At 61.6% G+C, this 54075-nt stretch carries 47 protein-coding genes and 4 pseudogenes; 42 read left to right on the top strand and 9 right to left on the bottom strand.

Annotation, left to right across the window (positions count from 1 at the left end):
• Positions 1–230 precede the first annotated feature (230 nt).
• From bhcD to MB818_RS19155, 11 genes are all read left to right on the top strand, one after another.
• Positions 231–1196, top strand: a complete 966-nt coding sequence (gene bhcD, locus MB818_RS19205) for an iminosuccinate reductase BhcD (protein ID WP_238906088.1) — start codon at positions 231–233, stop codon at positions 1194–1196.
• 190 nt (positions 1197–1386) lie between these two features.
• Positions 1387–2535 carry a muconate cycloisomerase family protein gene (locus tag MB818_RS19200; protein ID WP_238906086.1) on the top strand — a complete coding sequence of 383 codons (1149 nt, stop codon included), beginning with the start codon at positions 1387–1389 and terminating at the stop codon, positions 2533–2535.
• A 74-nt stretch (positions 2536–2609) separates the two neighbouring features.
• On the top strand, positions 2610–3998 hold the full coding sequence (benA, locus tag MB818_RS19195; RefSeq protein WP_238906084.1) for a benzoate 1,2-dioxygenase large subunit: 1389 nt from the start codon (positions 2610–2612) through the stop codon (positions 3996–3998).
• A gap of 12 nt (positions 3999–4010) precedes the next feature.
• Positions 4011–4535 carry a benzoate 1,2-dioxygenase small subunit gene (benB, locus tag MB818_RS19190; protein ID WP_238906082.1) on the top strand — a complete coding sequence of 175 codons (525 nt, stop codon included), beginning with the start codon at positions 4011–4013 and terminating at the stop codon, positions 4533–4535.
• Between the two features lie 72 nt (positions 4536–4607).
• The gene (benC, locus tag MB818_RS19185) at positions 4608–5630 is read left to right on the top strand and encodes a benzoate 1,2-dioxygenase electron transfer component BenC (RefSeq protein WP_238906080.1); all 1023 of its coding nucleotides are present in this window, start codon (positions 4608–4610) and stop codon (positions 5628–5630) included.
• Positions 5627–6406: a benzoate diol dehydrogenase BenD gene (benD, locus tag MB818_RS19180; protein ID WP_238906078.1), complete on the top strand. Its 780-nt coding sequence runs from the start codon at positions 5627–5629 to the stop codon at positions 6404–6406. The genes benC and benD overlap by 4 nt, the downstream gene beginning before the upstream one ends.
• Before the next feature lie 41 nt (positions 6407–6447).
• Positions 6448–7623: an ABC transporter substrate-binding protein gene (locus MB818_RS19175; protein WP_238906076.1), complete on the top strand. Its 1176-nt coding sequence runs from the start codon at positions 6448–6450 to the stop codon at positions 7621–7623.
• 58 nt (positions 7624–7681) lie between these two features.
• Positions 7682–8551 (top strand): branched-chain amino acid ABC transporter permease, encoded by an 870-nt coding sequence (locus MB818_RS19170; RefSeq protein WP_238906075.1) that lies wholly within the window; start codon positions 7682–7684, stop codon positions 8549–8551.
• A 4-nt stretch (positions 8552–8555) separates the two neighbouring features.
• The gene (locus MB818_RS19165; RefSeq protein ID WP_238906074.1) at positions 8556–9560 is read left to right on the top strand and encodes a branched-chain amino acid ABC transporter permease; all 1005 of its coding nucleotides are present in this window, start codon (positions 8556–8558) and stop codon (positions 9558–9560) included.
• Complete coding sequence (locus MB818_RS19160) at positions 9553–10296, top strand: ABC transporter ATP-binding protein (RefSeq protein WP_238906073.1); 744 nt, start codon at positions 9553–9555, stop codon at positions 10294–10296. The genes MB818_RS19165 and MB818_RS19160 overlap by 8 nt, the downstream gene beginning before the upstream one ends.
• Positions 10289–10987 (top strand): ABC transporter ATP-binding protein, encoded by a 699-nt coding sequence (locus tag MB818_RS19155; protein WP_238906072.1) that lies wholly within the window; start codon positions 10289–10291, stop codon positions 10985–10987. Before MB818_RS19160 ends, MB818_RS19155 begins: the two co-directional genes overlap by 8 nt.
• Positions 10988–11020: 33 nt before the next feature.
• Here MB818_RS19155 and MB818_RS19150 read toward each other — a convergent pair whose 3' ends face one another.
• A complete protein-coding gene (locus MB818_RS19150) occupies positions 11021–11923 on the bottom strand; it encodes a LysR family transcriptional regulator (protein WP_238906071.1) in 903 nt (300 codons plus the stop codon).
• A gap of 254 nt (positions 11924–12177) precedes the next feature.
• Between MB818_RS19150 and MB818_RS19145 the strand changes: the two genes are divergently transcribed.
• On the top strand, positions 12178–12987 hold the full coding sequence (locus MB818_RS19145) for a GNAT family N-acetyltransferase (protein WP_238906070.1): 810 nt from the start codon (positions 12178–12180) through the stop codon (positions 12985–12987).
• Positions 12988–13290: 303 nt separating this feature from the next.
• Here MB818_RS19145 and MB818_RS19140 read toward each other — a convergent pair whose 3' ends face one another.
• Positions 13291–14166, bottom strand: coding sequence for a dioxygenase family protein (locus MB818_RS19140; protein ID WP_238906068.1), 876 nt, complete (start codon positions 14164–14166; stop codon positions 13291–13293).
• 98 nt (positions 14167–14264) lie between these two features.
• Here MB818_RS19140 and MB818_RS19135 point away from each other — a divergent pair, with 98 nt between their 5' ends.
• From MB818_RS19135 to MB818_RS19090, 10 genes and pseudogenes are all read left to right on the top strand, one after another.
• Entirely contained in the window at positions 14265–14813 is a 549-nt protein-coding gene (locus tag MB818_RS19135) for a hypothetical protein (protein WP_369426341.1), read from the top strand.
• Positions 14810–15667, top strand: coding sequence for an alpha/beta fold hydrolase (locus MB818_RS19130; protein WP_238906066.1), 858 nt, complete (start codon positions 14810–14812; stop codon positions 15665–15667). The genes MB818_RS19135 and MB818_RS19130 overlap by 4 nt, the downstream gene beginning before the upstream one ends.
• A 30-nt stretch (positions 15668–15697) precedes the next feature.
• Positions 15698–15892, top strand: a complete 195-nt coding sequence (locus tag MB818_RS19125; protein WP_234139019.1) for a hypothetical protein — start codon at positions 15698–15700, stop codon at positions 15890–15892.
• 8 nt (positions 15893–15900) lie between these two features.
• Positions 15901–16761 (top strand): 3-oxoadipate:acetyl-CoA acetyltransferase, encoded by an 861-nt coding sequence (locus MB818_RS19120; protein WP_234139020.1) that lies wholly within the window; start codon positions 15901–15903, stop codon positions 16759–16761.
• Positions 16758–16838, top strand: a pseudogene (locus MB818_RS19115) (succinyl-CoA--3-ketoacid-CoA transferase); the annotation flags it as partial. The gene MB818_RS19120 and the pseudogene MB818_RS19115, both read left to right, overlap by 4 nt.
• 51 nt (positions 16839–16889) lie before the next feature.
• A pseudogene (locus MB818_RS22135) lies at positions 16890–17045 on the top strand (IS6 family transposase); the annotation flags it as partial.
• Positions 17046–17314: 269 nt separating this feature from the next.
• Positions 17315–17605, top strand: coding sequence for a hypothetical protein (locus MB818_RS19105; protein WP_234217545.1), 291 nt, complete (start codon positions 17315–17317; stop codon positions 17603–17605).
• Positions 17606–17778: 173 nt separating this feature from the next.
• Entirely contained in the window at positions 17779–20220 is a 2442-nt protein-coding gene (locus tag MB818_RS19100) for a Lon protease family protein (RefSeq protein ID WP_234139022.1), read from the top strand.
• Entirely contained in the window at positions 20217–20927 is a 711-nt protein-coding gene (locus MB818_RS19095; protein ID WP_238906065.1) for a hypothetical protein, read from the top strand. Before MB818_RS19100 ends, MB818_RS19095 begins: the two co-directional genes overlap by 4 nt.
• A 183-nt stretch (positions 20928–21110) precedes the next feature.
• A pseudogene (locus MB818_RS19090) lies at positions 21111–21275 on the top strand (3-keto-5-aminohexanoate cleavage protein); the annotation flags it as partial.
• A gap of 275 nt (positions 21276–21550) precedes the next feature.
• On the opposite strand, the gene MB818_RS19085 reads toward MB818_RS19090, so the two are convergent.
• Positions 21551–22264 carry a TetR/AcrR family transcriptional regulator gene (locus tag MB818_RS19085; RefSeq protein ID WP_234139024.1) on the bottom strand — a complete coding sequence of 238 codons (714 nt, stop codon included), beginning with the start codon at positions 22262–22264 and terminating at the stop codon, positions 21551–21553.
• Between the two features lie 76 nt (positions 22265–22340).
• On the opposite strand from MB818_RS19085, the gene MB818_RS19080 reads away from it, so the two are divergent.
• The 9 genes and pseudogenes from MB818_RS19080 (at position 22341) to MB818_RS19040 (ending at position 33279) form a co-directional block, all read left to right on the top strand.
• Positions 22341–23252, top strand: a complete 912-nt coding sequence (locus tag MB818_RS19080) for an ABC transporter permease (RefSeq protein ID WP_234217543.1) — start codon at positions 22341–22343, stop codon at positions 23250–23252.
• Positions 23249–24034, top strand: coding sequence for an ABC transporter permease (locus MB818_RS19075; RefSeq protein ID WP_234139026.1), 786 nt, complete (start codon positions 23249–23251; stop codon positions 24032–24034). Before MB818_RS19080 ends, MB818_RS19075 begins: the two co-directional genes overlap by 4 nt.
• Positions 24034–25152 carry an ABC transporter ATP-binding protein gene (locus tag MB818_RS19070; RefSeq protein WP_234139027.1) on the top strand — a complete coding sequence of 373 codons (1119 nt, stop codon included), beginning with the start codon at positions 24034–24036 and terminating at the stop codon, positions 25150–25152. Before MB818_RS19075 ends, MB818_RS19070 begins: the two co-directional genes overlap by 1 nt.
• Positions 25149–26210, top strand: coding sequence for an ABC transporter substrate-binding protein (locus MB818_RS19065; RefSeq protein ID WP_238906064.1), 1062 nt, complete (start codon positions 25149–25151; stop codon positions 26208–26210). Before MB818_RS19070 ends, MB818_RS19065 begins: the two co-directional genes overlap by 4 nt.
• Positions 26211–26273: 63 nt before the next feature.
• Positions 26274–28337: an FAD-dependent oxidoreductase gene (locus MB818_RS19060; protein ID WP_238906063.1), complete on the top strand. Its 2064-nt coding sequence runs from the start codon at positions 26274–26276 to the stop codon at positions 28335–28337.
• A 1-nt stretch (position 28338) separates the two neighbouring features.
• Positions 28339–29571, top strand: coding sequence for an aromatic ring-hydroxylating oxygenase subunit alpha (locus MB818_RS19055; RefSeq protein WP_238906062.1), 1233 nt, complete (start codon positions 28339–28341; stop codon positions 29569–29571).
• A complete protein-coding gene (locus MB818_RS19050; protein WP_238906060.1) occupies positions 29564–31132 on the top strand; it encodes a trimethylamine methyltransferase family protein in 1569 nt (522 codons plus the stop codon). Before MB818_RS19055 ends, MB818_RS19050 begins: the two co-directional genes overlap by 8 nt.
• Positions 31125–32465: an aminotransferase gene (locus tag MB818_RS19045; protein ID WP_234217538.1), complete on the top strand. Its 1341-nt coding sequence runs from the start codon at positions 31125–31127 to the stop codon at positions 32463–32465. The genes MB818_RS19050 and MB818_RS19045 overlap by 8 nt, the downstream gene beginning before the upstream one ends.
• A gap of 83 nt (positions 32466–32548) precedes the next feature.
• Positions 32549–33279 (top strand): annotated as a pseudogene (locus MB818_RS19040) (IS6 family transposase).
• Between the two features lie 28 nt (positions 33280–33307).
• On the opposite strand, the gene MB818_RS19035 reads toward MB818_RS19040, so the two are convergent.
• From MB818_RS19035 to MB818_RS19015, 5 genes are all read right to left on the bottom strand, one after another.
• A complete protein-coding gene (locus tag MB818_RS19035; protein WP_238906059.1) occupies positions 33308–34369 on the bottom strand; it encodes a quaternary amine ABC transporter ATP-binding protein in 1062 nt (353 codons plus the stop codon).
• A gap of 11 nt (positions 34370–34380) precedes the next feature.
• Positions 34381–35412, bottom strand: coding sequence for an ABC transporter permease (locus MB818_RS19030; protein WP_234139034.1), 1032 nt, complete (start codon positions 35410–35412; stop codon positions 34381–34383).
• 113 nt (positions 35413–35525) lie between these two features.
• Positions 35526–36500, bottom strand: coding sequence for an ABC transporter substrate-binding protein (locus MB818_RS19025; RefSeq protein WP_238906057.1), 975 nt, complete (start codon positions 36498–36500; stop codon positions 35526–35528).
• 229 nt (positions 36501–36729) lie between these two features.
• A complete protein-coding gene (locus MB818_RS19020) occupies positions 36730–37899 on the bottom strand; it encodes a M24 family metallopeptidase (RefSeq protein ID WP_238906055.1) in 1170 nt (389 codons plus the stop codon).
• The gene (locus tag MB818_RS19015) at positions 37892–38659 is read right to left on the bottom strand and encodes a GntR family transcriptional regulator (RefSeq protein ID WP_234145478.1); all 768 of its coding nucleotides are present in this window, start codon (positions 38657–38659) and stop codon (positions 37892–37894) included. The genes MB818_RS19020 and MB818_RS19015 overlap by 8 nt, the downstream gene beginning before the upstream one ends.
• A 181-nt stretch (positions 38660–38840) precedes the next feature.
• Between MB818_RS19015 and MB818_RS19010 the strand changes: the two genes are divergently transcribed.
• The 4 genes from MB818_RS19010 to MB818_RS18995 are packed head-to-tail and all read left to right on the top strand — an operon-like array spanning position 38841 to position 43828.
• Positions 38841–39632 carry a maleate cis-trans isomerase family protein gene (locus tag MB818_RS19010; protein WP_238906053.1) on the top strand — a complete coding sequence of 264 codons (792 nt, stop codon included), beginning with the start codon at positions 38841–38843 and terminating at the stop codon, positions 39630–39632.
• A 41-nt stretch (positions 39633–39673) separates the two neighbouring features.
• Complete coding sequence (locus MB818_RS19005) at positions 39674–40561, top strand: phytanoyl-CoA dioxygenase family protein (RefSeq protein ID WP_234166132.1); 888 nt, start codon at positions 39674–39676, stop codon at positions 40559–40561.
• Positions 40562–40563: 2 nt separating this feature from the next.
• The gene (locus MB818_RS19000) at positions 40564–41346 is read left to right on the top strand and encodes a maleate cis-trans isomerase family protein (protein WP_238906051.1); all 783 of its coding nucleotides are present in this window, start codon (positions 40564–40566) and stop codon (positions 41344–41346) included.
• Between the two features lie 43 nt (positions 41347–41389).
• Entirely contained in the window at positions 41390–43828 is a 2439-nt protein-coding gene (locus MB818_RS18995) for a GcvT family protein (RefSeq protein ID WP_234177435.1), read from the top strand.
• Between the two features lie 80 nt (positions 43829–43908).
• Here MB818_RS18995 and MB818_RS18990 read toward each other — a convergent pair whose 3' ends face one another.
• Positions 43909–44844: a LysR substrate-binding domain-containing protein gene (locus MB818_RS18990; RefSeq protein WP_234139042.1), complete on the bottom strand. Its 936-nt coding sequence runs from the start codon at positions 44842–44844 to the stop codon at positions 43909–43911.
• Positions 44845–45062: 218 nt separating this feature from the next.
• Between MB818_RS18990 and MB818_RS18985 the strand changes: the two genes are divergently transcribed.
• The 7 genes from MB818_RS18985 to MB818_RS18955 all read left to right on the top strand — a co-directional run bounded on the left by MB818_RS18985 (position 45063) and on the right by MB818_RS18955 (position 53436).
• Entirely contained in the window at positions 45063–46055 is a 993-nt protein-coding gene (locus MB818_RS18985; RefSeq protein WP_234139043.1) for a TAXI family TRAP transporter solute-binding subunit, read from the top strand.
• 112 nt (positions 46056–46167) lie between these two features.
• Complete coding sequence (locus tag MB818_RS18980) at positions 46168–48246, top strand: TRAP transporter permease (RefSeq protein ID WP_234139044.1); 2079 nt, start codon at positions 46168–46170, stop codon at positions 48244–48246.
• On the top strand, positions 48246–49496 hold the full coding sequence (locus MB818_RS18975) for an NAD(P)/FAD-dependent oxidoreductase (protein ID WP_234139045.1): 1251 nt from the start codon (positions 48246–48248) through the stop codon (positions 49494–49496). The genes MB818_RS18980 and MB818_RS18975 overlap by 1 nt, the downstream gene beginning before the upstream one ends.
• Positions 49493–50602, top strand: a complete 1110-nt coding sequence (locus tag MB818_RS18970) for an NAD(P)/FAD-dependent oxidoreductase (RefSeq protein ID WP_238906050.1) — start codon at positions 49493–49495, stop codon at positions 50600–50602. The genes MB818_RS18975 and MB818_RS18970 overlap by 4 nt, the downstream gene beginning before the upstream one ends.
• Positions 50586–50909: a (2Fe-2S)-binding protein gene (locus MB818_RS18965; protein WP_234139047.1), complete on the top strand. Its 324-nt coding sequence runs from the start codon at positions 50586–50588 to the stop codon at positions 50907–50909. Before MB818_RS18970 ends, MB818_RS18965 begins: the two co-directional genes overlap by 17 nt.
• On the top strand, positions 50906–52291 hold the full coding sequence (locus tag MB818_RS18960) for an FAD/NAD(P)-dependent oxidoreductase (RefSeq protein ID WP_238906049.1): 1386 nt from the start codon (positions 50906–50908) through the stop codon (positions 52289–52291). The genes MB818_RS18965 and MB818_RS18960 overlap by 4 nt, the downstream gene beginning before the upstream one ends.
• Positions 52292–52296: 5 nt before the next feature.
• Positions 52297–53436: an NAD(P)/FAD-dependent oxidoreductase gene (locus tag MB818_RS18955; protein WP_234139049.1), complete on the top strand. Its 1140-nt coding sequence runs from the start codon at positions 52297–52299 to the stop codon at positions 53434–53436.
• The last annotated feature ends 639 nt before the right edge of the window (positions 53437–54075 follow it).

Here is a 54075-nt window from a genome sequence, read left to right as displayed (position 1 = left end):
AATGTGCATGACTGGTATGTCGGCGTGCGCAACGGCAAGGTCGAATGCGTCTGGCCGGTCTCGGCCCGCGGCCGCGCTTTCTGATTTCGGACAGGCACCGCCTGTCCGACCGGCTGGAGGGTCGTCCTTTGGGCGCCATTGGTTCAAGCCCAATGGACGACGCCCCTCCAGACCTCCCCGGGATATTTGCAGCAAGAGGAAGAGGCAGGGCATGGCCCTGATGGGATGCGATGTGGATTGTTCCAGAACGTGAGATAGCCGGGTTGATGACCCGCGCGGCGGCCTTTGATGCCGTCGAACAGGTCTTTGCCGCCATGGCCTCGGGCGATGCCTGCAACTTTCCCGTGGTGCGCGAGGCCCTCGGCCACGAGGACGCGCTTTACGGCTTCAAGGGCGGGTTTGACCGCGCGGGCCTGACACTGGGCCTGAAAGCGGGCGGCTACTGGCCCCACAACCTGGAAAGGCGCGGGTTGATCAATCACCAGTCCACCGTGTTCCTGTTCGATCCCGATACCGGCAAACCCTCGGCCATGGTCGGCGGCAACCTGTTGACGGCCTTGCGCACGGCGGCGGCGTCCTCGGTGTCGATCAAGCATCTCGCCCGCCCGGATGCAAAGGTCATCGGCATGATCGGCGCGGGCCATCAGGCCACGTTCCAGCTGCGCGCTGCCCTGGAGCAGCGCGCCTTCGACAAGGTCATCGGCTGGAACTACCACCCCGAGATGCTGCCGAACCTGGCCCAGGTTGCCGAAGAGGCCGGCGTGCCGTTCGAGGCGGTCGATCTGCCCGGAATGGATGAGGCGGATGTGATCATTTCGATCACTTCGGCCTTCTCGCCGTCCCTCATGGCGGATCACGTCAGCCCGGGCACCCACATCGCCTGCATGGGAACCGACACCAGGGGCAAGCAAGAGGTCGAGGCCGCGCTTGTGGCCCGCGCTTCGGTGTTCACCGATGAAGTGGCGCAGTCGGTCAGCATCGGCGAGGCACAACACGCGATCGCGGAGGGTCTGATCACCCAAGCCGATCTCATCCAGTTGGGCGCCGTGATCAACGGCACCCATCCGGGCCGCACATCGGACGATCAGATCACCCTCTTCGACGGCACCGGCGTCGGTTTGCAGGACCTCGCCGTCGCCGCCGCAGTCGTCAACCTGGCAATAGACCGCAGCGTCGCAATCCAGGTCGATTTCTAATCGGTAGCCATCCACGCAAATGATCCGTTGCAGGCGTCACCATTGGTGGCGCCTGTTTTCGTTCGAGAGGTGTCACAGGCACCCGCATGTCTCGTCAGGGTATCACCCAAGACCCCCCCAATCATCGACAGAATCCGGCGCGGGCGGGCAATCTGCATTCAACAGAAACCTGCAAATATGGTGAGCCCCAGTGACCAAGATTGACCAGATCGAGACCCTGATCCTCGACATCCCCACCATTCGTGGTCACGTGCTTTCGATGGCGACGATGCGCACGCAAACTGCCGTGCTGGTCAGGGTCAAGTTCTCGGACGGCTCCGAAGGCATCGGCGAAGGCACGACGATTGGCGGGCTGAGCTACGGACCGGAAAGCCCCGAAGGCATCCAGTCGGCGATCGAGACTTATATTGCGCCCGCCTTGCTTGGCCGCAACGGCGATGATGTGAATGGTGCGATCCAGCTGATCGACAAGCTGGTCAAAGGCAATCGCATCGCCAAGACAGCTGTCGAGATTGCCCTCTGGGACGGGCTGGGCAAGCGCTTGGGCGTGCCGGTGTCGCAACTTTTCGGCGGGGCCGTGCACGAGCGTCTGCCGGTCGCGTGGACACTGGCCTCGGGCAATTCGGAGACAGACATCACCGAGGCCCAGGAGATGATCGAAACCCGCCGCCACAACATCTTCAAGCTGAAGATCGGCAAGCGGTCTGTCCGCGAGGACGTGGCGCATGTGGCACGGATCAAGCAGGCGGTTGGCGACGCGGCCAGCGTGCGCGTCGATGTGAACACTGCGTGGTCCCTGCAAGAGGCCCGCTGGGGTCTGAAGGGCTTGCAAGAGGCGGGGTGCGAGCTGGTCGAACAGCCGGTGCCCGCCCGCTATCGCAGCGCCATGGCGGAATTGGCCAAAGGCTATGAGATTGCCGTGATGGCGGACGAGGCTCTGAACGGACCCGAGGACGCGCTGGAAGTCGCCTCGGCCCGCGCGGCGGATGTGTTTGCGGTCAAGATCGGCCAGTCTGGCGGGCTCAAGCGCGCATCTGAAGTTATCGCCATCGGGCAGGCGGCAGGACTGGGCCTTTACGGCGGCACGATGCTGGAAACCGGTCTGAGCACCGCTGCGGCCTTGCAACTATTCTCGACCGTCGAGGATCTGGCCTGGGGCACCGAACTCTTCGGCCCGCTCCTACTGACCGCAGACATTCTCGCCGAGCCGATCTTCTACCGCGATTTCTGTGTCGAGATCCCCAAGGGCATCGGCATCGGTGCTGCGCTTGATCCCGACAAGATCGAATTCTTCCGCCGTGACGGCGGGCGGACAATGAAAGCCGTCGCTGGCGAATAGACCCGCGACACGACCATCAATCCCGGCCAAGGCGCAAGACAAGGTGCTGAGGCAGTCAGGAGGAGGACTAAAGAATGTTCACCCAATCCAATCTCGATGAATTCGAAGCGCGGCTCGACGGCGCGATACAGGACGACCCGGAAAACGGCATCTTCCGCTGCCGCCGGGACATCTTCACCGACGAAGAGCTGTTCGAGCTTGAGATCAAGCACATCTTCGAAGGCAACTGGATCTACATGGCGCATGAAAGCCAGATCCCGAACCCGGGCGATTACTTCACCCTGACCATGGGCCGCACGCCCGTCGTCATCACCCGTGACAAGGACGGCGATCTGCACGCGCTGGTCAACGCCTGTTCGCACCGGGGCGCGCAGCTGTGCCGCTTCAAGCGCCGCAACCAGAAGACCTTTACCTGCCCGTTCCACGGCTGGACCTTCTCGAACACCGGCAAGCTGCTCAAGGTCAAGGACCCCAAGGGCGCGGGCTACCCCGAACAGTTCAACAAGGACGGTAGTCATGACCTGACCAAGGTTGCCCGGTTCGAGAACTACCGTGGCTTCCTGTTCGGCTCGCTCAATGCCGATGTGAAGCCGCTGGAGGAATACCTCGGCGAAGCGCGCAAGATGATCGACATGATCGTCGATCAGGCCGACGAGGGTCTCGAAGTGCTGCGCGGTTCGTCCACCTACACCTATGACGGCAACTGGAAGCTTCAGGCCGAAAACGGCGCCGACGGCTATCACGTGTCCGCCGTGCACTGGAACTATGTCGCCACGACGGCTCACCGGACCGATGACGGCAAGGAAGACAACATCAAGGCGACCGATGCGTCCAAATGGGCCAAGCAGCGCGGCGGCTTTCATGCCTACGAGAATGGTCACATCCTGCTCTGGACCGAATGGGCCGACCCGACCAACCGCCCCGGCTATCCGCGTCTGGAGGAATGGACCGAGAAGTATGGCAAGACCAAGGCCGAATGGATGGTGGGCGTGCTGCGCAACCTCTGCCTCTATCCCAACGTCTTCCTGATGGACCAGTTCTCCAGCCAGATCCGCGTCTTCCGCCCCGTCTCGGTCGACAAGACCGAGGTCACGATCTACTGCATCGCGCCCAAGGGCGAGAGCCAGGAAGCGCGCACCCGCCGCATCCGCCAATACGAGGATTTCTTCAACGCCTCCGGCATGGCGACGCCGGATGACACCGAGGAATTCCGGGCCACGCAGCGTGGCTACGCCGGCGCATCGCACGCAAAGTGGAACGACCTGACACGTGGCGCGACCCAATGGATCGAAGGCCCGGATGAAGACGCCAAGGCCCTGGGCATCAACCCGGTTCTGTCCGGCGCCCGCACCGAGGACGAAGGTCTGTTCGTCATTCAACACAGCAACTGGTCCGAGCGGATGGGTGAAGCCATCGCAAAGGAACGCGAAACCGCGCCTCAGGCGTCGGTCGCAGCCGAGTGAGGAGGAAAGAACATGACAACTGCAACTCTTGATCGCCCTGCAACCGGCGCGATGAGCTTCGAAGACATTCAGGCCTTCCTCTTCGCGGAGGCCCGCGCTCTGGACGACCGCGACTGGGATACTTGGCTGACATTCTATCACAAGGACTGTCCGTTCTGGATGCCCACATGGGATGACTTCGACATGCTGACGGAGGATCCGCAGAACGAGATGTCCTTGATGTACTACCCCAACAAGCAGGGGATCGAGGACCGCGTGTTCCGGATCAAGACCGACCGGTCGTCGGCGACCTCGCTGCCGGAGCCGCGCACCAACCATTACCTGTCGGGCATCGAAGTGCTGAGCCGGGAGGGCGACGAAATCAAGCTGCGTTTCAACTGGCAAACGCTGAGCTATCGGTATCACGAGACCGATACCCACTGGGGCACGTCGTTCTACACGATCGACACCAGCGGCGTGAGGCCGCTGATCACCGACAAGAAGGTGATCCTGAAGAACGATCACATTCACCACGTGATCGACGTCTACCACGTCTGATCCCGGGTCTCCGGGAAACTGAAAACCTCCGCGCATCCACGTCAGGGTGCGCGGCCAAGGGAGGAGCATGCCATGACGACCTACAACGTTGCCCTGAATTTCGAAGATGGCGTCACGCGCGTCATCCAGTGCGATGACGATGAGAAGGTGACCGATGCGGCCTTCCGTCAGAAGATCAACCTGCCGATGGATTGCCGGGATGGCGTCTGCGGCACCTGCAAATGCTTCGTCGAGAAGGGCGAGTACGAGCTTGAGTTCTACATGGACGAGTCGATGAGCGACGAAGAGGCAGAACAGGGCTATGCGCTCACCTGCCAGATGATCCCGGAAAGCGACTGCGTCGTGCGCGTCCCGGCCTCGTCCGCCATCTGCAAGACCGCGCCCGAGGCCGTGGAGGCCGAAGTACAGGGCGTCGACAAACTCTCCGAGACCTCCTTCGGTCTGTGGGTGAAACTGTCAAAGCCGATCAACTTCCTGCCGGGCCAGTATGTGAACCTGACAGTCCCCGGTACGGACAAACACCGGTCCTATTCCTTTTCGTCCGCACCGGGCGCGCAGGAAGCCACCTTTCTGATCCGCAACCTGCCCGGCGGTGTCATGAGCACCTATCTTGGCGAACAAGCGAAGCCTGGCGACGCTCTGACCGCAACCGGTCCGATGGGGGCCTTTTATCTGAGGCCAATCGAGCGCACGCAGGTTTGGCTCGCCGGTGGCACCGGTCTGGCGCCGTTCCTGTCGATGCTGGAACAGGTGGCCGAGCAGGGAGCAGAGCACCCGATCACGCTTTATTATGCCGTGACCCGCGCCGCCGACCTCGTGGAACTGGACCGCGTCAACGCGCTTGCTGAAAAGATCGGCAACGTCACCGTGATCACCATTCTGGCCGCCGAAGAAGACGCGCATGAGCGCAAGGGTTTCGTGACCGATCACCTCGGCGGCGATGACTTGCACGACGGGGATTGCGACGTCTATCTGTGCGGCCCGCCGCCCATGGTCGATGCCGTGCGCGCGCATTTCGGGAAACTGGGCGTCGAGCCTGCGAATTTCTACTACGAGAAATTCAACCCCACCGAAGAGAAGGCCGAAGCGGCATGAAACGCCGGTTCGACGATAAGGTGATGGTCGTCACCGGCGCGGCACAAGGTATCGGCCGCCGCGTCGCCGAACGGGCGGCCAGCGAGGGGGCGCGTGTTCTGATTGTGGACCGCTCGCCCGCCCGCAAGGACGTCGTCGCGGCGATCCGGGAGCATGGGGGTGAGGCCGAGGCGATCTCGGTCAACCTTGAGACCTGGGCGGGCTGCGAGAAGGCGATGCAAAAGGCCGTGGACCTCTGGGGCCGCATCGACATTCTGATCAACAATGTCGGTGGGACCATCTGGGCCAAGCCCTTTGAGCATTACGAACCCAAGCAGATCGACGCCGAAGTGCGCCGTTCGCTCTTTCCGACTCTCTACTGCTGCCGCGCGGCCATTGAACGGATGCTGCCGCAAGGCTCGGGTACAATCGTCAACGTGTCGTCCATTGCGACGCGGGGCCTCAACCGGGTGCCCTATGCGGCGGCCAAGGGCGGGGTGAACGCGATCACCGCAAGCCTGGCCTGGGAAGTCGCCGAACGAGGCATTCGCGTGGTCGCTACCGCTCCGGGCGGAACCGAAGCCCCGCCACGGGTCGTGCCGCGCAACCCCAACGCCGAAGAAGAACAACGCGAAGACTGGTACCAGACCATCGTCGACCAGACGATCCAGTCCTCGTTCATGAAACGATACGGAACGCTCGACGAGCAGGCCGGCCCGATCCTGTTCCTGGCGTCGGACGATGCTGCCTACATCACCGGGGTCACCGTCCCGGTCGGTGGGGGCGACTTAGGATAGGCCCTGAGGAGGGGTCGGAAACCAACTGGAGGAAATCCAAAATGAAACGCGCAATCCTGGCGGCCCTCGGGTTCGCCACCAGCTTCGCCATGCCTGCTGTGGCAGAAGAAGACATCAAAGTGGGGCTTTTGCTCCCTTTCTCGGGCGTCTACGCGTCGCTCGGCAATGAAATCGAGACCGGATTCAACCTGGGCCTGCAACAGTTCGGTTCCGAGAGCGACGTCACTTTCGAGATCGCCCGCGAAGACACCGAGGTGAAGCCGCCTGTCGCGCTTGGCAAGGCCAAGAAACTGATCCTGCAAGACAAGGTCGATGTCATGGTGGGCATCGTCAGTTCCGGTGTTCTCGGTGCGGTGCGTGACATGGTGCATGGCGCAGGTGTGCCGCTGATCGTGGCCAATGCCGGCAATGACGAGGCCACCGGTGCCTCCTGCTCGCCTTTCATCACGCGGATGTCGTTTTCCAACGGCCAGATCAACCGTCCGATGGGCACCTGGATGGCCGAGCAGGGTGTGAAGAAGGTGTTCACGCTTGCGCCTGACTATGCTGCCGGTCGCCAGATGATCGATGCCTTCACCGAGACCTTCACCGCCGCAGGCGGCGAGATCGTCGGGCAGGAATTCACGCCGTTCCAAAAGACACAGGACTTCGGTCCCTATCTCGCGCAGGCCAAGGCCAGCGGTGCCGATGCGGTCTATGTTTTCTACGCAGGCGGCGAGGCGATTTCCTTCATCAAGCAATATGACAGCTTTGGCCTGAAGGCAGACCTGCCCCTCTATGGCTCGGGCTTCCTGACCTCGCCGCTTTATGTGAACGCACAGGGCGAGGCCGCCAAAGGCGTCATCACGGCGCTGCACTATGCGCCGACCATCGACAGCGAGGCGAACGCAGCTTTCGTGGCCGCCTTCACCGAGGAAACCGGCCGCGCTCCGTCGGAATTTGCCGTCCAGGGTTACGATGCGGCTCGCGCGCTGATTGAGGCAACAAAGACGGGCGCGAACGACCGTGCAGGTTTGGCAAATGCCCTGCGTCAGGTCAGCTTCGAGGGGCCGCGCGGTCAGCTCGCGATCGATCCCGCGACCAACAACATCATCCAGCCGATCTATGTTTACGAAACCGTGTCTGGTGAAGGTGGGTTGACGCAGAAAGTCCTCGCTCAGCTCCCCGCGGAAGCTGATCCGACCAATGGCTGCGAGATGGCACCCGTCTCCAACTGACCGAACTGTCCCGGCCGCTCGCCTGTGGCCGGGACAAAACGTTCGAGGAGGACCCTCAATGGCACATGATCTTGGATTTTGGACGCTTCAGGCATTGAATGCCCTGCAATTGTCCATGCTTCTGTTTCTTCTTTCCATCGGCCTGACGGTCATTTTCGGGCTGATGCATTTCGTGAACCTCGCGCATGGCTCGCTTTATGCTCTTGGCGCGTATTTCGCGGCCTCGCTGGCTGCCGTGGGCGGCTATTGGATGGGGTTCTTTCTGGCGCCCGTGGCGGTCGCCGGGGTGGGGATCCTGCTCTATTCCGGTCTCATCAAGCGGATGCGGAAATCGGGGCCCATGGCACAGGTTCTCGTCACCTTCGGGCTGATCTTTGTCCTGCTCGATCTGACACGCATCTTCTGGGGTGATCTGGCTCTTGCCATTGACGCGCCCGCGCTGCTTGGCGGACGTCTGACCTTCCTTGGCGTCGAGTATCCGACCTACCGGTTGTTCATCATCGTTCTGGGTCTCGCCATCTTCGGCGCACTGGCCTTCGTTCTGGGCCGCACCCAGATCGGCGCGATGATCCGCGCCGGTGTCGACAATGACGCCATGGCGGCCTGTCTGGGCATCAACGTGGAACGGCTGTTCTTCATCGTCTTCTGTGTCGGCTGTGCCCTTGCGGGCCTGGCCGGTGCCGTCGCGGCACCGCTTCTCAGTGTGACCCCCGAAATGGGGCTGCAGATCCTGATCCCGACGCTGATCGTGATCGTGATTGGCGGTCTCGGCTCGCTCAAGGGTGCCATCGCGGGATCGCTGATCTACGGCTTTGTTCAGACTTTCGGTGCCGTTCTGGCCCCTGGGCTGGCCTCTGTTCTCATCTATGCGCTTTTGGCTGCGGTCCTTGTGATCAAGCCAGAGGGCCTCTTTCCCGCGAGAGGATAAGACGATGTTTCGCCACAACACGCTTCGTTACACCGCTCTGGTCCTGCTCGCGGCCGGTGCCCTCTTTCAGGCTTTCACGGCCGAATATTTCGGTCTGGAGATCCTGACCGAGATCCTGATCCTTGCCATGCTGGTTCTGGCGCTCGACATCGTTGCAGGCTTCGGTGGCATGGTCTCGCTCTGCCACGGTGCTCTGATGGGGGTCGGGGCCTATGCCTATGCGATCCTGTCGACCAAGGCGGGGATCGCGCCGCCCGTCGCCATGGCGGGTAGCATTGCGCTGACCGGCGCGGCGGCCTGGGTCATCGGCGCCATCGGGTCGCGCAGCCATGGTATCTATTTCATCATGGCGACACTCGCCTTCGGGCAAATGGCCTATTCCTACGTGTTCGAGGCGCCGATCTTTGGCGGCGATGACGGGTTGGGCGGCATATCCCGGCTGGATCTGAGCTTCATCGGCGTTGATCTGAACGACAGCCGCAGCTTTGCACTCTTCTGTCTGGCCATTCTCGGGGCGGTCTATGGTGCGGCGGTGCTGATCCTGCGATCCGGTCTTGGCCGCTCGCTCACCGGAGTCATGCACAATGAACAGCGGATGCGAGCGCTTGGCCTGACGGTCTGGCGGGTCAAGGCCGATGTGTTCGGTCTGTCCGGCATGATCGCAGGCCTCGCCGGCGCGCTGGCCGCACAACACATCATGTACATCTCGCCGGGGCTGCTGAGTTGGACCGTCTCGGGCGAGGCGCTGGTTGTGGTGATCCTCGGTGGGCTTGGAACGCTTGTCGGACCGCTGATCGGAGCGGCTGCCTTTGTCGTCCTGAAACATGAACTGAGCGCGGTCACGACCTATTGGCACCTTGTTGTCGGTGCCCTCCTGATCGCCGTCGTGATGAGCCGCGCCAATGGCATCTTCGGCTGGATCGAGGCCCGCTGGGGCGGCGTTTTCGACCGCCGCCTGGCTGATGCAACCCGCAAACAGGAGCCGGAGGAGGCGTTGACCGATGCTTGAGGCACGTAATCTGGACAAAAGCTATGGTGCCGTGCACGTCACGCGCAACGTGTCGCTGAAGCTGGAACGGGGCGAGCGCCGGGTAATCCTGGGGCCGAACGGGGCGGGCAAGACGACGCTGTTCAACCAGCTTGCCGGCGAACTGACCCCAGACAGAGGATCGGTGCATCTCGCCGGTGAAGATGTCACAGCACTTCCCGTAGCGAAACGCGCCCGTCGCGGGCTTTCGCGCAGCTATCAGAAGAACACGTTGTTCGATGGTCTGACGGTCGAGGAAAACCTTGGGCTTGCGGCGGCAGTTCACACGGGCAATGCAACACAGCTCTGGTCGGACAGCCTGGCAAAACCCGAGGTTCGCGAGATCGTGGATGAGGTGGCCGAGCAGGTAAACCTGATGCCCTTCATCCACGCGAAAGTGTCCGAGATCAGCTATGGGGTGCGTCGCCAGCTTGAAGTCGGTGTGGCGCTGGCCACGCGACCGCTGGTTCTGCTGATGGATGAACCGACCAGTGGTGTCGGGCCGGAAATGTCCAAAGGGTTCCACGACCTGCTGGCGGACCTGCCACGCGACCTGACCATGCTGATCATCGAACATGACATGGACCTTGCCTTTGACGTGGCCGATACGATCACGGTGCTGAACTATGGCGAAGTGGTCTTTGACGGGCTGCCGGAAGAAGCGCGTGGGTCGAGCCTGCTCAAGGAAATCTATCTGGGGAGCTGGGAAGATGCTTGAACTGAAAGCCATCGAATCCGGATATGGGGAAACACAGGTCCTTTATGGCCTGTCGCTTCAGGCACAGGCGGGCCGGGTCTTGGCCATCCTCGGGCGCAACGGTGCCGGCAAGTCCACGACACTGAAGACGATCATGGGCCTTTTGCCGCTCAAGTCCGGCGAAATCCTGTGGGGTGGCAAGCCGATCGCAGGGCATCCCTTCGACATCGCCAAGAGCGGGATCGCCTATGTGCCAGAGACACGCGATATCTTTCCGTCCCTGAGCGTGCGCGAGAACCTCGAGATCGCGGCCAAGCGGTTTGGCGGGTCGAACCCTGAATGGACAATGGAGCGGGTGCTGGACCTGTTTCCGCGTCTGGGAGAGCGCATGGAAAACGGCGGCATGCAGCTTTCGGGTGGCGAACAGCAGATGCTGGCCATCGCGCGGGGACTGCTGATGAACCCCAAGCTGCTGATCCTTGATGAACCGACCGAGGGCCTGGCCCCCATTATCGTCAAACTGATCCACGACAAGCTGCAAGAGCTGAAAGCGGCGGGTCTGTCGATGATCATCGTCGAGCAGAATTTCGGGTTTGCCACGTCGCTTGCCGATGACGTGGTCGTCGTCAGCAAGGGGCAGATCGTCTGGACCGGAGATGCCGAGGCGATCAAGGCCGACGAAGACGCACAGCACACCTGGCTGGGCGTGTGAAACCTGCGTGCAGGGCCGACGCGCCCTGCACGCTCATCCCTTTTTGACAGGGCTTTTTCGCGCCACTTTCTGCGCGATGTTGACGAAATTCTTGACGTGCACGCCCTGTTCATCAAGACGGTAATTCACCGACAGTTCGGTCCGCGCGATCTCGGGTTCGATATCGAGAAACTTCATCCCCTTGCGCGGCGCATTCGCCACGGATTCCGGGACGATGCACACCCCTTCACCGACCGCGACAAGGCTGAGCGCGGTTTGCAGATCCATGCACCAGATGCGTAGGGGCGCATCAAACCCCGCATCCTCGACCGCCTTGAGAACCATGTCCGCATAGCTGGGCCTGGGCCGTTCGGGGTAAAGAATCAGGTGATGGGTCATAAGCCGTTCCAACTTGGCCACTGTCCGGGTGCCCGTATCGACGATATCGGGCAGGGCGAGGATCAGCTTTTCTTCGACCAGGTGCTTTGACAGGAACTCAGGGTCTTTCAGGGTTGGCCGGGCAAATACGACGTCGAGTTCCCGTGACACCAGTGACCGGTGCAGTTCGGCGTTGTTCATCGGGATCAGGCTCAGGTTCACGTCCGGGTAATTTGCCCGGTACGATCTGATGATGTTTGGCAGAATTCCGAATGTGGCAGAGCCAACGAACCCGATCCTGAGCCGTCCTTCGGCCCCTTGTCCGAGCCGACGCACCTCCAGTTGGGTGTCTTCAAGGTCTGCGAGGATTGTTCTGCCACGCTTCAGCAATCGCTCCCCTGCCTGTGTCAGGGTGATCGCGCTCCGGCCCCTGTTGAACAGGATCGCGCCGAGGTCTTCCTCAAGTTGCTTGATCTGACGGCTGAGCGGGGGTTGCGCCATATCGAGACGTTCCGCGGCGCGCCCGAAATGCAGCTCTTCTGCGACGGCGATGAAATAGGTCAGCTGTTTGAAGTTCATTTTCGCCGTCCTCCCCCGAACGGATGCGCGCGGGTCAGGGTGTCATGAAAGCGGGTCTGGGGCAATCCGTGCGGCGGCGTGGAAGTGTGACCTGGAGCTGTTTGGCCGGAGTTCTGGCACGGGCACGGGAATGACCGGTTTGAGTCCGCATTTACCGATGTTGCATGGCGCGTGAATGACTGCTTCGACTGATGGGCAAGAAGCGACTGCCAGATTTTTGGTGACGGTAATTCCTGGTCGTGCAAGGGTCATTCATGGCAGACGCGAACAAGTATTTTGGAACCCCCGATCAGCAGGCACTCGAACGACGAGCCGATTTATTGTGGCAGATCGTCAAGGGCGATCCTCGCTATTCCTGCCATGGGCGCGCCGTTGCATTGATTGAACGCGGTGCAGACGACGTCAATCTCCAGATCGCGCTTGCGCAAATACAGGGTGTTGGCCCATCTCCCCGCCTGACACCGGAGGTGATGCAATCGCGAAAGACGGCAATCGAGGGCGCGGGCCTTGCCACGGATGTCTATGAACATTGGGGCGGCAACCTTTCCTCGGTTGAGATCGCGAAAGAGCTGCTTGCTCGCCGCGCTTTGCCGGTTGAGCTTAGCGTTCACGAAGCTGGAAGAGATACAACGGACGAGGATTACAAATCCCTCGACGTCTTAACGCAATCCTGTGGCGTTTTGCTGCCTTCTTCAGGCTTCCTAAGTGGGGCTGAAAGACCCGCTGTTTGTGTTTACGCAAGAACTGCAAATGGTGATGCGGTTGGTGTCGCTGCCGCGATCGCAGAAAACCCACCGAATTCAAATGAAACCCACCGGGCTTGGTGGGGCATGCTATCCACTGCGGAGCAATGGCGTGGGCGCGGTGTTGCCAAACTCCTCGGAGCGATGGCTTTGGTGGCTATGGCAGAGCGGCACAAGATACAGTTTTTCGGAACCGGCATTCGAGCCGGAAACACGGAGTCAGCAAACCTGTGCCTAGGGCTCGGCTTTTCGCCGTCAGGGTTGCTGGACCTGATGGCCATTGATCCCATGACCATGTCGGGTGGGCGGATGACCAAATAGCTTCGATCTCAGCTCTTGCTTTTCCCTGCCTACGTAAAGCGTGCTAGGGCAATGTGACAACGCCAATATGCTTTAAACACTCGTCATGAACTCCATGCCCGGTGCATATGAAAGCGGCGTTGGATCAGCAGCGGCAAAGGCCCACTTCGTCCCGCACAGCAGTCGTTCAAACGGCTGGAGGTTACGGTGATGCAGCGAAAGGCAGCAAGGTCCCGCACTCCCAACACACGCCCTCTGCCAAACACGCCACAAGAAAAAAGGCCCCCGTCTTGCGGGGGCCAGTTTACAGGGAGGTATCGGGGATTACTCTGCGGCGATTGCCTTTTCGTCGGCAGCCGTCTTGAGCACGAAATCGAACTCGAAATGCAGGTCGGTGCCCAGGTCGGCGGCAGCCGGCTTGAACTTGCCGATCAGGCTTTCCTTGACCGCGAACACGCTGTCCTCGTCCAGCCAAGCACTGTCGGCGTCGTAGATCTGGCTGATCAGCGGGCGGTAGCCGTCTTTCGAGATGATGAAGTGCATGTGGCCCGGACGGTTCGGGTGGTGACCCATGAAGCGCAGCAGTTCACCGGCGGTTTCATCATCCGGGATCGGGTAGGGGACGGGGCGCACGGCGACAAAGGCGTAATGGCCGTTCTCGTCGGTCTCGAACCGGCCGCGCAGGTTGTATTCCGGCTGATCGGGGTCGAGGTTTTCATAGATGCCGTTCGGCGCGTCTTCCCAGACGTCGAGCGTCACACCGGCGATGCCGTTGCCGTTTTCATCCTTGATATAGCCTTCGAAATAGGCGGTTTCTTCGTTTTCATAGTGCTTCTGGATGGTCGAACCGCCCTTGGGCAGAACCGGCGGGTTCTCGCGATAGAACGGGCCCAGAACGGTGGATTCGCTTTCGTTGCCTTCGACGGGGTTGGTCATCATGTCGACCAGAACCTCGACGCCGAGGATGTCGCCCAGAAGGATGAATTCCTGGCGGTTGTCGTTGCAGAGCTTGCCGGCACGGGCGAGGTAGTCACAAACGAACAGGAATTCGTCGTGCTGCAGTTTCACGTCCTTGATGAAAGCGTGCAGGTGCTTGACCAGGCCGGTCGCGAGTTCGCGCTGGCGGTCGGTGATGTCGCCATGTTTGCCGAGGCTCTCGATCACGACTTCGGTGATGTTCTCTTGGTTGACGATGCCCATGGGTAAATCCTCCTCCTGGCAATCTGTATATCCGGTTACGAGTTGCGTGACTGCCTCTCGTTGCAACACAGACTTTGCCGAATCCCCACGTTTACCCAATGCCCGCGGCGGTATCGGGTGATACCGACGGCGACCCGACCCTTGCGAACATGGCGTTTATCGCAAGGTCGCAAGGCAGAGTATTGACCCATACCCTTGCCGGCATGGCCCACGGGCCCGCGATCATGGCAGCTATTCCCCAGCTTATGAACGCATGGGAGGCCAAGGTGATCGATACCTTCAAGCAAATACAAACGCGCCTTGAGGCAACGCCGCATTTGCTGCGCCTCGGTCGGCTGTTTTCCGAAACCGTGCTTATCGAGGTGGGTGGCGATGAATTCTACCTGTCCTTCGAAAAGGGGCACATCGTCTCGGTGGTCGAAGGTCCCAGCCGCAAGACACCCTGGCGCTTTGCTCTGCGGACGGATGCCGAAGCGCTGAACAAGTTCTGGGAAATGCGGCCCGAGCCTGGCTTCCACGACATCTTCGGACTGGTCAAGATCGGTCGCGGTCGGATCGACGGCGACATTCTGAGCCTCGTAAAGAACCTGCGCTTCTTCAAGGAAGTGCTGACTCTCGCTCGCGCAAAAGAGGAGTTGGCAGCATGAGCATCGAGCCTATCACCGGTCGCTATGTCACTGTCACCGTGGGCGGCGCCCCACGCCGTATCTATTTCGAAGAGGCAGGGCAGGGGCGTCCGGTCATCTGCCTGCATACCGCAGGCGCCGATACCCGCCAGTGGCGTCATCTGATGAATGACGCCGAGATCACCGCATCGAACCGCCTGATCGCCTTCGACATGCCGTGGCACGGCAAATCACTGCCGCCTGAAGGGTTCGAGACCCAGGAATATTTGCTGACGACCGAAGCCTATATCGAAACCGTTCTGGCCGTCATCGACGGGCTGGGCCTCGATCGACCCGTTCTGTCAGGCTGTTCGATGGGCGGACGCATCGCGCTGCAACTGGCGGCGCTTCACCCGGACAAGTTCAGCGGGTTCATTGCCATAGAGGCCTCTGATTTCCAGCCCGCCTGGTACGATATCGACTGGTTCCACCGTCCCGATGCCCATGGGGGCGAGATGGGCGCTGCGTTGGTTTCTGCCAACATTTCGCCCTATGCGCCGAATACCGAACGCTGGAACACGCTGTGGATGTTCATGCAAAGCGGTCCCGGCGTTTTCCGTGGCGATCTGAGCTTTTACACCAGGGACGACAGTCTGATCCCGCGCTTGCCGACTATCGATACGCGGGCAACGCCGGTGCATATCATCGTCGGGGCCTATGACCTCACCTGCACCCCGGAGGATGCCGAGCGCACGGCAAAGGCCATTCCCGGCGCCACGCTGGCGGTCATGGACGAGCTCGGCCACTTCCCGATGAGCGAACACCCCGAAGGGTTCCGTCCGTTCTTCTTGGACGCACTGGAAAAGATGCCAAGCCCGACAGCGAAAGCTGCGTGACAGATCAACCCCTGCGCAGGAGGAGGAGCCATGTGCAAGAACGCGAAAACCCCGTGCCCCGGATGCAAGAAACACGAGAAAGTCGACGCGACCTGGATGTTCTTCACCGATGACGAGCGCAAGGCTATCGAGGCATCGCGCAAGCGTCCGGCACTGTTCGACCTTTCCTTTCTGAAACCTGAACCCGGACATGCTGGCCTCTGTCCGGCCACGTCCAACGGATAAGTACACCCATGACCAATCCCTGCATTATCTGCGTGGCGATTACGGGCAGTTTGCCGAGGAAAGCCAACAACCCTGCCGTTCCGATCACGGTATCAGAACAAGTGGAATCGACCCAGGAGGCCTTCGAGGCCGGGGCCACCATCGTGCACGCCCATGTGCGCAACGATGATCAATCCCCGTCTTCCGATCCGGAGAAGTTCGCCGCGCTGAAAGAGGGGATCGAGAAACACTGCCCCGGCATGATCATCCAGTTCTCGACCGGTGGCCGGTCGGGTGCCGGTCGGACACGCGGTGGGATGTTGCCGCTTTCGCCCGACATGGCCTCCCTGTCCGTCGGCTCGAACAACTTTCCGACCCGGGTCTATGAGAACCCGCCTGATCTGGTCGACTGGCTGGCCAGCGAAATGCTGAGCTATCACGTCAAACCGGAAATCGAAGCCTTCGACCTGAGCCATATTCTGAAAGCCAAGGATATGGCGGACAAGGGGCAGCTTGCCGGTACGCCTTACATCCAGTTCGTGATGGGCGTGAAAAACGCGATGCCGGTCGATCGCGATGTCTTCGACTACTACATCCACACTGTGCGCCGCCTGTTCGGTGAAGACGCGCCATGGTGCGCCGCCGGCATTGGTGCCAATCAGCTCAAACTGAACGAATGGGCCATCGCTGCGGGGGGCCACGCCCGCACGGGGCTGGAGGACAACGTCCGCCTCGATCGCGACACGCTGGCTCCCAGCAATGCAGCCTTGGTGCGCCGGGCCGTGGACATCTGTGACAAGAACAACCGCCCTGTGGCGGACTGGCAAGAGGCGCGCCGCATTCTTGGACTGCGTCTGCCCGGCAATACAAAGAAAGGACAAGCGGCATGAAGAAGGTTTATGCAACAGCAGCTGAGGCGCTGGACGGTCTCCTGCATGACGGCATGCTGATTGCCGCCGGGGGCTTTGTCAGAGGGATGGCGCTTGAGCGGGGCAGGGTGGGCAGTTAGCCTCTGAGCATACCGAAACGTGATCCTTGTAATTCCCTTCGCAGCAGCCCACAGATCATTCGTCTGGTGGTGATGCTGTAGGTCAGATTTCCGCTGTCGCTGCGCAATGTCGAGGATCTGCTTCACGAGCGCGGCGTCGATGTCAGCCACGAAACGTTCGGGTTCGTTGGCTGAACAATAGGGCGGAGAAATCACATTCGCCATTCCTATGAAGAGAGGGGGTATTCAACGCTTCAAGTGAATGCGAAGTTTGCAGATGTTTGCTGCCGTCATGACTCGGCCTTCAATCACTTCAATTCGAAGTGCGGCCTCACCAGCCCACAGAGTTTCAAATTCAACCGCGCCGTCACCCTAGCCGAGTGGTGTCAGCTTGCCGCGGCAGAAAGGGTAGGGTTACTGTTCCAGCTGAGACCAGTTCGAGACCGCTTTATGATATGACGAGAGTCATTCTTTCTGAGTTTGGGTGGACCGGCTATTGTCTGCCTGACTGCGGGCCTGGGGCGCGCGAACGAGAAGAACAATTGGGTCATGAAATGGTGCAGATGATTGAAATCATAGATGACGAACTCACTGGTCATGTGGTCAATGTCCAGCACATTGTCGCAATCACTGGCAACAACTCCGGCGACCAAGTTCTGCTGCTTTCGACCGGTCGGGAAATAAAACTGCACGAAAGCGAGGACATTGACATGTTGCTCGGCAAGATACAGGGGCTGGAGGAGTAGGGATGCCGAGGCCTCCCGGCTTGATTTCACTTGTTGCCATTTGCGGCCTCCGACTACAGGGCTGGTGCGACAAAGGAGCAACATAGACAAGCCGAAAATGCTTGATGGAGATCAACGCGGACTTCTTCCCGCTGCGTAGATTGGATGCATGAAGATTACGCAGGGTGGCTATCATGGCTACACGATTGAAGGGCGAACTGTCGGTCGAACAGTTGCGGCGAACTTGTGATCCCGCGAGCCTCGTCGGCGCGGGAACCGAGCAAACTGGCAAAGGTGGGCTGGTTGGCCAGGAACGAGCGCTGCGTGCCCTCAAGCTGGCAGTGGAAATTCGGCACGAAGACTTCAATCTTTTCGTTCTCGGCCCGCAAGGGACGGGGCGCCACACCACGGTGGAACAGGTTCTGCGCGCTCATGCTGCCACGCGCGAAACACCATGCGACTGGGTATATGTGAACAACTTTGATGCGCCTCATAAACCGGTCGCGCTGAAGTTGCCTGTTGGCCTGGCGGATCGGCTAAAGGTCGAGATGGAGGACGTCATAGACGACCTGGCGGGCGACATGCCTGCGCTTTTTGAATCCGAGGAATATCAGGCGCAGAGGCGCGCTATTGAAGAGAGTTTTAGCGAGCGGCACGAGCAGGCTATGGCCGATTTCGCAGAGCGCGCTCGGGAGGAAAACACGACACTGATCAGAACGCCGATGGGTTTCATGGTTGCTGCCACCAAGGAGGGAAATGTTCTCAAGAGCGAGGAGTTTAAGAAGCTACCGGAAGACGAGCAGACAGTGATCGAGGAGAAGGTCGAGCGTTTTCAGAACCAGCTCTCTGATATACTCAGAGACGCTTCCAAAATGGAGCGTGAGCACCGCTCGCGGGTCGAGGCATTGAATGCCGAGATGGCAGAGCGCGCGGTTTCCAGCCGGATCGGCGAGGCGGAGTCCGCCTTTGGTGCTGTCGATGGAGTGTCCGACTATCTCTTTCGTGTCCGAAAGGACATGATCGAGAACCCCGAGATCTTTCTCCAAGCGGCAGCCCAGCGACAGAACGGGCCGTTTCCCGAAGCAATAGCGAAATCGCATCTGGACCCGATCTTTCGACGTTACCTGGTCAACGTGATCGTGTCCCACGATCCGGCTGCGATGTCTTCGGCACCAGTCGTTGTCGAGGACCTTCCCTCATTGGAACGGCTGGCGGGACGGATCGAGCATATTTCCCAGATGGGTTCTCTGGTCACCGACTTTTCCCTCATTCGACCCGGGGCGCTGCATCTTGCAAATGGAGGATATCTTCTGATTGATGCGCGGCGAATTCTCGCAGAACCCTACGCGTGGGACGCTCTGAAACGGTGCCTGAAGAAACGGTCGATTACCATCACGTCTCTGGTCGATCGCATGAGCCTGTTCTCGACGACCTCGCTGGAGCCCGAGCCAATTCCGCTGGACGTCAGGGTGGTTCTGGTGGGCGACCGCAGGCTGCACAGCCTGCTTGTCATGCTGGACCCGGAATTTTCCGAGCTGTTCAAGGTGCAGGCAGATTTCGAAGGCACCGTGACGCGCAGTGGCGAAACACTGTTCGGTCTGGCCTCGGTCCTTCACGACTTCACGCGGAAGCAGGGCTTGCTTCCACTGACCGATTCCGGCGCAGCGAGGTTGCTGGACGAGGCCACGCGTCTTGCTGGCGATGCGCGCAAGCTGACGCTGCAACTCGGTCAGTTGACCGATCTGCTTCGCGAGGCGGAACACTATGCGCGATCGGACGGGCATTCAATCGTGAGCGAGACCGAAATCGCGCGCGCGGTGGGCGAGCGCGAGCGTCGCGCGTCGCGCGTACAGGAACGTTTCCAAGAGGCCATTTCACGACAGATCGTCCTGGTCGATACAGAGGGCACAATGGTCGGTCAGATCAATGGTCTTTCCGTCGTCGAAACAGGAACTTACCGCTTTGGCCGCCCCTCGCGCATCACGGCGCGCGTCCGGATGGGGGCGGGCAAGCTGATCGACATCGAGCGAGAGGTGGAGCTTGGCGGCGCCCTGCATTCGAAGGGAGTGATGATCCTTGGGGGCTATCTAACATCGACCTATGCGCTGGATGCACCTTTCTCGCTTCACGCCAGCCTCGTCTTCGAACAAAGCTATGGCGGTGTCGACGGGGATAGCGCGTCTTGTGCCGAACTGATCGCGCTGCTTTCGGCGCTTTCGGGCAGGCCGGTTCGACAGGATCTCGCGATCACCGGTTCGGTCAATCAACTTGGAGAGGTTCAGGCCATCGGTGGCGTCAACGAAAAGATCGAGGGGTTTTTCGATGTCTGTGCCGAGCGTGGGTTGACCGGAAATCAGGGCGTGATCATCCCGGCCTCGAATATCGAACACCTCATGCTGCGCGATCGGGTGGTCGAGGCCGTCGGGCAGGGGCGTTTTCGGATCATTCCGATCCGGTCTGTCGATGAGGGGGTGGAAATCATGACCGGTCGCACCGCAGGCGCAAGGGTGGAAACGGGAGAGTTCCCGGATGGCAGCGTGAATGCAGAAGTCGAGGCAAGGCTTCGTACGTTTGCCAGGGATCGCAGAGCGTTTTCTGCCCGCACCGAAGCGGCAGGTGAGGGTGAGCATTCATGAGCAAGGAGATGCGTCCTGAACCTCATCTTCTGGTCGTTGGAATGAATAGTTCCGATGTGAAGGCCACGATGTCATTTGCGCGTACCCTGTTGGACATGCTGCCAGCGATCCCGAGGGGCCTGCTAGTAGATACGCGGATTGCAGACCTCGCTATTGGTGTAGGGCATAGGGTCGTAGCCCTCGACGGTACGCTCCGGGAGATGCCAACTGACGAACAGTTGCGGCGAACCGTGAAATGGGAGGCAAGCCGTCTGGAGACACTCATCGCCGACTTGTCATCTGGACGCTCTGAGCGCTTGAGTTGCGAGGTGGCCGAAGGCGATCTGATCACATGCGCATGCGCCGCTGCTGCCGACGAAGATATTTTGCTGCTCTGCCAACGCCCCATGCTTGGATTTCATGGCAATGTGCTTTTGATCGGTGCACCCAACTCACACTCGACCAAGGTCTTGGCCATGGTGCGCGCGCTGGCCAATTCATCCGCGGCCAAGATATCCGAGGTTCAAACCACCGAGGAGGTCGCAGCAGTTTTCAAAAGGGTTGATCGCAGTCGCGTCGCGGCAATTGTCGTTGATCTCAACGTGGGTCCACTGAAGAGCGAAGAGGACCTGAGGCACCTTTTCTCTGCCGCGCGTTGTCCGGTGGTCGTGATTGGGGCCAAGCATATCAAACCGACCTGTGACAAAGCGGACGCGTCCGTTACCTGACTGCTGGGGGCGTTGTTTTCTGCAACCAGAACGGTTGCGGGGGTGCTGCCCTCAAGGAAATCGGTGCCAGCCACCGTCAGGAAACGGGTTGCTGGTTTGAGGTGCCCCCTAGATCTGTAGACGCTTCGCCGCCTACCGGACCTGGTTTGGTCCCGTGATCGTTCCTGTTTTCAAAGGAGGCGCCCGGAGAAGTACGCGGCTCTCAAGGAGGGACTCGAAAGGCACTGCCCGGGAATGATCATCCAGTTTTCGACCGGTGGAGGGTCAGGCGCAGGCCAGACGCGTGGCGGAATGCTGCCACCGCGACCGGTCATGGCCTCGTTGTCCGTCGGATCGAATAACTTCCCGAACTTCCGCCCCGACAGGTTGACGAACTTCGTTTCCGGGGGGGGTGTTACGTTGCGCCCAAGGGTAGACCCGCATCGTATCCTTGACCCCCTAGCCTACATTGATCCGAAGGGTCTTGCCACAAGGCATTGGGTTGAGACGGGCAGGGTGGTTCACGCCTCAGTCTTCAACTATTTCAACTAGGAGCGCAACCTCACCAGCCGACAGAATTTCAAGCTTAACCGCGCCGCCGTCTAGCCGAGTGGCGCCAACTTGCTGCGGCATAAAGGGCAGGGTTACTGTCCGAGCTGAGACCGGTTCGAAGCTGTCTGACACCTCCCAGAAATGGCCTTCGCGCTGGTAGCAGGGTCCAAAAAATGGATGGGGAACAGCCCGGCTAGGAAGCGCCTCACAAGTTCCATCGCCCAAACGCGCGAGAAATTCTCCATGTCGGTCAGGTAGTGCACCCACATGCCCTCAAGCAGCGCTAGCGTGCCATGGGTGGCATCTTCGGCGAGAGTTGCCGATGCCCCCTCCTCGCCAGCTATTTCTTCAAAGGCGGAGCGCAGTTTTTGCACCAAACGCTCGTCTTGGGTGCTGGTGTATTGGGCGATCCCGGGGTGAGAACTTGCCGCGCCGCGGAATGCATGCCAGATCTTGATCCCGCGCGGGCTGAGTAGGGTTTCGGAAAGATCGGCGACGACGATCGCCATCACACGCACCGCCGGGGGGGCGTCGCCGATGTCGGTCATCCGATCCATTTTTGAATAGTAGTGCTCGCTGAACTGCTTGGCCGCTGCGGTTACCAGATTGTCCTTGCCGCCAAAATGCAGGTGTACCATTCCGCGCGACAATTCCGCCCGGTGAATGATGTTTGTGACTGAGGCCTCCGTCAGGCCGCTTTCAGCGATCGTGTCGAGAGTCGCGTCGATCAATGCCTGCCGGCTGGCTTCTGGATCACGCTTGGCTGGTCGGCGTCGACGGTGTTTGGTTGAGGTAATATCTTTCATATTCAACCATGTAGATCGATTTCCATCAAATTTCAAAGAGTAGATTGACACAAGCACTGCCGCCGCGCAATACTTAATGGACAATCGTCCATTAGGGGATTTAGGCAGGCCAGGTCGGGGAGGTCCGGTGTTCAAGCCCAGAAGCGAAGCGGCCAGAGGATATGCTCTCAGTTCGCCTGCCACGGCCTATGTCGGCTTTCTGGTGGCGGCGCCGCTTGTCATTCTGATCACCTATTCCTTCTGGACGCAGACCTACGTTACGCTTGATAAGACGCCCACGCTCGGGAACTATCGCGCCGCGCTGTCCGATCCGCTGGTGCATCACCTGATGCTGCGTTCGATCTGGATCGCTGGCGCGGTCACTCTGGCGACCGTGGTGCTGGCCTATCCGATTGCTTATTTCATCGCGATGAAGGCCCGGAGAAAAACGATCTGGCTCTTGTTGATTACCATTCCCTTCTGGTCCAGCTACCTGCTGCGGGTGTTCGCATGGAAGCTGATACTGGGATTCAATGGCGTGATGAACTCGGCGCTACTGGGGCTCGGCCTGATCGATGAACCGCTTGATTTTCTGCTTTATAACGAGTTTGCAGTGGTGCTGACTCTGGCTCATGCCTGGGCCCCGTTCGCGATCCTGCCGATCTATGTCAGTCTGCAAAAGATCGACCCCAGCCTGCTTGAAGCAGCGACCGACTTAGGCAACAGCCCGCTGCAAAGGTTCCTGCGCGTGACGCTGCCGCTTACCGTGCCCGGTATCATTGCCGCCAGCCTGATCATTTTCGTCCCAACGGTGGGCGATTATGTGACCCCCGCGCTGGTGGGCGGGTCGGATGGCAAGATGATCGCCAACCTGATTCAGGTTCAATTCGGTGCTGCGAACAACTGGCCTTTAGGAGCCACGCTGTCGCTTTTGGCGATGATGTCGGTCGGCTTTGTGGCAATCGTGTTCGTCATCGCGGGTCGCGGTTTGGGGGGGCGAATTAGATGAAACGTCCTTCACTCCTTGTGATCTACGCCTTTGCCTATTTGATCTTCCTTTACCTGCCGGTGATGTTCTTGCCGCTGTTTTCGTTCAACAGTGGAACCATCGTTGCATTTCCGATCAAGGGCTGGACACTTGACTGGTACCGCAAGCTGGGCGAGCAGGATACCCTGATCCAGGCGCTTTGGAATTCGCTGGGTGTCGGTGCAGTCACGGCATTGCTGGCCACCGCCATGGGGCTGTTCGCTGCCCGCGCTTTTGTTCGCTACCGGTTTCGTGGTCAGGCTGCGGCCGAGGGGCTGGTGATGCTGCCGCTCGTCATTCCCGGCATCATCGTTGCCTCGTCGATGCTGGTGCTGTTCTTGTTCCTTGGTCTGCAGCCGTCGTTGGTTACGGTCACGCTGGGGCATACCTTTCTGGCACTGCCTTTTGCCGTATCGATCCTGAAATCCGCCTTTGACGATTTCGACGCCTCGCTCGAAGAGGCTTCTTATGATCTGGGCTGTGGCGTGTTCGAGACTTTCCGGCGTGTCACCCTGCCGGTTGTTGCCCCGGGCATCGTCGCCAGCATTCTGGTGACCTTTACCGTCAGCTTCGACGAATTCGTGCTGGCCTTCTTTCTGTCTGGCAACCAGCCAACCCTGCCGGTCTACATCTGGAGCCAGATCCGCTTTCCGGCCAAGCTGCCCAATGTTCTGGCGCTTGGTTCCATTCTGCTTTTCGCCTCGGTCATGCTCTTGGTGCTGGCCAAATATTTCCAACGCCGCTCAACAACTCGAGACGTCTGATGACCGAGAAAAACATCATAGAACTCAAAGGCGTCGAGAAACGCTATGGCAGTTTCCTGGCGGCCTCCGGGATCGATCTGGACCTTCGTCAGGGCGAATTCTTCTCTTTGCTGGGGCCGTCGGGCTGCGGCAAGACCACGGTGCTACGAATGATCGCGGGTTTCCAGGAACCGACACAGGGCGCCATCCTGATCGATGGGCAAGACATGGCCGGCGTGCCGGCCAACAACCGTCCCACCAACATGGTGTTCCAGAGCTATGCCATTTTTCCGCATCTGAATGTGGCCAACAACGTGGCCTATGGGTTGCGCGGGCGGGTGCCCAAGGCCGAGATCGACGCCCGCGTGACCGAGGCGCTGGAGATGGTTGAATTGGGAGGGTTGCACCAACGCGGAGCCAATGAGCTGTCTGGCGGTCAGCGCCAGCGGGTCGCACTGGCCCGCGCACTGATCATGCGACCCAAAGTGCTGCTGTTGGACGAGCCGCTCTCGGCGCTGGACAAGAAACTTCGCGAACAAATGCAGTTCGAAATGCGTAACCTGCAACAATCGCTGGGTATCACCTTTGTCATGGTCACACACGACCAATACGAGGCTATGACCATGTCCGACCGCATCGGCGTGATGTTTGATGGCCGCCTGGAGCAAGTAGACACGCCGGCCACGCTTTATGCGCGCCCCTGCAACCGGGCGGTGGCCAGTTTCATCGGAGAGATGAACATCCTGCCGGCCACTGTACTGGAGGAAACCGGGGGCATGCTTTCCATTGAAGCGGCCGGGTTTGGCCGCATGCGGATCGAACGAAATGTCAACGCCACCGATCGGGCACGCGACATCATTGTCGGCATCCGCCCCGAACAGCTGGAAATCAAGGCCGACAAACCCGCCGACTATCCTGCCACGCTGAAAGGTAAAATCAGCAATGTCGCCTTTTACGGTGAGAACATCCACTATCATGTCGCGGTCGAGAATATCGACAAACCGATCGCGGTGTCGGTGCCGAACTATTTCCACACGGTCGATTTCAATCGCGGTGACGCGGTCTGGTTGGGCCTGCAAGTGGCCAGTGTGATCGATTTGGGTAAAGAAAGAAAATCAAGCCAACGGGAGAAAACATGAGACTTCAAGGCATTGCAGCATTCGCACTCGCGACCGCCATCAGCACCGGCTGCGCCAGCGCCGGGGGGGCGGACCTGAGCGTTTTCGATTGGTCGGGCTACGAGGATCCGGGCTTTTTCGCCAGCTACATGGCGAAATACGGGAACGAGGCGCCCAGCTATTCCTATTTCGGCAGCCAGGAAGAGGCTTTTACGAAGCTTATGTCGGGCTTTACCGCCGATCTCGCCCATCCCTGCTCGGACGCGGTGCGCAAATGGGTGGCGGCCGACCTGATCAAGCCGCTGGATGAAAGCAAGCTGACCAACTGGGCCGATATGCTGCCCGAGATCAAGGAGGTCGACGGCATCGTTCTGGATGGCAAGCTCTACATGCTGCCCTTCGAATGGGGCAATACCGGCCTGATCTATCGCACCGACAAGATCGCTGCCGACGCGGTCTCGCTGCAACTGCTGGCCGATCCCGCCTATGCGGGCAAGATCGCCATTCCCGATGCGGCCTCGTCGGCCTATGCGCTGGCCTCGCTGGCCACCGGCAACGGCGCCGATTACACCAATCTGAGCGACGAACAGTTCAAGGAAGCGTCGGATTTCCTGCGCGCGATTCATCCCAACATGCGGTTCTACTGGTCGGATGCGGGCCAGCTGGACCAGGCGATGACCAGCGGCGAGATCGAAATGGGCTGGGCCTGGAACCAGTCCGAGCTGAACCTGATCTGGAACGAAGTGCCCGCCGCGATGATGCGGGACGTCGACAAGGGTATCGCCACCTGGGTCTGTGGCTATGTGCATCTGAAATCCTCGACCACGCCGGACGAACAGGTCTATGACCTGCTCAACGCGCTCACCGATCCTGTCAGCGGTCAGTACATCATCGACAACTGGGGGTATCCGCATTCCAACGCCAAGGCGTTCGAGATGGCCGATCAGGCCAACATCGAGGCCTACGGGTTCTCCGATCCTAAAAGCTTCTTCGAAGGCAGCCTGTTCTTTGACGCGGTGACGCCGGAACTCGAGGCCAAAATGCTGGCCGAGTTCGAGCGGATCAAGGCTGGCTTCTAATTCACTCATTTCGCCGGGGGCGCCTCTGCGCCCCTGGCCCCGACGGATAGGAACACGCGCGACATGTCCGACGCGAACCCATACGCTTTGCTTTTTGAACCGGTTAAGATCGGCCCGGTAACAGCCCGCAACCGGTTCTTTCAGGTACCGCATTGCACCGGGCTGGGTCATCTGCGTCCGCGCGCCGACGCCGGTGTGCGAGGGATAAAGGCCGCTGGCGGCTGGGCGGTGGTTTCGAACCAGGAAACCGAGATTCATCCCACCTCGGATCTTTCGCCCTTTCCCGAGGGGCGGCTTTGGGATGACCGTGACATTCCAGCTTTGCGGCTGATGACGGACGCCGTGCATGAACACGGGGCGCTGGCCGCGATCCAGCTGGTGCATAACGGCAACCATGCCGTCAACCATCTGAGCCGCGCGCCGATCCTGGCCCCCTCCGAGATGAGCGCCGATCTGGCGATGCCGAAACACGCCCGCGCCATGGACAAGACCGATATCCGCGAGTTGCGCCGCTGGCACCGAGATGCAGCGCTGCGCGCCAAACAGGCCGGCGCCGATATCATTTATGTCTATGCGGGGCACTCCATGTCGATCGCCCAGCATTTCATGCTGCCGCATATGAACACCCGCAGCGACGAATATGGCGGGTCGCTGGAAAACCGCGTGCGGCTTGCCCGCGAGTTGCTGGAGGACACGCGCGAGGCGGTGGGCGACACCTGCGCCGTGGCCTTCCGTTTCGCCATTGACGAGATGCAGGGACCCGACGGCATGCAGGCCGCCGAAGAGGGCCGCGCCGTGGTCGAGTTGCTGGCCGATCTGCCCGACCTGTGGGACGTCAATGTCTCGGGCTGGGACAATGACAGCATCACCACCCGGTTTCAGCCGCAGGACGGATACCAGAACGACGCCCTTGCCTTTGTCAAGCAGGTGACCGGCAAGCCCGTCGTGGGCGTGGGCCGGCTGACCTCGCCCGACCTTATGGTGTCGATGGTCAGAAAGGGGATCGTGGACCTGATCGGCGCGGCGCGACCCTCGATCGCCGACCCGTTCCTGCCGACCAAGATCCGCGAAGGCCGCATCGACGAGATCCGCGAATGCATCGGCTGCAATATCTGCGTCGCCTCGGACAATCTGGGCATTCCGATCCGCTGCACCCAGAACCCGACCATGGGCGAGGAATGGCGCCGCGGCTGGCACCCCGAGGTCATCACCTCGAAGGGCAAGCAGAACGAGGTTCTGGTGATCGGCGGTGGCCCGGCCGGGCTGGAATGCGCCATGCAGATGGCCCGGCGCGGCTATGAGGTGACACTGGCCGAGGCATCGTCCGAATTCGGCGGGCGCGTGGCCCGTGAAAGCCGCCTGCCGGGGCTGTCGGCCTGGGGCCGGGTGATGGACTACCGCCTGAACGACCTGACCCAGCGCGCCAATGTGCGTATGTTCACCGACAGCGCACTGGATGCGGCGCAAGTGGCCGAACTGGGCATCGGCAACGTGTTTGTGGCGACCGGCGCCCATTGGCGCCGCGACGGCATCGGCCGCAACACCCAGCGCCACGCGCCAGATATCGCAGCGGGCGCAACCATCCTGACACCCGACGACATCCTGTCGGGTCAGATGCCCCCTGTGGGCCCGGTCCTGGTCTATGATGACGACAATGTCTATCTGGCGGGCGTGATTGCCGAGAAGCTGGCCTTGGCCGGTCTGGAGGTGATCTTTGCCACGCCCGAGAGCCTGGTTTCCAGCTTCACCGTGAACACTCTGGAACAGCATCGCATTCAGGCCCGGCTGATCGACCTGGGCGTGGACATCCGCTGCAACCAGACGCTTGCGGCACTTGGCGCGGGCAATGCCAGCCTGGCCTGCGCCTTTACCGGGCGACAGCTACCGGTGGTCTGCGGGTCTGCGGTGCTGGTGACCGAGCGCATCCGCGAGACCACCCTGCACGCCAGCCTGAAGCCTCTGAACCTGACCACGCTCGAACTGATCGGGGATGCCGCGCAGCCGGGCCTGATCGTCGATGCGGTGTTCTCCGGCCATCGCGCCGCCCGTGATTTCGAACGCCCGCAACAGGATGCCGACAAGGATTGGTTCCGCCGTGAAATCATCGACCTGAGAGAGGAGTCGTGACATGACCGGACGCCCCCCCGAACTCGACGCGCTGATTGCCGAATACCACCCCGGACTGGCCATGCCGCGCGGGTTTTACACCTCGCAAGCGATCTATGATCACGATATCGTCCGGGTCTGGAACCGGAACTGGCTCTGGGCCGGGCACGAAAGCCAGATCCCCGAGGCTGGGGACTATGTCCTGCTCGATTACGGGTCGGAATCGATCATCATCGTGCGCGACCGCGACGGCGGGGTGCGCGCACATCTGAATATCTGCCGGCATCGCGGCTCGCGCATCTGCACCGAGGCTGAGGGAACGGCGCGCGTCTTTGCCTGCCCCTATCACGCGTGGACGTTTGAGTTGACAGGCGAGTTGCGCGCGGGCCGGGCCATGGGGCCGGATTTCGACCCCTCGCGCTGGGGGCTGTTCCCGGTCCGGGTGACGCTGTTTCAGGGACTGATCTTTGTCTGCTGCGACGCGGACACACCGGCACTGGAGCCGGCGCTGGCGCAACTGGCCCCGCTGACCGCGCCCTATGGGCTGGACCGTCTGAAGGTGGCGCACAAGGCCAGCTATCCGGTGCCCGCCAACTGGAAGCTGGCGGTCGAGAACTATCTGGAATGCTATCATTGCGGCCCGGCACATCAGGAGTATTCTCGCTCGCACAGCCTGAAATCGCCCAAGGAAATGGCCGAGCTCGTGGGTCCGCTGGCTGCACGCGCGGCGGCGGCGGGGCTGTCCTCCGAGATGCTGGACCTGACCGGGGCGGCCGCTCCGACGCCGTTCACCGGCGCCTATCTGCGCCGCTATCCGCTCTATCCCGGCTACGATACCGGCAGTCGCGATGGCGCGCCCCTGGCACCGCTTCTGGGTGACCTCAAAGGGTATGACGGCGGTGCCACCGACATGGGGATCGGGCCACTCAACTGGTTCCTGGTCTATTCCGATCACCTGGTCGGCTACCGGTTCCTGCCCCGCGACGTGCAGCAGACCGACATCGAGGTGGTCTGGATGGTCCATGCCGACGCTGAAGAGGGGCGCGACTATGACCGCGAAGCGCTCACCTGGCTCTGGCATGTCACCTCTCAGGATGACGAACGCATCATCCGGCACAATCAGGCCGGCGTGAACTCGGCCTATTTCCAGCCCGGCCCGTTGAGCGAAATGGAAGGCTGGGTGGGCGATTTCTACAACTTCTATCTACGCATGATCGGGCCGGACCCAGAATTCAGGAAGGCAGCAAATGGTTGAGACATCCACAAAACCTCGTCGGCGGGGTGGCGGCGGACGTGCCGCGCGGATCGCGGTGCAGCAGGCGACCACCGGCAACGAGGCGGTGCATGGCGGGATGCAGGGCGGGCGGTACAAACCGCTCAGCCAGCGCGACATGGAAAACATCCACTCGGCCGCGCTGACCGTGCTGGAACGCACCGGCGTGTCCGATCACTTTCCCGAACTGCTGGACCTTGTCCTGCCCAAAGGCGCGGTGCTGAACGAGCATGGCCGTCTCTGCTTTCCCCGCGCGCTGGTGGAGGACCTGCTCTCTGTCGCCGCAAAGGAGTTCTATGTCTTTGCCCGTGGCGAACGTGAGGGCAAGGATGACATGCACTGCACCGCCGAAAGCGTCTATTTCGCCAATTCGGGCACGGCGGTCACCACCTTCGACTACGAAACGAGGTCCTATCGCCCCTCGACCCTGCGCGACGTCTACGATTTCACCCGGCTGGTGGATCAGCTGGAAAACATCCACATGCTGGGCGATACGGTTCTGGCCACCGATGTGACGGACGATTTCGCCCATGACATGAACACCGTCTACGCGATGCTGGCGGGCAGCCAGAAACCCGCCTGCCTGACCTTTCGCGACCGCAGCCACATCCCGCACGCGATCCGCATGTTCGACCTGGCCTCGGGCGGCGAAGGCAGTTTCATGAAAAAGCCCAGCGTGATCTTTGGCGGCTGCCCGATGGTTTCGCCCCTGCGGATCGGGCGCGAGAACATGGAGCTTCTGATCGACACCGCCAAACTGGGCCTGACCGTCGATCTGGCGGTGCCGCCGCAGGCCGGGGCCACCGCCCCCGCCACGCTGGCCGGAACACTGGTGCAGACCGTGGCCGAGACCCTCGCTTGCGTGGCGATCGTCAACCTGATCACCCCCGGCTGTCCGGTCTGCTTTGCCGCCTGGCCCTTTATCACCGATCTGCGCAGCGGCTCGTTCACCGGGGGCAGCGGCGAACAGGCGCTGATCGGGGCCGCCGCGGTACAGATGGGCAATTTCTATGGCCTGCCCACTTCCGTGGGCGCGGGGATGACCGACGCCAAGGTGCCTGATGCGCAATACGGGTTGGAAAAGGCGCTGACCTTTTCGCTGGCCGCCCATGCGGGTGCCAACCGGCTGTGCGAGTTCGGCGGCATGATCGGCAGCCTGATGGGATGCAGTTTCGAAAGCATGGTCATCGACGACGAGGCCGGCGGCATGATCCTGCGCACCCTGCGCGGGATAGAGGTTTCGGACGAGACCATGGCCGTGGACGTGATCCACAAATGCGCCCTCGACCCTGGTCATTTCCTCGGCAACTCCCATACGCTCACCTACATGAATACCGAGTTCGTCTATCCGCAGCTGATGGATCGCGAGCGCACCGACACCTGGGAGAACGAGGGTAAGACTGACCTTCTGGAACGGGCGCGGGACAAGGCCAACACGATCTTGGACAGTCATTTCCCCAACTATTTCGGCGCCGCCGACGCAGAGGTGCGTGCGGAGTTTCCGATCATCATGTCAGAAGAGGAGATGGCTCGCCGTGGATAACACCGAACTCAGAGCCTGGGATAACGGTCATTTCGTTCACCCGTGGGAAGGCATGGCCGCTGTAGGTCAGAACGACCGAACTTTTGTCGAAACTGCCAGCGGCATTCATATCGTCAACGACAAGGGCGAACGGCTGATCGACGGGCCCGGCGGCATGTGGTGCACCCAGATCGGTTACGGCCGCACAGAGATGGCCGATGCGATGGCGGAACAGGCGCGTCAGCTTGCCTATTTCTCGCCCTTCAACAACACCAACTCGATCGCCACACGGTTTGCTCGCGAACTGGCAAAGCGGGCGCCGGGCGATCTGAACCACGTGTTCTTCACCACCGGCGGCTCTACCGCGGTCGACAGCGCCCTGCGGTTTATCCAGTTCCGCAACAACCTGATGGGACATCCCGACAAGAAGATCGTAATTTCACGGCAGAAGGCCTATCACGGCAGCACCTATCTGGCCGCCAGCGTCAGCGGCAAAGAGCGTGACCGGCTGTGGTTGGATAAGGCCGATGACCTGGCCCATTTCCTGCCGAATGTGAACCCGCTGTATCGTGCCGAGGGCCAGAGTGTCGCGGACTTCCTGGACGAAAAGATCGCGGATCTGGAAAACGCGATCCTGACCTTTGGGGCGGATAGGGTGGCCGCCTTCATCGCAGAGCCAATCCTTGCGTCGGGCGGAGTGATTGTCCCGCCCGAAGGCTATCACAAGCGCTGTCTCGAAATCTGCCGCCGCCATGACGTGCTCTATATCTCTGACGAGGTCGTGACCGCCTTCGGGCGGCTGGGTCACTGGTTCGCCTCGAAGGACGTGTTCGGCATTCAGCCCGATATCATCACCTGCGCCAAGGGAATGACATCGGGTTATGCCCCGATGGGGGCCGCGATCATTTCCGACCGGCTGATTGCCGACATCGCCGGGAACGATGCCACATTCTCAAACGGGTACACCTATTCCGGCCATCCGGTTTGCGCCGCCGCCGGGCTGACCAGCATGGAGATCATCGAACGCGAAGGCATTCTGGAACATGTCCGGCAGGTCGCGCCGGTGTTCCAGGAACGGCTGCACGATCTGCGCCGGATCGGCATTGTCACCGACACCCGCGGTATGGGGCTGATGGGGTGCGTGCAGTGCTCGCTCGACGGGAATAAAACCAGCTTGCTGGAAGGCGACTATGAGATCGGCGCGCGGATCGATGCCGAATGCCAGAAACGGGGTCTGCTGGTTCGACCTATCATCAATATGTGCGTGATGTCACCGCCCCTGATCATCAGTGAGGATCAGATTCACCAAATGTTTGATGTCTTGGGGGACGGAATCCGCGCGTCGGTAATATGAGTTGTGGTATTGTCAAAGGTATGAACGGCGGTCTCAGAAGGCATCCGGTTGAGACGGGCAGGGCGGTCTCGTAGCCTCTGAGGATGCCGAGACGCGATCCGTTCATATACTTCCACAGCAGTCCAGAGATCATTCGTCTGGCGGTGATGCTGTAGGTCAGATTTCCGCGGTCGCTGCATAATGTCGAGGAGCTGCTTCACGAGCGCGGCGTCGATGTCAGTCACGAAACGATCCGGTTCTGGTGGCAAAGGTTTGGCCCGATGTTTGCGTCCGAGATCCGCAGGAAATGCGCGGATCGGCTTCGGTCCTGGCCGCAGTGGCGTTGGCACTTGGATGAGATGTTCGTGAAGATCAATGGCGAGCGGTACTACCTTTGACAGGCCGTCGATCACGAAGGCGAGGTCCTGGAAAGCTTTGTGACAAAGACGCGGGACAAGAAGGCTGCATTGAAAATCCTCAGAAAATCAATGAAGCGCCACGGTCGACCTCATGTCCTGGTGATCGACCGGTTGAGGTCCTATGGTGCGGCGATGAAAGCCATCGGCAGGAAACGGGTCGCTGGCTGAACAACAGGGCGGAGAATTCGCATCTGCCATTCCGACGCCGCGCGCCGGCAATGCAACGCTTTCGGCGCGTGCGAAGTTTGCAGAAGTTTGCTTCCGACCACGCCTCGGTCTTCAACCATTCCAACTCGCAGCGCAGCCTCACCAGCCGACAGAATTTCAGGTTGAACCGCGCCGCTGCTCTTGTCGAGTGGCGCCAACTTGCTGCGGCAGAAAGGGCAGGGTTACTGTCCGAGCTGAGACCGGTTTGAAGCTGTCTGACACCTCCTCATTGTGCTGTCAGTTCCGCCGCGTGCTCGCGTCTGATGCAACGCGCGGCACCAGTGCTTTGACCAAGTTTGTCATATCGAGCGTTCCCTCAGGCACACCATCGCGCATCACGATAAAACGATGCGACGTGTCGCCGCCCGAGCGGGCAATCATGCTTTCCAGCGTATCGTCATGATCGACCTCGCCATGGGCGTCGGGCGGTACCGGCTGCCCATCTAGCGGAGTCATGATCGAGCGGACCCGCAGCACCCGGGCCCGGTTGATGTCGCTGACGAAGTCCTCGATATACGGATCGTTCGGATTGAGCAGGATATGCTGCGGCTCGCCCTGCTGCACGATATAGCCGTCCTTGAGAATGACCAGGTGATCGGCCAGTTTCAGGGCTTCGTCCAGGTCATGGGTGATAAAGACGATGGTCTTGTGCAACTCGGTCTGCAATTCCAGCAGCAGGTCCTGCATGTCGGTGCGGATCAGCGGATCGAGCGCCGAAAACGCCTCGTCCATCAGCATGATGGGCGAGTTCGAGGTCAGCGCGCGGGCGATCCCGACCCGCTGCTGCATGCCGCCCGACAGCTGGTGCGGATAGTGGTTGCCATAGCCATGCAGCCCGACCCGATCTAGCCATTTGTCGGCCTCGACCAGATAGTCCCGCTTGGCCACGCCGCGCACCTTGAGCGTGGTGCCCGCGTTCTCGGCCACGGTTTTGTGCGGCAGCAACGCGAATTTCTGGAACACCATCGACATGACTTCGCGGCGCAGGTTGCGCAGCTGTTCCTCGTCATAGGCCAGCACATCCGCGCCATCGACCCGCACCTCGCCCGAGGTGGGTTCGATCAGGCGGTTCAGGTGGCGGATCAGTGTCGACTTGCCCGAGCCCGACAGGCCCATGATCACAGTGATCTCGCCCTCGCGCATGTCGACATTGATGTCACGCAGCCCCAGAACGTGGCGGTGCTGTTTCAGCAGATCGGCCTTGGACATGCCGTCCAGCACATGTTTCAGCGCCGCTTTCGGATCGGCACCGAAGATCTTGTAGAGGTTGCGGATCGAAACCTTGATATTCTCGCTCATGCCCGTGTCCCTCAGTGCTGTTGCGCGGCGTTGACGCGGTTGAGCGCGGCCTTGGTGACCCGGTCGAGGATCACCGCCAGCAGCACGATGCCCAGGCCCGACACAAGGCCGACACCCAGTTCAAGGTTGCGGATGCCGCGCAGGACCAGAACCCCGAGGCCCGGCGCCGAGACCAGCGAGGCGATGACGACCATGGCAAGGCTCATCATGATGGTCTGGTTCACACCGGCCATGATATTGGGCAGGGCCAGCGGGATCTGCACGCCGAACAGCTTCTGCCGGTCGGTCATGCCGAAACTGTCGGCGGCCTCGATCACGTCCTTGTCCACCAGCCGGATCCCCAGATCGGTCAGGCGGATGACGGGAACGATGGCGTAAAGGATGATGGCGATGCCATAGAGCTTGGGCTCGGTCACCGAAAAGAGAAAGATCAGCGGGATCAGATAGACGAAAGAGGGGAGCGTTTGCAGCATGTCCAATATCGGGATGGTCATGCGTTGCAGCCGGTCGTTGCGCGACATGGCGATGCCGATGGGCACCCCGAACAGCACGCAGAGAAAGGCGCAGACAAAGATGATCGCCAGCGTCTGCATGGCGTGGTCATAGTGGTCGACAAAGGCCAGAAACACCAGGCAGGCCATGACAAAGCCCACCAGCCGCATCGAGCGCGAGGCGAAATAGACCACCAGCGCCAGCAGCGGCATCATGATCCACCAGGGCGTCGCCTCGAAAGTGGCCAGAGCGAATTCCAGCATCCAGCTCAGCGGCTGCGTCAGCGGGTCCAGTACAAAACGGAGTGCGCCCTTGGCCGCCAGGAACGCGTCCTCGACCCCCTTGGTGACATCGCGTGACTTGGCGAAGGCGGCGCAGGCCTTGTTCAGCTCGTCCAGCGAGGGAAAGGGCAGGTTGAACAGGGTGGTCTCGGTCTTGCCACCGGCCTTGGCCAGCAGATCGGCCATCGACAGCGTGGCTTCGCCGGATTTGCCGGCATCGCACCAGTCGCGCAAGCCAAGGCTGTTGAACAGAAAGTCATAGGTGGCCATGAGAACGAGCCCCTTTCACGGTTGTCTCGGACGGTTCCCGTCTGGTGCCGGGTGCGCGACGGCGGGTGTCGAAACCGCCGGGCCACCAATGGCGGCCCGGCGGAAGTTCCGGATTACTTGATCAGGGCGGCCAGCTTTTCGCGGGCCGCGTCATTGACCCAGCCAGCCCAGATGTCCGAATTGTTGCTCAGGAAATAGACCGCCGCCTCTTCGGCCGAAGCACCGTTGTCGTCTTTCCAGGCCAGCACGGCGTTCATGACGTCGATGTCAAAGCTGAGATTGCGCATCAGCTCGGCCACGTCGGGCGCGCGCTCGGTCAGGGCTGCCGTCGCGACGGTCAGCACCGGCGCCGGCGGAAAGTCGGAAACGCCCGGATTGGCATTTTCGGCCGACTGGTTGGCCAGGTGCACATCCGTGTCGATATCGCCGATCGAGATCTGGGTCATCGGGTATTTGCCCAGAACCGCGGTGGGCGCCCAGTAATAGCCGAACCAGGGGGTCTTGTCCTCGTAGGCCGCCGCGATCGAGGTGGCCAGCGTCTCGCCCGAACCGTGGTCGAAGATCTCCATCTTGTCGCGCATGCCCAGCGCGGTGATCAGGTTGTCGTTGACGATCCGGCAGCCCCAGCCCACCGGACAGTTGTTGAACCGGCCACCGACCAGATCGGGGTTGGCCAGAATGTCGGCGACGGTCTTCAGTTCGGGATGCGCCTCGGCCAGGTACGAGGGAATCCACCAGCCTTCGAGGCCACCGGGATTGAACACCTCGGCCAGACGCTCGACCTTGCCTTCGGCCTCGAGCTTGAGATAGGGCTCGCCGGCCGAGTTCAGCCAAAGTTCGGTCACGATGTCTGGCTCGCCGTTCTCGGCAAGCGAGGCGACCGAGGTCACGGTGGCCGAGGGCACCAGCTCGACCGTGCAGCCATAGCCCTGTTCCATCAGGAACTTGGCGGTATGCGTGATGATCTGGGACGAGGGCCAGTTCATTTCGGTCAGCGAGACCTCGCCACATTCGGCCCATGCGGCCGATGCCGTGGTCATGGCCGCGACGGCGATGACGCTTCTGGCCAGAGTGATGGGATTGTTCATGGTCTTCTCCTGTTGGTGATTTGTTTTTTGCCGTCCCTGGCCTTGTCCAAGTGCGGGTTTCGGGACGTTTACACCCGCACCGAGGCTAGAGAGCGTGTCCTCTCAAAGCAATTTGAAACCTTTGAAAGAAATTTCAGAGTTTCTGAAGTTGCGTGATCGTGTCTCCAACCACCCGTCGTCGAGCGGGGCGCCGCGTGGCCGAATTTGGGATCGGATGCGGGCATGCGGGTCATTGCAAGATCACCAACTCGGGCGCGGCGCGGTTGGTCAGCAATCGGGCAGGCCCGTCGGTCACCACGATGTTCTCTTCGTGTACCATCATCAGCCCGTTGCCGTAGCTGAGCGAGGGTTCGATGGTCAGGACCATGTTCTCTTGCAGCACGGTGGTGTCAAAGGCCGCGTGCGAGGGCTGTTCGGTCAGTTGCATGCCCAGCCCGTGACCCAGCCGCCCGATATCGCCGCCGCTGTCATCCAGCTCGGCGATGACGGCGGACATGGCCCCGAACAGGTCGCGGCAGGTGGCGCCGGGGCGGGCGGCGTCGATCCCGGCCTGGGTCGCGCGCCACAGCACGTCATAGGCGCGGCGCGCGGCATCATCGGCACGGCCTATCGCCCAGTTGCGGTCGAAATCGCAGAAATACCCGTCCCAGGTACAGCCGGTATCCAGCATCAGCACATCCCCCGCCCGCAGGGGCCGTTGCGAGGGCGGCGAGATCACATCCGCATAGCCGCCCTGATCGGCGGCGCCCACCACATAGGGCGCGTCATCCGCACCCAGCCCGATCGCCGCGCGGCGGAACTCGCGAAACACGGCGTCCAGCGGCATCCCCTCGGACACGAAACCCGGCACCGCTTCGAATGCGGCCGAGCCAATGGCGCAGATATGGGCCAGCTTCTCGATCTCGGCAGGGGTCTTGACCATGCGCAGCCCCTGCACCAGGCCGGTGGCATCGGCAATCTCGAGGCCGGGCAGGGCAGAGATCAGGCGTTCCCAATCGCCCAGCGGCATCCTGAGCAGCGTCTCATGCCCCTTCATGACGCCCAATCGCGCGCCGCGCGCGGCCAGCGGCGACAAAAGCTCGGTCAACAGGCTGATCCCGTCATCCTGCGGCTGCGGCGCGGGCCAGGTGCGTACATCGTCCAGCCAGCCGCGCCGCATCAGTTCGGCGCCGATCTCGGGGATCACCGCAATGGGCTTGCCGCTGGCGGGCACGAACAGGAACCAGGGCCGGGTCGGGCTCTGCCAGAACAACGTGTGAAAGCCGCTGAAATAGCGCAACTCGGGTTCGGTCATCAGCAGCAGACCGTCCAGCCCCTGTGCCGCCATCCTGTCTTGCGCCCGCGCCGTGCGGGCCTCGAATTCGGCGGCGGCGAAGCCGCGCATGGGACTGTCAGCCATGGGTAAAACCTCCGACAATGGCGCGGGCCGAAAACTCTGCCAGTTCACCGCGCCAGAACTGGCGGCCGAAACAGAAAGGGCGCCCGGATGCGTCCCGGATCACCTGAGTCAGTTCGATCCCCGACTGGCTTTGCGCCAATCCCAGCAACTGGGTCTCTTCGGGATGGGCGCCGCGCATCCGGATCATGATATCCCCGGTATGCGCGACCAGATCGTAGTGGCTGTCGAGCAGACGGGTGGTGGATTGATGCAGGTCGTGAGACAGGAAATCGGGGCATCTTGCGGCATCGACATATTCGGTCTCGACAAAGATCGCGTGACCATCCTGACGGAACAGCCGGGTGTATTCATAGATCGCGGCACCCGGTTTCAGCCCCAGCCGCGCGGCCAGTGCGGCGTCTGCCGTGTTCTCCTGCGCCCGGATCACCTCGATCCCCAGCGCGGCGCCCCGGCTTTCGGCATCGGCGACAAAGCTGACCATGTTCGAGACGTCATAGCTGACCCGCTTGGGCGAGACGAAGCGCCCGCGCCGGTCGGCGCTATAGACCAGCCCTTCGGCCTCGAGCGCATCAAGCGCGCGCCGCGCGGTCATTCGGCTGATGCCGGTTTCCTCGGCGATGCGCCGTTCCGAGGGCAGGGCGGCATGTTCCGGCAGGCTGCCATCGACGATCCGCCGTTTGATGTCCTGAACGATCTGCTGAAAGCGCGGCGTGTCGCGCGATGGTCCTGTCCGGAGCTGATCGGGTGTTGCGTCGTTCATCTGATTCCCGCAATTTTCATCAAGGGTATTTGGTATATACCAGTTCGGGCAAGGAAAATTATTTCACTTGACTGAACGGGCGGACTCACCGTTACATCGTGTGAGTCTGGTATATACCAGTTATTGCGGTTTGTCTCGCACCCGATGTGCCGGCCTCCGCCTCGCAAGGGAAACAGCGCATATGTTCACCTCGGGAAAACAGGTCGTATCCAGGGATTGGTCACCGGTGCTGGACGCCGGGCGCCATCATCGTGCGCGGCTGGGCTTTATCCTGATGTCCACCGATCTGGCGGCCGAGGCGGATTTCTTCGACATGGTGCCGCCGGGTGTCGCGGTGCATATCACCCGCCTGAAGACCGACGATTACACCACCAAAGAAACGCTTGCCCGGCATATCGACCACATGGCCGATGCCGCGGCGCGGATCCAGCCCGACCTGAGACCCGATGTCATCAGCTATAGCTGCACCAGCGGGTCCATCGTCATCGGCGAGGACAGGGTCATGGCCGAGATCGCCAAGGGCGCGCCCTGGGCGCGGCCGATGTGCCTGGTTCAGGGGGTGCTGGACGCCCTCGATGCATTGAACGCGCGCCGCATCGTCGTGGGCACGCCCTATCTGGACGAGGTCAACACCGCCGAGGCCGAGTATCTACTGGCCAAGGGGTTCGAGGTGCTGGATATCCAGGGGCTCAACCTGTCCACGGGCACCCAGATGGGACAGGTAACGCCGCAATTCTGGAAGGAATTCGCCCTGGCGATCGACCGGCCCGAGGCAGACGCGATCTTTCTGTCCTGCGGCGGCATACGCGCGCTCGAAGTGGTCGAAGAGATCGAACAGGCCGCTGGAAAGCCGGTGATCACATCGAACCAGGCCCAGTTCTGGAGCTGCCTGCGCCGCGCCGGAATCACCGATCAGCTGACCGGCTTCGGCCGGATTTTCCAGAACCCCGGCACGGCGCTGCTGCCGGCATGATCACCCCCGGTGCAGCCGGGTCAAACAAGGGAGGAAAGACGATGGGACTGTTGTCACAGGAACAGAAGGACACGTTCTGGCGCGACGGCGTGCTGGTTGTCGAGGATGCGGTGTCGCCTGATGAGCTGGCCGCGCTCAGGGCCGAGTTCGCGGGTTGGGTCGAGGAAAGCCGCGCCCATGCCGACGACTATGGCGAGACGCTGGACGGTCGCGCACGGTTCGACCTGCAACCGGGTCACAGCGCAGACAAGCCCGCCCTGCGCCGGGTGCAGTCGCCCGAAGAGGTCTCGGAGGTCTACGCCGACACCATGCGCAAAGCGCGCACGGTGGATTACTGCGCCGAGCTGATCGGACCCGGCGTGCGCTTTCATCATGGCAAGGTGAACTCGAAACTGCCCGGATCAGCCACCCAAGTGAAATGGCACCAGGATTTCCCGTTCGAGCCGATGACCAATGACGACATGATCACCTGCCTGTTGTTCATCGACGACGTGACGCTGGAAAATGGCCCGCTCGAGGTGATCCCGGGCAGCCACAAGGGGCCGATCCATTCGCATTGGCACAATGGTGTGTTCACCGGCGCGGTGGATGACGCGATCGTCGAGGCAGAGCGTGACAAGATCGTCAAATGCACCGGCAAGGCGGGGTCGGTCTGCCTGATGCATGCCAGCCTGCTGCACGGCTCGGCGCCGAACCTGTCGGACCAGCCGCGCACGCTCTACATCACCACCTATTACGCCGAGGACGCGATCGAGCTGAGCCCCAACCACCTGCCCAGCCGGTTCACCCATGAACTGGTGCGCGGCGAGGCCTCGGGCCGGGTGCGCTGCACCACCTATCAGATGGAGCTGCCGGCGGTGCCCAAGGGGACGTCCTTCTTTGCGCAACAAGAGGGGTCGGATGGCGCCGGCGCCGGGGCGATGATGTAGCCATGCAAAACGCCGCGTTCTCCCCCCCGTCGGTCATTGAAACGCTTGCGTTCGAAACCGATGCCGGACTTGGCCAGCGGGCCCGGATCGGCTTGATCGTGTTGCAGACCGATCAGACCATCGAGCACGAGTTCGCCCGGCTGTTCCGGGGGGAGGGCGTGGCGCTCTATCATGCGCGCATCCCCAACGCGATGGAGGTCTCGCCCGAAACCCTGCGCCAGATGCAGGCCGATCTGCCGCGCACCGCCGAACTGTTGCCGCCGTCTTTCGGATTTGACGCCATCGGCTATGCCTGCACCTCGGGCGCCACGATGATCGGCGAGGCCTGCGTGGACGAGATGATCCGCGCGGTACATCCCGGCGCCCGCACCTCGAACCCGCTCACCGCCTGCAAGGCGGCGCTCTCGGCGCTGGGCCTGCGCCGTATCGCGCTGCTGACGCCGTATCCGCCCGAGGTGACGCTGGAAATGCAGGCCAATCTGCGCGCCGCGGGGTTCGAAACCGTGGCGGTTGCCTCGTTCAACCAGTCTGACGATTTCACCGTGGCCCGTATCTCGGCCCAGAGCATCCTTGACGCCGTTGCGACCATCGGCGCGCGTGACGAGGTGGAGGGTGTCTTTGTCTCCTGCACCAGCCTGCGCGCGCTTGACGTGATCGCCGAGGCAGAGGCCCGGATTGGCAAGCCGGTGATCGCCTCGAACCAGGTTCTGGCCTGGCACCTGATGCGGCTGGCGGGCCTTGACGGCGTGCCAGAGGGCGCCGGTCGCCTGTTCGCGTCCGGCTGACCCACCGCACCCAATCCCCGAATTTCAAGACAGGATCAAGCAAATGACCACTCCGCTTCCCGACAGGGCCCGCGTCGTCATTATCGGCGGCGGCATCATGGGCTGCTCGGTGGCCTATCATCTGGCCAAGGGCGGCTGGAGCGATGTCGTGCTGCTGGAACGCAAGACGCTGACCAGCGGCACCACCTGGCACGCGGCGGGGCTGGTCGGGCAATTGCAGGGCAGCCATGCCACCACCGCCTTTGCCAGCTATGGCGTTGAATTGTTGCAAGAGATCGAGGCGGAGACCGGCCAGAACCCCGGTTTCCGCCAATCGGGTTCGATATCCATCGCGCTGAATGACGAGCGCATGGCCGAGCTGAAGCGCAAGGCCGATTTCGCACGCCTTTTCGGGGTCGAGGCGCATTACATGGAGACGGCAGAGATTGCCGAGCGCTGGCCGCTGATGAATGCCGAGGGCGTTCTGGGCGGCATCCACATGCCCTCGGACGGGTCGGCCAACCCGGTCGACCTGACCCAGGCGCTGGCGCGAGGCGCGCGAAAATACGGCGCCACGATCCGCGAGAACGTGAAGGTCGAAGAGGTGTTGACCGCCAATGGTCGCGTGACCGGCGTGCGCACGGATCACGGCACCATCACCGCCGATTTCGTGGTCAACTGCGGCGGTATGTGGGCGCGTGATCTGGGCCGCCAGAACGGTGTCGGCGTGCCGCTCCATGCCTGCGAGCATTATTATCTGGTCACCGAGCCGATCCCGGACCTGCCCGCCGACCTGCCGGTGCTACGCTCTTACTGCGACGGCACCTATTGGAAAGAGGACGCAGGCAAGCTGCTGTTCGGTTTCGCCCATTTCCAGGCTAAACCCTGGGCGACCGGCGGCATCCCCGAGAGTTTCGAATTCGACAGCCTGCCCTTTGTCGAGGATGACGTGATGGAGGTGCTGGACCTGGCCATGAACCGCGTGCCCATCCTGCAAGAGACGGGCATTCGCACCTTCTTTAACGGACCTGAAAGCTATTCCCATGATGGCCGCTTTACCCTGGGCGAGGCGCCCGATCTCAAGGGGTACTTCGTGCTGGCCGGGGTCAATTCCACCGGTATCCAATCTGGATCAGGCGCGGGCAAGGCGCTCGCCGATTGGATCATGGCAGGCCACCCGACGATGGACCTGTCCGAGATGGACCCCGCCCGGATAGAGGAGTGGCAAGCCCGCGATCCCTATCTGCGCGAACGCTGTCCTGAAACGCTGGTGCTGACTTACGCGATGCACTGGCCGGGGCGGCAACGGGAAAGCGCACGAGGTTTGCGGCGTACACCATTCTACCACGCGATGAAGGCCCGTGGTGCGGCCTATGCCGAAGCGCAGGGCTGGGAACGCCCGGGTTGGTTCGCGCCCGATGGGGCCGCACCCACCTACGATCATTCCTTCCACCGTTCAAGCTGGTTCGAACATATGCTGGCCGAACAGCGCACCGTGCGCGAGGCGGCAGGGCTGATCGACTATTCCATGTTGGGAAAACTGATGGTCGAGGGACGCGACGCGGAACGCTTTCTGCAACGCGCTTGCACCAATGACATGGCGCTGCCCTTGGGCAAGGTGGCTTACACGTTGATGCTGAATGACCGGGGCGGGATTGAAAGCGACGTGACCGTCGCGCGGCACGGGCCAGAGAGTTTCATGGTCATGAGCGCGATATCGCACACACGGCGGGATCGCGCCTATCTGCAAGGGCTTGTCGCGCCCGATGAGGATGTGCGTTTCACTGATGCAACGACGGCCTATGCGGTGCTATCTCTCTGCGGTCCGAAGTCGCGGAATATCCTTACTGCCGTCTGTGACTTGGACCTTAGCAACAGTGCCTTTCCTTTCAATACCCTGCAGCACTTTCATATCGGCCACGCCCCCGTTTTTGCCCAGCGGTTGTCCTATACCGGGGAACTCGGATGGGAGATTTTCATCACTCCCGATTTTGCCGAGCATGTCTTCGATTGCCTGATGGACGCCGGTGCGGCGCACGGCCTGCAGTTAGTTGGTGGCGAAGCGTTGAACGCCCTGCGCATCGGAGCGGGTTTCGTGCATTGGGGCCACGATTTGGCCTATACGGACGCGCCGCACCAGGTGGGCCTTGGATTTGTGTGCAAGACGGACAAGCCGGTGCCTTTTATCGGACGGGATGCCTTTCTCGAACGGAAGGCTGCTGGAAAGGGTGCGTTCCTGTGTTCGCTCCGGTTGGATGATCCGGACGCGCTATTGCACCACAACGAACCCGTTCTCAGAGACGATGAGATCGTCGGTTTTGTCACCAGCGGCGCTTATAGCGCCGAGGCGCGTTCGGCTATCGGGCTCTGTGTGATCTCTCCACCCAACGGTGGCACGCGCAGCACTCTATTGGCCGGGACTTACGCTGTTCTGGTTGAAGGACGAAAAATCCGGGCAGAGATCGGACTGAAACCCATCAACAGATGGACCACCATAGACTAGTGCGCTGGCTGATCCTCTCGCCGAGAGGCGCCAACTTGGCGTGACCTAGGAGGCAGCGCAATTGTCCTTGATGAGATTGGTTATAGTCTGTCTGACAGATCCTGGCGGGGGTCTAGACCAGCAACGCGCCGCACTTCGTCGACCAGGATATCGGAGAAAGCACGGGCCAGGCGTGAGACCGGGGTGTGTGCCGGTGTCAGCACCGCGATGCGATAAACGATCGACGGGCGGAACGGAATGAACACGATGCGCGGCTGGTTGAGTTCGGATTGCTTGTAGTAGTAGACACTCATCGGGCTGACGATCGCCCAGGCAAGCCCATCCTCGACAAATGCGAATTGCGAGGCCGCGTTTTGCATCTCGAAACGAATGGTGAGGTCCAGGCGTTCGCGGACAAAGGCGTTCTCGACCTGGCGGCGAATGAAATGGCCGTCGATAAAGGTTGTCATCGGCAACCCCACCAGATCATGTGGCGTCAGGATCTGTTGGCGTGCCAGATCGCTGTCCGCAGCCACGGCGCAAAGACAGTCCATGCTGGTCTCGACCTCGGTTACCAGTGGTGAATGTGTCGTCGCTTCGGCGATTCCGACATCGAATTGCTGCGATGCCAGCCGTTCATAGACACGTTCCGAGGACTGGCTGACAAGCGAGACCGAGACATTTCCCCGGTCTTTGACGAAACTCGAAATCAGTCTGGGTAGCATGATAGTACTGAACACTGGCAGGCAGGCGATGTTCAGATGACCCTCCTGCAAACGCCCCACGGCCCGCATGTTGTGCGAAAGCTTGCCCAGATCGTCGAGGATCGTAGCGGATTGGTCCAGTAGGTAATGGGCCTCGGGAACCGGGTGCAACCGTCCCTTCCGTCGCTCGAACAACGGGTATCCGACCGAGCTTTCCAGCCCTGCGATCAGCGCGCTGACTGCTGGCTGTGTCCGACCCATGTTGCGCGCTGCTTCGGTCACCGAACCGGTCAGCATGACCTCGCGGAACGCTTCAAGCTGCCTAAGCTTCATTTGTTGCCCTTTGACTGGTTTAGAAGGCTCTCTATCCCATAAGAAAAATCGATCATATCAAAAAAATTTACAATTTGTGCTAATCGGCTGAACCGGTCACTCTTTGCGGCAGGGCCCTGTAGAAGGCGCCGGATTGTTGGCTTGCTCCTGACACCCAAGTCCTGTTCCTGCCGACGACGACCAAAACCGTGTAAATAACCACCAACGGAGAGTGACACATGAAATTGCGACACAAACTGATTGCGGCGACCGCAGGTCTGTTGCTGGCGGCTGGCGCCGCGACTGCGCAGGACATGAAATTCTGGCGTATCGGTACCGGCGGGGCCGGCGGCACCTATTTCCCGATCGGGGGCCTGATCGCCAACGCAATCTCGAACCCGCCGGGCGCGCGGGCTTGTGAAGATGGCGGCACCTGTGGCGTGCCCGGTCTGGTGGCAATCGCAGTGTCGACCAATGCGTCGGTGGCCAATGTCAACGCCATTCACGCAGGCCAGCTCGATGCCGGTCTGGCAGGCGCGCAAAGCGTGGTGCAGGGCTATAAGGGCGAAGGCAAGTTCGACGGCGTGCCCAAGGACAAGATCCGCGTCATTGCCAACCTCTATCCCGAGGATATGCACCTTGTTCTGGCCAAGGGTACCAGCATCGACGACCTCAAGGGGCTCGAAGGCATGCGCGTCGGCGTGGCGGCGGCCGGGTCCGGCACCCAGGTATCGGTGCGGATGATCCTCAAGCATTACGGGATCACCGTCGAGGAGCACGAACTGAGCCTTGGGCAAAGCGCACAGCGCCTGGCCGATGGTCAGCTGGATGCGTTCTTCTATGCCGGCGGCACGCCCTTTGCGGCGTTGATCCAGTTGGGGTCGACCAAGGGTTTCGAGCTGTACTCCTTCTCGGATGACGAGCGGGACGCGATCAACGGCATCATCCCCTATTATGTGCACAGCAACATCGCGGGCGGCGTCTATGAGAACATCACCGCCGATACCGCCACGGTTGCCGTGAATGCCCAGCTGATCACCTCGGTCGATCAGGACGAGGACCTGGTTTACGAGATCACCAAGGCGCTCTGGAGCGACAAGACCCGCGGCCTGCTGGACAAGGGCCATGCCAAGGGCAAGGCGATCCAGCTTGAATCCGCGCTGACCGGTGTTCTGATCCCGCTGCATCCCGGTGCCGAACGGTTCTACAAAGAGATCGGGATGATCAAGTAACCGACGCGCCCTGTCGAAACGGGCGCATGGTTGCGCCCGTTTCCCTCACCGACCCCGAGGCGCCGCGCGCCTGCGGACGGGTAATCAACGCTTCACATCCGGAAAGACTGACATGGCGACCTTTGACGTTAACGAGGCCGAACAGCTTGAAAAGAAGTATGACAGCGCGCTTCAGACCCGAACGGTCGGTCCCTGGATCGTCAGGTTCGTCTTTCTGTTCTCGCTGGTGTTCGCGGCCTATCACTATGTCACCGCCGGGATCGGAGTGCCGGTCGATTACTGGCACATGGGTTTTCACATGGCCGGCGTCATCACCCTGATCTTTATCAGCTTTCCTATGTTCAAGCGCGACCGGAACCAACCCATGCGCCCGAATGCGTGGTACCGGTTCGGGAACGTGCCCTTGATCGACTGGATCTTCATCATCGTCGGGATCACCACGTCGCTCTATATCGGGGTGACCTGGTACGGGGTCGACTTCACCGTTTTCGGCATCCATTTTCAGATGGTCGAGCAGGTGATGCGACAGGGGGACCCCTGGCTGATCGACGTCGTCTTTGGCACCGCGCTGATCGTGGTTCTGCTCGAAGCGGTCCGGCGCACCTTGGGCATGGTCGTTCCGATCATCATCCTGCTGTTCACCGGCTACGCGGTTTTCGGCCAGTACATCCCGATCCAGACCATCATGCATCCGGGCATCAACTGGTCGCAGTATATCAACAACATGTATTTCCCGTCCGAAGGCATCTATGGCGTGACGCTGTGGATCGTCTCGACGGTTGTGTTCCATTTCGTCCTCTTTGGCGTGCTGGCGCAGCGGATGGGGCTGGGACAACTGTTCGTCGACATGGCCACCGTGGTTGCCGGCCGCTACACCGGCGGGCTGGCCAAGGTCAGCGTCGTTTCCTCGGCCTTCTTCGGCACCATTTCGGGATCGTCCATCGCCAACACGGTTTCGACCGGTTCACTGACCATCCCGAACATGAAACGCATGGGCTATCCTGGTCACCTGGCGGGCGGGGTCGAGGCGGCCTCGAGCGCGGGCGGTCAGATCACGCCGCCGATCATGGGGGCTGCGGCCTTTATCATGGCCGAGTTTCTCGAGGTGCCCTATACCACCATCGTGCTGGCGGCCGCGATCCCGGCAGCGATGCATTATATCGGCGTGCTCTGCATCGTGCATTTCCAGGCCAAGCGCATGGGGCTGAAAGGCGTGCCCGAGGCCGAGATCCCGCAGCTCTGGCGCGTGATCAAGCGCGGCTGGCCCGCCTCGATCCCTCTGTTCGTCCTGATCTATGTGCTGTTCAGCGGCTACTCGCCCCATATGGCGGCGTTCTGGGGGATCACCTCGGCCCTGGTGGTGGGTTTTCTCAACCCGATGCACAGGATGACCATCCGCGACGTTATGGACGGCGCGGTGCTGGGGACCAAATACGCGCTGGCCGTGGGTGCCGTCGTGGCCGCCATCGGCATCGTTGTCGGCGTGGTCAATTCCACCGGGCTGGGTTTCCGGCTCGGTTTCATGGTGGCCAATGGCGCCCTGTCTCTGGCCGAAACCGTGCACGGGCTGATCAGCTGGATCCCGATGCTCGAGATCTCGATCCCCAGCCTGACATTGTTCATCTCTTTGGTGCTGATCGCGATCACCTGCATCCTGATGGGCGCGGGCCTGCCGACCACGGCGCTTTACATCATGCTGGCGACGGTCGCGCAGCCGGCGCTGGCCAACCTCGGTGTTCCGCCGCTCGCCTCGCATCTCTTTGTCCTCTATTACGGCGTGATTTCGGAAATCACACCGCCGGTCTGTGCCTCGGCCTATGCCGCGGCGGGTATCGCGGGGGCCGATCCGTTCAGAACCGGTCTGTCGGCCTTCTCGCTTGGCATTGCCAAGCTGATGGTGCCGATGGTGTTCGTCTACTCGCCCGCGATGCTGATCGTGCTCGAAGAGTACTTCACCTGGGCCGAGTTCCTGCAAACCGTCCTGACCTGTGGTCTGGGCGTGGTGATGATGGCAACCGCCGTCAGCGGCTTCTTCATCGCACCGATGCCGAAACCCCTGCGCTGGGTGATCGCCCTTGCTGCCCTGTTCATGGTCACGCCCGGGTCAAAGAGCGACCTGTTCGCGATGATGGTGGCGTTGCCGGTATTGCTCCAGCAAGTCTATGCCAGCAAACGGGTACAGGTTGCGTAATGCCGGGCGCCGCGCGAGGCTCTGTTCACGTTCTGGGGGCGGGCATCGTCGGTATCTGCACCGCGCTGTCCCTGCTGGAAAAGGGGTTCGATGTCGAGCTGATCGACCGAAACGACCCCGCCAGCGGGGCCAGCCATGGCAATGCCGGGGTGATTTCACCATGGAGTTGCGTCCCGCAATCGATGCCGGGCCTCTGGAAACAGGTGCCGGGATGGCTGATCGACCGCGAGGGGCCGCTGTCGGTCAGACTGTCCCACGCGCCGCGCATGTTGCCCTGGCTGCTGCGGTTCCTGCGCGCGGGGGGTGCTGATCGATTGCCCGCGATTGCCGATGCGATGAACGCGCTCAATCGTCCCAATGTCGAACTCTATCGCCAGCACCTGAAAGGGACAGGGCAGGAGGGGCTCTTGCGGGACGCGGCCTATGTGCATGTCTTTCGCAACCCCGCAAACGCGGATCTCGATGCGCTTGGCTGGCGGATGCGGCTTGACCGGGGCGTGCCGCTGGAGCGGATCGATGGCAATACGCTGCGCGAGATCGAACCAGAGATCGCGCCCGACTACAGGGCGGCGATCGTGATCCGCGATCAGGCCCGCGCCACCGATCCCGGCGCCCTGGGCCGGGCGCTGATGGACAAGGCCCTGCGCATGGGCGCCCGGTTTCGCCGGGCCGAGATTCGCGGTCTGCGACGCGACGGGAGCGAATGGCGGATCGACACAACCGGGGACACGATCACAAGCACTTGCACCGTTGTCGCCATGGGAGCATGGTCAGCACGGCTCTTGGCGCCGCTCGGACTGACACTGCCGCTTGAGGCGGAGCGGGGCTATCACCTGATGTTTGCCAACCCGGGGATCGCGGTGAACAATTCGGTCATGGATGTCGAAGGCAAGTTTGTCGCCAGTTCCATGCGCGACGGGTTGCGTTGTGCCGGAACCGCCGAGTTCGCAGGACTGGACGCGCCACCCGATTATCGCCGCGCCGAGGTATTCCGGCGTATGGCCAAACGGCTGTTCCCAAGGCTCGATACCGAAACCGTCACCCCCTGGATGGGGGTGCGGCCCTCCTTTCCCGACAGCCTGCCCGTGATCGGGGCGGTGCCGGGCGCGGCTGGCCTGTTCGTGGCCTTCGGGCATTGCCATTACGGGTTGGGCATGGCGCCCAATACCGGGCGCATCCTTGCCGGGCTGATCGCGGGCGAGCCACTGAACCTCGATCTTGCGCCCTACGATATCGGCAGGTTCGCATGACCAGCGCCGACGCCATCGTGATCGGCGGCGGGCTGGTCGGGGCCGCGATTGCCTTTGGCCTGCAACGCCGCGGGGTCAGGGCCCTGATGCTGGACGAGGGCGATATCGCCTTTCGCGCGGCGCGTGGCAACTTCGGGCTGGTCTGGGTGCAGTCCAAGGGGGTCGAGATGCCCCCCTATGCCCAGTGGACCTGGCAATCGGCGCAGGGCTGGGAACAGCTGGCGAGCGAATTGACCGATCTGACCGGTCTGCGCCTCGATTATCGGCGGCCCGGCGGGATCGAGATCTTTCTCTCCGATGACGAGATGACCGAAAAGGCCGAGCGGATGGAGTTGTTGTGCCGCCACGCCCCGCATGTGGATTATCGCATACTAGAACGCCGCGCGCTGGGAAACATGGTGCCCGGTCTCGGCCCCGATGTGGTGGGGGGCTGCTATTCCTCGACCGACGGACATGTCAATCCGCTGGCCCTGTTGCGGGCCCTGCACGCGGGTTTCCAGTTGCTGGGCGGAACCATCAGAAGTGGCGAGAAGGTGCTGGAAATCCAGCAGCGGTCGCACGGGTTTCAGGTCAGAACCGCCAGCCAGAGCTTCGATTGCGAACAGGTTGTCGTCGCCTGCGGCCTCGGCACACCAGCCTTGGCCCAACAGGTCGGGTTGCAGGTTCCGGTCCGCCCGCAGCGTGGTCAGAACCTGATTACCGAGCGTATGCGCCCGTTCCTCGACCTGCCCCTGTCCGGCATCCGGCAGACCGCCGAAGGCAGCGTGCAACTGGGCGAGAGCAAGGAAGAGGTGGGGTTCGACGATGGCACAACCGCCGCCTGCCAGGCCCGGATCGCGTCACGTGCGGTGCAGACATTCCCGCATCTGCGCCACGCCCGGATCGTCCGCGCCTGGGGTGCCTTGCGGGTGATGTCGCCGGATGGCGCACCGATCTATGCCCGCTCGGAAACCTGTCCTGGCGCCTATGCCGCCACCTGTCACAGCGGCGTCACCCTTGCCGCCGCCCATATCCAGAGCCTTGCCGCCGCGATTGCCAAGGGCGGGCTTCCGAGCGAAACCAGCGGCCTTGGCCCGGAAAGGTTTGAGCATGTCCCGAGTGTTTGAGGTCACGGGCGCGCCCGTCCGCATCCATTTCGAAGGCACCGTGATCGAGGCACAGCCCGGAGACACCGTTGCGGCGGCGCTGCTTGGCGCCGGGATCCGGCAGTTCCGCACCACCGCCCTGTCCGATACACCGCGCGGGCCGCTCTGCATGATGGGGGTATGTTTCGACTGCCTGGTCGAGATCGACGGCAAGGGCAATCAGCAGGCCTGCATGCACGAGGTGCGCGACGGAATGCGGGTGTCCCGTCAGAAAGGGGCCTTTGACGTGACCTCGGCATTGTCCTTTGACCCGGAGGAGGACACATGAACGAGCAGCACGATATCGTCGTCATCGGCGCCGGCCCCGCGGGCATGGCCGCCGCGACACTGGCCAGCCGACATGGCGCCTCGGTTCTCGTGCTGGACGAGCAACCCCGGCCCGGCGGTCAGATCTATCGCGCCGTCGAGCGGCGCCGCGAGGACGGCGCCGCGATCCTGGGGGCAGAGTATCTCGATGGCGCAGGCCTGGTCGACCGGTTTCGGGCCAGCACCGCCCGCTATGTTCCCGGCGCGACCGTCTGGCAGGTCGACGCAAGCGGCGAGATCGGCGTGACTGTTGAGGATCGCGCACAACTGCTTCGGGCGGATCAGATCATCCTTGCCAGCGGCGCGCAGGAGCGCCCCTTTCCCGTGCCGGGCTGGACCCTGCCGGGGGTGATGAACGCGGGCGCCGCGCAGATCCTGCTCAAGACATCAGGCATCGCCATGCCGGCGCCGGTCTTCGTCGGCACCGGGCCGCTTCTCTACCTCGTCGCGCATCAATACCTGCGCGCCGGGGTCAAGGTGGCGGGCCTGCTCGACACCACGCCGCGAGGGAACTACACCCGCGCGCTGCCTCATCTGCCCGGAACGATGCGCCACGCGACCAGCCTGTGGAAAGGCTGGCGCTGGCAACGGGAGATCCGTGCCTCGGGGATCCCGGTAATGAGCGGGGTCGAGGATATCCGGATCGTTGGGGCAGGGGCCGCAGAGGCGGTGGAATATTGCAAGTCGGGCCGCTGGAGTCGCGTGCCCGCCGAGACGGTACTGCTGCATCAGGGTGTGGTTCCCAATGTCAATCTGGCGATGGCTGCCGGATGTCGGCACGACTGGCATCCAGAACAGGCCTGCTGGCATGCGCGCGTTGATGATTGGGGCACGTCCAGCCATCCAAACATTGCCGTCGCCGGTGACGGCGCCGGGATCGCGGGCGCTGTGGCCGCCGAAGCAGGTGGGCAGATCGCGGCGCTTGGCGCCTTGCACCGGCTGGGCAGGATCACGACCGAACAGCGCGACAACCTGGCCGCGCCCATGCGCCGGGCGTTGGATCATCAGGTCGGATTGAGGCGGTTTCTCGATACACTCTATCGCCCGGCGGACCGCTTTCGCATCCCGCCCGGTGACGACACCATCGTTTGCCGCTGCGAAGAGGTGTCCGCCGCCCAGATCCGCGAGGCGGTCGCGCTGGGTTGCAGGGGCCCCAACCAGCTCAAGAGCTTTACCCGCGCTGGCATGGGTCCGTGTCAGGGGCGGTTCTGCGGCCTGACGGTGACAGAGGTAATCGCTGCCGAACGGGGATGCGCCATAACCGATGTCGGCGCCGCGCGCCTGCGCGCGCCGGTCAAGCCTCTGGAGCTTGGGCAGTTGGCGGCGCTCGACGAGGCGGAGTGACGAAGATGGTCCGGGCGACCGTAAAGGCCGATGCCGTGGTCGTCGGCGCAGGGTTGCATGGATTGTCGGTGGCGCTGCATCTGGCCCGCGCGGGACTGCGGGTCGTGGTGGTGGAAAAGGACCGCGCCGGGCGGCATGCCTCGGGCGCGAATGCCGGTGGGGTACGCCGCCTCGGGCGTGCGGTGCCGGAACTGCCTCTGGCTCAGGCGGCGTTGCACCGGTGGCACAGGATATCCGACCTTGTCGATGACGATTGCGGCTTTGCCCCGGCCGCACAGATCAAGGTGGCCGAAACCGAAACCGAACTTGCCGCGCTGCAAATGCGTCGGGACAGGCTCCTTTCCTGTGGCTTCTCGCATGAAGAGATCATCGGCCAGACGGCCTTGCGCGCGGTTCTGCCCGCCGCCGCCGCGCATTGCGTCGGCGCAACCATTGTCCATGGTGACGGCCACGCCGACCCGTTCCGCACGGTCCGCGCTTTCAGCAGAAAGGCGCGGTCTCTCGGGGTGGCGCTTGTCGAAGAGACCAGGGTCGCAGGGGTCGACCGGACCAACGGACGCTGGACCATAGAGACCACCGGCCCCGCATATGCCACCCCGGTGCTGGTCAACGCCGCGGGCGCCTGGGGCGGAGACCTGGCTGCAATGATGGGCGACCGGGCACCGGTCACCGCCTCGGCCCTGATGCTGATGATCACCGAACGTCTGCGCCCGTTCCTGTCCCCCGTAGTGGGTGCGCAGGGACGAGCGCTGAGTTTCAAGCAGTTCGGCAATGGCACCGTTCTGATCGGTGGGGCCTATCAGGGAAGTGCTGACCCCGAAACCGGCACCACAACGCTGGACATGCGCCAACTGGCCCGCAACGCCGCCGCGGCGACAGCGATCTTTCCCAACATGGCGCGCGCGCGTGTGTTGCGAGGCTGGGCCGGGATCGAAGGCATGACCCCCGACCGGTTGCCGGTGATCGGTCCGGCGAGCCGTGACGGAGGATATCACCTGTTCGGCTTCTCGGCCCATGGCTTCGCGCTGGCGCCGATCACTGGCCAGATCATCGCCGATCTGATCCTGAACGGAGTGTCGGATCTGCCAATCTCCGAATTCAACGTTCTGCGTTTCAGAACTTTCGGTTCTACGGTGCTGCGTTGAACGAAGTCGGCGCTGCCGATCTACTTGAACCGAGCGGCTCGATGAACAATCGGGCGGGCAACTCGCTGCTGGGGTTCCAACGATGGAAGCGCGCGATGCAGCATTTTCGGATCATGCGAAGCTTGCAGCAATTCGCATCCGTACACACTGCTTCATTCATCAACTACAGCCCGCAGCCAACCCCTAATCTCGAGCCAAGTTCAAGCTGAACCGCGCCGCTGCTCTCGCCAAGCGGTGCCAACCCTGCGTGACCTAAAAGGCAGCGCAACACCCCTTGGCGACGCTGATTGGGATCTGTCTGACTGCGCTTTGCGCAGGATGGAGTGACGCAGATAAAGGTCGCGTCCTTTCCGATCAAATAGTTAACATTCTGGAAGCGGAATGTGTTTATGGCCCAAGAGCGCCCGATGCTCTGAACTTAGACGCTGCAACAGGCAAGTCATAAAGATAACTTTGGAAATGGAGCTAAGCTATGGCAACACCGATCAATCCCGGCGAAGTTCAGGATTTTGACCAGCAGAGGTGGTTCGGTTTGTTTGAACAGGTTTCGGGCGTTCTGTAAGTGTTTTTCCGCCTGGGTTACGCCGCTGCCGCATCAGGTATTGGCTTGTTGAAGTAGGCCTGATCGGGGGTTCTCCC

The organism is Ruegeria alba, assembly GCF_022321465.1.
GTDB classification, from domain to species: domain Bacteria; phylum Pseudomonadota; class Alphaproteobacteria; order Rhodobacterales; family Rhodobacteraceae; genus Ruegeria_B; species Ruegeria_B alba.
This window is presented reverse-complemented; position numbering and strand designations above follow the sequence as displayed.

Coding starts and splice junctions, on each gene's coding strand:
- bhcD (WP_238906088.1), top strand. CDS start 231: ATGTGGATTGTTCCAGAACGTGAGATAGCCGGGTTGATGACCCGCGCG.
- benA (WP_238906084.1), top strand. CDS start 2,610: ATGTTCACCCAATCCAATCTCGATGAATTCGAAGCGCGGCTCGACGGC.
- benB (WP_238906082.1), top strand. CDS start 4,011: ATGACAACTGCAACTCTTGATCGCCCTGCAACCGGCGCGATGAGCTTC.
- benC (WP_238906080.1), top strand. CDS start 4,608: ATGACGACCTACAACGTTGCCCTGAATTTCGAAGATGGCGTCACGCGC.
- benD (WP_238906078.1), top strand. CDS start 5,627: ATGAAACGCCGGTTCGACGATAAGGTGATGGTCGTCACCGGCGCGGCA.
- MB818_RS19175 (WP_238906076.1), top strand. CDS start 6,448: ATGAAACGCGCAATCCTGGCGGCCCTCGGGTTCGCCACCAGCTTCGCC.
- MB818_RS19170 (WP_238906075.1), top strand. CDS start 7,682: ATGGCACATGATCTTGGATTTTGGACGCTTCAGGCATTGAATGCCCTG.
- MB818_RS19165 (WP_238906074.1), top strand. CDS start 8,556: ATGTTTCGCCACAACACGCTTCGTTACACCGCTCTGGTCCTGCTCGCG.
- MB818_RS19160 (WP_238906073.1), top strand. CDS start 9,553: ATGCTTGAGGCACGTAATCTGGACAAAAGCTATGGTGCCGTGCACGTC.
- MB818_RS19155 (WP_238906072.1), top strand. CDS start 10,289: ATGCTTGAACTGAAAGCCATCGAATCCGGATATGGGGAAACACAGGTC.
- MB818_RS19150 (WP_238906071.1), bottom strand. CDS start 11,923: ATGAACTTCAAACAGCTGACCTATTTCATCGCCGTCGCAGAAGAGCTG.
- MB818_RS19145 (WP_238906070.1), top strand. CDS start 12,178: ATGGCAGACGCGAACAAGTATTTTGGAACCCCCGATCAGCAGGCACTC.
- MB818_RS19140 (WP_238906068.1), bottom strand. CDS start 14,166: ATGGGCATCGTCAACCAAGAGAACATCACCGAAGTCGTGATCGAGAGC.
- MB818_RS19135 (WP_369426341.1), top strand. CDS start 14,265: ATGCCCGCGGCGGTATCGGGTGATACCGACGGCGACCCGACCCTTGCG.
- MB818_RS19130 (WP_238906066.1), top strand. CDS start 14,810: ATGAGCATCGAGCCTATCACCGGTCGCTATGTCACTGTCACCGTGGGC.
- MB818_RS19125 (WP_234139019.1), top strand. CDS start 15,698: ATGTGCAAGAACGCGAAAACCCCGTGCCCCGGATGCAAGAAACACGAG.
- MB818_RS19120 (WP_234139020.1), top strand. CDS start 15,901: ATGACCAATCCCTGCATTATCTGCGTGGCGATTACGGGCAGTTTGCCG.
- MB818_RS19105 (WP_234217545.1), top strand. CDS start 17,315: ATGACGAGAGTCATTCTTTCTGAGTTTGGGTGGACCGGCTATTGTCTG.
- MB818_RS19100 (WP_234139022.1), top strand. CDS start 17,779: ATGGCTACACGATTGAAGGGCGAACTGTCGGTCGAACAGTTGCGGCGA.
- MB818_RS19095 (WP_238906065.1), top strand. CDS start 20,217: ATGAGCAAGGAGATGCGTCCTGAACCTCATCTTCTGGTCGTTGGAATG.
- MB818_RS19085 (WP_234139024.1), bottom strand. CDS start 22,264: ATGAAAGATATTACCTCAACCAAACACCGTCGACGCCGACCAGCCAAG.
- MB818_RS19080 (WP_234217543.1), top strand. CDS start 22,341: ATGGACAATCGTCCATTAGGGGATTTAGGCAGGCCAGGTCGGGGAGGT.
- MB818_RS19075 (WP_234139026.1), top strand. CDS start 23,249: ATGAAACGTCCTTCACTCCTTGTGATCTACGCCTTTGCCTATTTGATC.
- MB818_RS19070 (WP_234139027.1), top strand. CDS start 24,034: ATGACCGAGAAAAACATCATAGAACTCAAAGGCGTCGAGAAACGCTAT.
- MB818_RS19065 (WP_238906064.1), top strand. CDS start 25,149: ATGAGACTTCAAGGCATTGCAGCATTCGCACTCGCGACCGCCATCAGC.
- MB818_RS19060 (WP_238906063.1), top strand. CDS start 26,274: ATGTCCGACGCGAACCCATACGCTTTGCTTTTTGAACCGGTTAAGATC.
- MB818_RS19055 (WP_238906062.1), top strand. CDS start 28,339: ATGACCGGACGCCCCCCCGAACTCGACGCGCTGATTGCCGAATACCAC.
- MB818_RS19050 (WP_238906060.1), top strand. CDS start 29,564: ATGGTTGAGACATCCACAAAACCTCGTCGGCGGGGTGGCGGCGGACGT.
- MB818_RS19035 (WP_238906059.1), bottom strand. CDS start 34,369: ATGAGCGAGAATATCAAGGTTTCGATCCGCAACCTCTACAAGATCTTC.
- MB818_RS19030 (WP_234139034.1), bottom strand. CDS start 35,412: ATGGCCACCTATGACTTTCTGTTCAACAGCCTTGGCTTGCGCGACTGG.
- MB818_RS19025 (WP_238906057.1), bottom strand. CDS start 36,500: ATGAACAATCCCATCACTCTGGCCAGAAGCGTCATCGCCGTCGCGGCC.
- MB818_RS19020 (WP_238906055.1), bottom strand. CDS start 37,899: ATGGCTGACAGTCCCATGCGCGGCTTCGCCGCCGCCGAATTCGAGGCC.
- MB818_RS19015 (WP_234145478.1), bottom strand. CDS start 38,659: ATGAACGACGCAACACCCGATCAGCTCCGGACAGGACCATCGCGCGAC.
- MB818_RS19010 (WP_238906053.1), top strand. CDS start 38,841: ATGTTCACCTCGGGAAAACAGGTCGTATCCAGGGATTGGTCACCGGTG.
- MB818_RS19005 (WP_234166132.1), top strand. CDS start 39,674: ATGGGACTGTTGTCACAGGAACAGAAGGACACGTTCTGGCGCGACGGC.
- MB818_RS19000 (WP_238906051.1), top strand. CDS start 40,564: ATGCAAAACGCCGCGTTCTCCCCCCCGTCGGTCATTGAAACGCTTGCG.
- MB818_RS18995 (WP_234177435.1), top strand. CDS start 41,390: ATGACCACTCCGCTTCCCGACAGGGCCCGCGTCGTCATTATCGGCGGC.
- MB818_RS18990 (WP_234139042.1), bottom strand. CDS start 44,844: ATGAAGCTTAGGCAGCTTGAAGCGTTCCGCGAGGTCATGCTGACCGGT.
- MB818_RS18985 (WP_234139043.1), top strand. CDS start 45,063: ATGAAATTGCGACACAAACTGATTGCGGCGACCGCAGGTCTGTTGCTG.
- MB818_RS18980 (WP_234139044.1), top strand. CDS start 46,168: ATGGCGACCTTTGACGTTAACGAGGCCGAACAGCTTGAAAAGAAGTAT.
- MB818_RS18975 (WP_234139045.1), top strand. CDS start 48,246: ATGCCGGGCGCCGCGCGAGGCTCTGTTCACGTTCTGGGGGCGGGCATC.
- MB818_RS18970 (WP_238906050.1), top strand. CDS start 49,493: ATGACCAGCGCCGACGCCATCGTGATCGGCGGCGGGCTGGTCGGGGCC.
- MB818_RS18965 (WP_234139047.1), top strand. CDS start 50,586: ATGTCCCGAGTGTTTGAGGTCACGGGCGCGCCCGTCCGCATCCATTTC.
- MB818_RS18960 (WP_238906049.1), top strand. CDS start 50,906: ATGAACGAGCAGCACGATATCGTCGTCATCGGCGCCGGCCCCGCGGGC.
- MB818_RS18955 (WP_234139049.1), top strand. CDS start 52,297: ATGGTCCGGGCGACCGTAAAGGCCGATGCCGTGGTCGTCGGCGCAGGG.